The 57,671-nt window shown below is 38.3% G+C and carries 53 protein-coding genes, 1 tRNA gene and 3 pseudogenes (2 of these 57 cut by a window edge); 44 read left to right on the plus strand and 13 right to left on the minus strand.

Annotated features, from left to right (window positions below; genetic code table 11):
* Positions 1-807: the 5' portion of a rod-share determining protein MreBH gene (gene mreBH / locus J7E81_RS04250; RefSeq protein ID WP_215040875.1), read on the minus strand. 201 nt of this gene lie to the left of the window's left edge; 807 of the gene's 1,008 nt are visible here — the first part of the coding sequence; the start codon lies at positions 805-807; its stop codon lies off the left edge, out of view.
* Between the two features lie 305 nt (positions 808-1,112).
* Here mreBH and miaA point away from each other — a divergent pair, with 305 nt between their 5' ends.
* The 3 genes from miaA (at position 1,113) to spoVK (ending at position 3,467) form a co-directional block, all read left to right on the plus strand.
* Complete coding sequence (miaA, locus tag J7E81_RS04255) at positions 1,113-2,069, plus strand: tRNA (adenosine(37)-N6)-dimethylallyltransferase MiaA (RefSeq protein ID WP_215040876.1); 957 nt, start codon at positions 1,113-1,115, stop codon at positions 2,067-2,069.
* A 26-nt stretch (positions 2,070-2,095) separates the two neighbouring features.
* Positions 2,096-2,326: an RNA chaperone Hfq gene (hfq, locus tag J7E81_RS04260; RefSeq protein ID WP_215040877.1), complete on the plus strand. Its 231-nt coding sequence runs from the start codon at positions 2,096-2,098 to the stop codon at positions 2,324-2,326.
* A gap of 193 nt (positions 2,327-2,519) precedes the next feature.
* On the plus strand, positions 2,520-3,467 hold the full coding sequence (gene spoVK, locus J7E81_RS04265) for a stage V sporulation protein K (protein WP_215040878.1): 948 nt from the start codon (positions 2,520-2,522) through the stop codon (positions 3,465-3,467).
* Between the two features lie 28 nt (positions 3,468-3,495).
* Here the strand turns inward: spoVK and J7E81_RS04270 are convergent, their stop codons facing one another.
* On the minus strand, positions 3,496-4,134 hold the full coding sequence (locus J7E81_RS04270) for a trimeric intracellular cation channel family protein (protein WP_215040879.1): 639 nt from the start codon (positions 4,132-4,134) through the stop codon (positions 3,496-3,498).
* Between the two features lie 196 nt (positions 4,135-4,330).
* On the opposite strand from J7E81_RS04270, the gene hflX reads away from it, so the two are divergent.
* The 4 genes from hflX to glnA all read left to right on the plus strand — a co-directional run bounded on the left by hflX (position 4,331) and on the right by glnA (position 8,794).
* Complete coding sequence (gene hflX, locus J7E81_RS04275) at positions 4,331-5,596, plus strand: GTPase HflX (RefSeq protein ID WP_251028414.1); 1,266 nt, start codon at positions 4,331-4,333, stop codon at positions 5,594-5,596.
* Between the two features lie 14 nt (positions 5,597-5,610).
* Positions 5,611-6,879, plus strand: a complete 1,269-nt coding sequence (locus tag J7E81_RS04280) for a methionine gamma-lyase family protein (RefSeq protein WP_215040881.1) — start codon at positions 5,611-5,613, stop codon at positions 6,877-6,879.
* 143 nt (positions 6,880-7,022) lie between these two features.
* Complete coding sequence (locus tag J7E81_RS04285) at positions 7,023-7,424, plus strand: MerR family transcriptional regulator (protein ID WP_308162131.1); 402 nt, start codon at positions 7,023-7,025, stop codon at positions 7,422-7,424.
* 35 nt (positions 7,425-7,459) lie between these two features.
* Complete coding sequence (gene glnA / locus J7E81_RS04290) at positions 7,460-8,794, plus strand: type I glutamate--ammonia ligase (RefSeq protein ID WP_215040882.1); 1,335 nt, start codon at positions 7,460-7,462, stop codon at positions 8,792-8,794.
* A 105-nt stretch (positions 8,795-8,899) separates the two neighbouring features.
* Here glnA and lexA read toward each other — a convergent pair whose 3' ends face one another.
* Positions 8,900-9,523, minus strand: coding sequence for a transcriptional repressor LexA (gene lexA / locus J7E81_RS04295; protein ID WP_215040883.1), 624 nt, complete (start codon positions 9,521-9,523; stop codon positions 8,900-8,902).
* Between the two features lie 161 nt (positions 9,524-9,684).
* Here lexA and yneA point away from each other — a divergent pair, with 161 nt between their 5' ends.
* From yneA to J7E81_RS04340, 9 genes are all read left to right on the plus strand, one after another.
* A complete protein-coding gene (yneA, locus tag J7E81_RS04300) occupies positions 9,685-9,999 on the plus strand; it encodes a cell division suppressor protein YneA (protein WP_215040884.1) in 315 nt (104 codons plus the stop codon).
* A 12-nt stretch (positions 10,000-10,011) separates the two neighbouring features.
* Entirely contained in the window at positions 10,012-10,659 is a 648-nt protein-coding gene (locus J7E81_RS04305) for a YneB family resolvase-like protein (RefSeq protein ID WP_215040885.1), read from the plus strand.
* A 73-nt stretch (positions 10,660-10,732) separates the two neighbouring features.
* Positions 10,733-10,963 carry a DUF896 domain-containing protein gene (locus J7E81_RS04310; RefSeq protein ID WP_215040886.1) on the plus strand — a complete coding sequence of 77 codons (231 nt, stop codon included), beginning with the start codon at positions 10,733-10,735 and terminating at the stop codon, positions 10,961-10,963.
* 214 nt (positions 10,964-11,177) lie between these two features.
* A complete protein-coding gene (tkt, locus tag J7E81_RS04315) occupies positions 11,178-13,184 on the plus strand; it encodes a transketolase (RefSeq protein ID WP_215040887.1) in 2,007 nt (668 codons plus the stop codon).
* A 401-nt stretch (positions 13,185-13,585) separates the two neighbouring features.
* Entirely contained in the window at positions 13,586-14,026 is a 441-nt protein-coding gene (sirA, locus tag J7E81_RS04320) for a sporulation inhibitor of replication protein SirA (RefSeq protein ID WP_215040888.1), read from the plus strand.
* 73 nt (positions 14,027-14,099) lie between these two features.
* Entirely contained in the window at positions 14,100-14,312 is a 213-nt protein-coding gene (locus J7E81_RS04325) for a YneF family protein (protein ID WP_215040889.1), read from the plus strand.
* 371 nt (positions 14,313-14,683) lie between these two features.
* Positions 14,684-14,884 (plus strand): cold-shock protein, encoded by a 201-nt coding sequence (locus tag J7E81_RS04330; protein ID WP_098532719.1) that lies wholly within the window; start codon positions 14,684-14,686, stop codon positions 14,882-14,884.
* A 386-nt stretch (positions 14,885-15,270) separates the two neighbouring features.
* Entirely contained in the window at positions 15,271-17,022 is a 1,752-nt protein-coding gene (locus J7E81_RS04335) for an ABC transporter transmembrane domain-containing protein (protein ID WP_215040890.1), read from the plus strand.
* Position 17,023: 1 nt separating this feature from the next.
* Positions 17,024-18,817, plus strand: coding sequence for an ABC transporter ATP-binding protein (locus tag J7E81_RS04340; protein ID WP_215040891.1), 1,794 nt, complete (start codon positions 17,024-17,026; stop codon positions 18,815-18,817).
* 35 nt (positions 18,818-18,852) lie between these two features.
* Here J7E81_RS04340 and J7E81_RS04345 read toward each other — a convergent pair whose 3' ends face one another.
* Complete coding sequence (locus J7E81_RS04345; RefSeq protein WP_251028481.1) at positions 18,853-19,005, minus strand: Spo0E family sporulation regulatory protein-aspartic acid phosphatase; 153 nt, start codon at positions 19,003-19,005, stop codon at positions 18,853-18,855.
* 302 nt (positions 19,006-19,307) lie between these two features.
* Between J7E81_RS04345 and J7E81_RS04350 the strand changes: the two genes are divergently transcribed.
* A complete protein-coding gene (locus J7E81_RS04350; protein WP_215040893.1) occupies positions 19,308-20,015 on the plus strand; it encodes a cytochrome c biogenesis CcdA family protein in 708 nt (235 codons plus the stop codon).
* Between the two features lie 170 nt (positions 20,016-20,185).
* Entirely contained in the window at positions 20,186-20,659 is a 474-nt protein-coding gene (locus J7E81_RS04355) for a CcdC family protein (protein ID WP_215040894.1), read from the plus strand.
* Between the two features lie 72 nt (positions 20,660-20,731).
* On the opposite strand, the gene J7E81_RS04360 is transcribed toward J7E81_RS04355, so the two are convergent.
* Complete coding sequence (locus tag J7E81_RS04360) at positions 20,732-21,157, minus strand: DUF2621 domain-containing protein (RefSeq protein ID WP_215040895.1); 426 nt, start codon at positions 21,155-21,157, stop codon at positions 20,732-20,734.
* A 250-nt stretch (positions 21,158-21,407) separates the two neighbouring features.
* Between J7E81_RS04360 and J7E81_RS04365 the strand changes: the two genes are divergently transcribed.
* Positions 21,408-21,504, plus strand: a tRNA-Sec gene (locus tag J7E81_RS04365).
* Positions 21,505-21,582: 78 nt separating this feature from the next.
* Here J7E81_RS04365 and J7E81_RS31250 read toward each other — a convergent pair.
* Positions 21,583-21,864, minus strand: coding sequence for a tyrosine-type recombinase/integrase (locus tag J7E81_RS31250; protein ID WP_374103978.1), 282 nt, complete (start codon positions 21,862-21,864; stop codon positions 21,583-21,585).
* 122 nt (positions 21,865-21,986) lie between these two features.
* A pseudogene (locus tag J7E81_RS31255) lies at positions 21,987-22,181 on the minus strand (site-specific integrase); the annotation flags it as partial.
* 371 nt (positions 22,182-22,552) lie between these two features.
* Between J7E81_RS31255 and J7E81_RS04380 the strand changes: the two are divergent.
* The 3 genes and pseudogenes from J7E81_RS04380 to J7E81_RS04390 all read left to right on the plus strand — a co-directional run bounded on the left by J7E81_RS04380 (position 22,553) and on the right by J7E81_RS04390 (position 25,102).
* Entirely contained in the window at positions 22,553-24,031 is a 1,479-nt protein-coding gene (locus J7E81_RS04380) for an aldehyde dehydrogenase (RefSeq protein WP_215041208.1), read from the plus strand.
* 232 nt (positions 24,032-24,263) lie between these two features.
* Positions 24,264-24,422: a hypothetical protein gene (locus J7E81_RS04385; protein ID WP_215040897.1), complete on the plus strand. Its 159-nt coding sequence runs from the start codon at positions 24,264-24,266 to the stop codon at positions 24,420-24,422.
* 149 nt (positions 24,423-24,571) lie between these two features.
* Positions 24,572-25,102: pseudogene (locus J7E81_RS04390) on the plus strand (NAD(P)H-dependent oxidoreductase).
* Positions 25,103-25,317: 215 nt separating this feature from the next.
* Here the strand turns inward: J7E81_RS04390 and J7E81_RS04395 are convergent.
* Both J7E81_RS04395 and J7E81_RS31055 read right to left on the minus strand, forming a co-directional pair.
* A pseudogene (locus tag J7E81_RS04395) lies at positions 25,318-25,950 on the minus strand (substrate-binding domain-containing protein).
* Entirely contained in the window at positions 25,860-26,183 is a 324-nt protein-coding gene (locus J7E81_RS31055; RefSeq protein WP_308162133.1) for a LysR family transcriptional regulator, read from the minus strand. Before J7E81_RS31055 ends, J7E81_RS04395 begins: the two are co-directional and overlap by 91 nt.
* A 489-nt stretch (positions 26,184-26,672) precedes the next feature.
* Between J7E81_RS31055 and J7E81_RS04400 the strand changes: the two genes are divergently transcribed.
* From J7E81_RS04400 to J7E81_RS04420, 5 genes are all read left to right on the plus strand, one after another.
* On the plus strand, positions 26,673-27,476 hold the full coding sequence (locus J7E81_RS04400) for a fumarylacetoacetate hydrolase family protein (RefSeq protein WP_251028416.1): 804 nt from the start codon (positions 26,673-26,675) through the stop codon (positions 27,474-27,476).
* A gap of 309 nt (positions 27,477-27,785) precedes the next feature.
* Positions 27,786-29,375: an ATP-binding protein gene (locus J7E81_RS04405; protein ID WP_215040898.1), complete on the plus strand. Its 1,590-nt coding sequence runs from the start codon at positions 27,786-27,788 to the stop codon at positions 29,373-29,375.
* Positions 29,376-29,387: 12 nt separating this feature from the next.
* Complete coding sequence (locus J7E81_RS04410) at positions 29,388-30,095, plus strand: response regulator (RefSeq protein ID WP_215040899.1); 708 nt, start codon at positions 29,388-29,390, stop codon at positions 30,093-30,095.
* Between the two features lie 256 nt (positions 30,096-30,351).
* A complete protein-coding gene (locus J7E81_RS04415; protein WP_215040900.1) occupies positions 30,352-31,782 on the plus strand; it encodes a GntP family permease in 1,431 nt (476 codons plus the stop codon).
* Between the two features lie 109 nt (positions 31,783-31,891).
* A complete protein-coding gene (locus tag J7E81_RS04420; RefSeq protein WP_215040901.1) occupies positions 31,892-32,044 on the plus strand; it encodes a hypothetical protein in 153 nt (50 codons plus the stop codon).
* A 143-nt stretch (positions 32,045-32,187) separates the two neighbouring features.
* On the opposite strand, the gene J7E81_RS04425 is transcribed toward J7E81_RS04420, so the two are convergent.
* The 3 genes from J7E81_RS04425 to cyoE form a co-directional block, all read right to left on the minus strand.
* Positions 32,188-34,605 carry a molybdopterin-dependent oxidoreductase gene (locus tag J7E81_RS04425; protein WP_215040902.1) on the minus strand — a complete coding sequence of 806 codons (2,418 nt, stop codon included), beginning with the start codon at positions 34,603-34,605 and terminating at the stop codon, positions 32,188-32,190.
* Positions 34,605-35,042, minus strand: a complete 438-nt coding sequence (locus tag J7E81_RS04430) for a hypothetical protein (protein ID WP_215040903.1) — start codon at positions 35,040-35,042, stop codon at positions 34,605-34,607. The genes J7E81_RS04425 and J7E81_RS04430 overlap by 1 nt, the downstream gene beginning before the upstream one ends.
* Positions 35,043-35,270: 228 nt before the next feature.
* On the minus strand, positions 35,271-36,158 hold the full coding sequence (cyoE, locus tag J7E81_RS04435; protein WP_215040904.1) for a heme o synthase: 888 nt from the start codon (positions 36,156-36,158) through the stop codon (positions 35,271-35,273).
* Between the two features lie 190 nt (positions 36,159-36,348).
* Here cyoE and J7E81_RS04440 point away from each other — a divergent pair, with 190 nt between their 5' ends.
* The 7 genes from J7E81_RS04440 to J7E81_RS04470 all read left to right on the plus strand — a co-directional run bounded on the left by J7E81_RS04440 (position 36,349) and on the right by J7E81_RS04470 (position 45,467).
* Positions 36,349-37,347, plus strand: coding sequence for a DUF3231 family protein (locus J7E81_RS04440; protein ID WP_215040905.1), 999 nt, complete (start codon positions 36,349-36,351; stop codon positions 37,345-37,347).
* 126 nt (positions 37,348-37,473) lie between these two features.
* The gene (locus tag J7E81_RS04445) at positions 37,474-38,511 is read left to right on the plus strand and encodes a DUF3231 family protein (RefSeq protein ID WP_215040906.1); all 1,038 of its coding nucleotides are present in this window, start codon (positions 37,474-37,476) and stop codon (positions 38,509-38,511) included.
* 341 nt (positions 38,512-38,852) lie between these two features.
* On the plus strand, positions 38,853-40,340 hold the full coding sequence (locus J7E81_RS04450) for an ABC transporter substrate-binding protein (protein ID WP_215040907.1): 1,488 nt from the start codon (positions 38,853-38,855) through the stop codon (positions 40,338-40,340).
* Between the two features lie 108 nt (positions 40,341-40,448).
* On the plus strand, positions 40,449-42,995 hold the full coding sequence (locus J7E81_RS04455) for a glycoside hydrolase family 3 protein (RefSeq protein ID WP_215040908.1): 2,547 nt from the start codon (positions 40,449-40,451) through the stop codon (positions 42,993-42,995).
* 343 nt (positions 42,996-43,338) lie between these two features.
* Positions 43,339-43,953 carry a YdhK family protein gene (locus J7E81_RS04460; RefSeq protein ID WP_215040909.1) on the plus strand — a complete coding sequence of 205 codons (615 nt, stop codon included), beginning with the start codon at positions 43,339-43,341 and terminating at the stop codon, positions 43,951-43,953.
* A 203-nt stretch (positions 43,954-44,156) separates the two neighbouring features.
* Complete coding sequence (locus J7E81_RS04465; RefSeq protein ID WP_215040910.1) at positions 44,157-44,891, plus strand: urease accessory protein UreH domain-containing protein; 735 nt, start codon at positions 44,157-44,159, stop codon at positions 44,889-44,891.
* A gap of 432 nt (positions 44,892-45,323) precedes the next feature.
* A complete protein-coding gene (locus J7E81_RS04470) occupies positions 45,324-45,467 on the plus strand; it encodes a FeoB-associated Cys-rich membrane protein (RefSeq protein WP_215040911.1) in 144 nt (47 codons plus the stop codon).
* 212 nt (positions 45,468-45,679) lie between these two features.
* On the opposite strand, the gene J7E81_RS04475 is transcribed toward J7E81_RS04470, so the two are convergent.
* On the minus strand, positions 45,680-46,432 hold the full coding sequence (locus J7E81_RS04475; RefSeq protein WP_215040912.1) for a CPBP family intramembrane glutamic endopeptidase: 753 nt from the start codon (positions 46,430-46,432) through the stop codon (positions 45,680-45,682).
* A 733-nt stretch (positions 46,433-47,165) separates the two neighbouring features.
* On the opposite strand from J7E81_RS04475, the gene J7E81_RS04480 reads away from it, so the two are divergent.
* The 10 genes from J7E81_RS04480 to J7E81_RS04520 all read left to right on the plus strand — a co-directional run.
* Positions 47,166-47,588, plus strand: coding sequence for a hypothetical protein (locus J7E81_RS04480; RefSeq protein ID WP_215040913.1), 423 nt, complete (start codon positions 47,166-47,168; stop codon positions 47,586-47,588).
* The gene (locus tag J7E81_RS04485; protein ID WP_215040914.1) at positions 47,560-48,945 is read left to right on the plus strand and encodes a 4Fe-4S binding protein; all 1,386 of its coding nucleotides are present in this window, start codon (positions 47,560-47,562) and stop codon (positions 48,943-48,945) included. The genes J7E81_RS04480 and J7E81_RS04485 overlap by 29 nt, the downstream gene beginning before the upstream one ends.
* Positions 48,946-49,399: 454 nt before the next feature.
* On the plus strand, positions 49,400-49,753 hold the full coding sequence (locus tag J7E81_RS04490; protein WP_251028417.1) for a metal-sensitive transcriptional regulator: 354 nt from the start codon (positions 49,400-49,402) through the stop codon (positions 49,751-49,753).
* Positions 49,754-49,778: 25 nt separating this feature from the next.
* Entirely contained in the window at positions 49,779-49,985 is a 207-nt protein-coding gene (gene copZ, locus J7E81_RS04495; protein WP_215040915.1) for a copper chaperone CopZ, read from the plus strand.
* An 84-nt stretch (positions 49,986-50,069) separates the two neighbouring features.
* A complete protein-coding gene (locus tag J7E81_RS04500; RefSeq protein ID WP_215040916.1) occupies positions 50,070-52,484 on the plus strand; it encodes a heavy metal translocating P-type ATPase in 2,415 nt (804 codons plus the stop codon).
* 421 nt (positions 52,485-52,905) lie between these two features.
* On the plus strand, positions 52,906-53,403 hold the full coding sequence (locus J7E81_RS04505; protein ID WP_215040917.1) for a DUF6803 family protein: 498 nt from the start codon (positions 52,906-52,908) through the stop codon (positions 53,401-53,403).
* Positions 53,404-53,625: 222 nt separating this feature from the next.
* Positions 53,626-55,014: an aminotransferase-like domain-containing protein gene (locus J7E81_RS04510; RefSeq protein WP_215040918.1), complete on the plus strand. Its 1,389-nt coding sequence runs from the start codon at positions 53,626-53,628 to the stop codon at positions 55,012-55,014.
* A 215-nt stretch (positions 55,015-55,229) separates the two neighbouring features.
* On the plus strand, positions 55,230-55,487 hold the full coding sequence (locus tag J7E81_RS30825; RefSeq protein WP_285291993.1) for a hypothetical protein: 258 nt from the start codon (positions 55,230-55,232) through the stop codon (positions 55,485-55,487).
* Positions 55,488-55,495: 8 nt separating this feature from the next.
* Positions 55,496-56,470: a MalY/PatB family protein gene (locus J7E81_RS04515; RefSeq protein WP_308162147.1), complete on the plus strand. Its 975-nt coding sequence runs from the start codon at positions 55,496-55,498 to the stop codon at positions 56,468-56,470.
* 238 nt (positions 56,471-56,708) lie between these two features.
* On the plus strand, positions 56,709-57,671 hold the 5' portion of the coding sequence (locus tag J7E81_RS04520) for an amino acid permease (RefSeq protein ID WP_215040919.1). It continues 480 nt past the right edge of the window; only the first 963 of its 1,443 coding nucleotides appear in the window; the start codon lies at positions 56,709-56,711; the stop codon falls past the right edge of the window.

Raw genomic sequence — 57,671 nt, forward strand, 5'->3', positions numbered from 1 at the left:
GCAATCCTCGAGCGTGGCGCGGATCGCCTCCATAATATGCAACAAGGATTCTCTAATCGCATTCCGAATCTCATAGGATGATAGTTGAACCGTTTTTGGTAAACCAGTTACGAGGTCCCGGCCGCGCACATCCATAAACTTTTCCTCATGGTCGACCAGGGCATAACCAATTTCCATTTTAATATTCTCAGCGGTTCTCTCCCCGATTAATACATTGTACACCTTGCGGACATGTTGAATAATATCGTCATCCAAACGATCGCCGCCTATTTTAATAGAATGGCAGGCTACTACACCGCCAAAGGAAATAATCGCTACTTCCGTATTCCCCCCGCCGATATCAACGACCACATTGGCAACTGGCTCATCAACAGGCATACCTGCCCCAATTGCCGCTGCAACAGGTTCTTCAATGAGTGAGATCTTTTTTGCACCAGCATTTCGGACCGCATCCTGGATTGCTCTGCGCTCAACACTAGTAGAACCCGACGGAATGCAAACCACCACATTAGGCTTGCGAAGGGCCAAACCTAATTTCTTAGAAGCTTTCCGCATTACGTTTTTAAGCATTTCAGTAGTAACATCAAAATCAGCGATAACCCCATCTTTTAATGGGCGAATGGCGACAATTTTTTCCGGTGTCTTACCGATCATCTCTTTCGCTTCGATTCCAACTGCAACTACATTTTTTGTCTCTGTATCTATTACCACAACCGATGGCTCGTTTAGTACGATTCCTTTACTCTTGCTATATACCAATATATTAGCGGTTCCTAAATCAATCCCAATATCAAAATTAGAAAGCATTTTTATTCACCTATTCCTCAATTTTTAAATACATTAAAAGCTACGTTTAAGACTAACATGAATGTGGGGGTAAATAGCTTTTTGTAAATGAACCGTTATCGATTTGTAACCTTTTAAATTTATTTGTCATATTTTGAAGGAATATGTTATAAAAATTCATTTACCTCATAACGCATAAGAAACAAAATTTTTGTATATACTTGTTTGATGTTCTACTGCTTTACAAAATTGTGTTAACATGTAGTGATGGCAGCAGTCAAAATCGCCTTCAACACTGAAAAAAAGCATAAGGCAGTGAGAAAATAGTGGATTCCAACCAAAAATTAATCGTGATCATTGGTCCTACCGCAGTGGGAAAAACAAATTTGAGCATCGAAATGGCCAAACGCTACGATGGAGAGATTATCTCGGGTGACTCCATGCAGATCTATCGTGGTATGGATATCGGGACAGCAAAAATAACGGAAGAAGAAATGCAGGGTATCCCGCACCATTTAATTGATATCAAGGAGCCGGAAGAAAATTTTTCCGTTGCAGAATTTCAACTCTTGGTTCGTGCTAAAATAAATGAGATTGCCAAAAGGGGAAAGCTTCCGATCATCGTTGGCGGAACAGGGTTATACATCCAGTCCGTTATTTATGACTATCAATTTTCAGATGTACCTGGTGATGAAGCTTTTCGGCTTAAGCTAGAGGAACGAGCAAAGCAAATCGGTAATGAAGCATTGTACAAAGAATTACAAGCGATTGACCCAGATAGTGCTGCACAAATTCATCCGAATAATGTGAGAAGGGTGATTCGGGCACTGGAGATATTCCATCTGACAGGTAAAACGATGAAGGATTTTCAGAAGAAACAGCAGCCGGATCTGATGTATGAGACAGCGCTTGTCGGATTATCGATGGAACGGGAAAAGCTTTACGAGCGTATTAACCGAAGAGTAGATATAATGGTTGAGCAAGGACTGCTAGATGAGGTAAAATCCTTATACAACCAAGGCTTACGTAATTGCCAGTCGATTCAGGCAATCGGATATAAAGAAATTTATGACTATTTAGATGGCAGCGTAACCTGGGAGGAAGCCGTTGAGCAGCTAAAACAAAACTCGAGGAGATATGCAAAAAGGCAGTTGACTTGGTTTCGTAACAAAATGGATGTACAATGGTTTGATATGACATATGTGAACAATTTCGCAAAAAAAATAGCGGAAATTTCACAATATGTTGAAGGAAAGCTTCAAGTAAAATCGAATACATATTAGTAGAGATAAAAGAGGAGGATATACGAATGAAAACAACCATCAATATTCAAGATCAATTTTTGAACCAGTGCCGTAAAGACAACACCAATGTAACGGTGTTCCTTCTAAATGGGTTTCAATTAAGAGGCCAAATTAAGGGCTTTGATAATTTTACCGTATTATTTGAATCAGAGGGTAAACAGCAATTGGTATTTAAGCACGCAATTTCCACGTTTGCACCGCAGCGCAATGTCCAGCTTGAATTGGATAATCAATAAACTAGTATCAAAATGGAGCCCTCAACCCTTGGGCTCTTTTTTTATTTCTAAAAATAAAGGAAATCTTCTTTAATGAATTGCAAGGGTTGTGAATACACATAGAGGGAAGGATTATGCCTAACCTAAAACACTTCTGAGTAGCTTAAATCATGCTACCTTACGTATACTGTCTGCAGAATGAGAGGTGATAGCTTTGGATCAACCAATTCAAACGAAAAGTAACGGCCAAATAAGGGTGGTTCTCAACTCACATGAAAGAACTTCGATAAGAAAAGAGGTACCCGATTTTCAAGTTGTTCCAAAGGTCATTCCCCCAGAGCATACCGCACTAAAAGAAATTGAAGAGGAGCTCGGGGCATTGGTTGGCATGGAAGAAATGAAACGCATGATTAAAGAAATTTATGCTTGGATTTATGTGAACAAGAAGCGTGAGGAAATGGGGCTGAAGGCAAGAAAGCAAGCCCTCCATATGATGTTTAAAGGGAATCCTGGAACAGGGAAAACAACGGTTGCTAGGTTAATTGGCAAACTTTTCCAAAAGATGAATGTACTCTCCAAAGGCCACTTAATTGAGGCGGAGCGGGCCGACCTCGTCGGTGAGTATATTGGTCATACTGCTCAAAAAACGAGGGATTTAGTGAAGAAAGCCCAAGGCGGAATCTTGTTCATTGATGAGGCCTACTCGCTAGGGCGCGGCGGGGAAAAGGATTTTGGCAAGGAAGCGATCGATACATTGGTCAAACATATGGAGGATAAGCAGCATGAGTTTATTTTAATTCTTGCCGGGTATTCGCGGGAAATGGAACATTTTTTAACATTAAATCCTGGTCTTCATTCGCGGTTTCCCTTGGTGATTGATTTTCCCGATTATAATATCGAGCAGCTGATGGATATTGCCAGCAGGATGTTAAAAGAAAGAGAGTATACGCTAAGCCATGAGGCGGAGAAAAAATTCAAGGACCATTTGATTTGGGTAAAGGCGGTTTTAAATCCTACTAGTTTTTCAAACGGCCGGTATGTCCGCAACGTCATCGAAAAATCAGTTCGAGCACAGGCAATGAGACTATTGATGCTAAATAGCTATGACAGACACGAATTAATGACCCTGCGAAGTAATGATTTAATATTCGAGGAAGATTAATAACAAATAGAAAAAAACGGCGGAATCATCATCCGCCGATTTGTTTTTGATTATGAACTTTTTGGGAAACTCCAAGATGTCGGGAAGGAAGCTTCCAATCAAAGGTATAAGACAGTACTCGTAAGCCGGTTACGATCACAAATAGAGTATATAATTGCCAAGAATCAACAGCAATCTCAAGACCAATCATTAGACCGGCCAGGATAGCCCAAACCGCATAAATTTCTGCTCTCAACACGATTGGTTTCCTGCCGGCAAGCAGATCACGAATAATCCCCCCGCCAATCCCAGTTAAAACAGCGGCCACAATTACCGCACTTAGCGGATGGTTCATTTTCTCGGCATAAATCGCACCCTGAATCGCAAAGGCGGACAGGCCAATGGCATCAAAAAGGTTGCCCCATTTTTGCCAATGCCGCAGCAGGTTAGTGGGAAATAAAAACACCGCTGTAATCGACAACAGGGCAATTTGAAAAAATAACCCCTGTCCCCATAACGCTGATACTGGTACGCCAATTAACAGATTCCGTATCGCGCCGCCGCCAAACGCTGTAACAATTCCTAAAATATAAACTCCTAATATATCATAATCCTCTTCCATTGCCACAATGGCACCGCTGACAGCAAAGGCAATGGTTCCGATCATACTTAAAACTTCCCATGTCATAGTTGATTTCCCCTCTGTTGTAAGGTCACAAACACACAATGCTAATAGTAAAAACCGATCTCAAATGAACAATAAAATTTTATCATGATGACGGAAAAATACAACATTTATTTTATTATCTAAAAGCTTGGGGAAAATTAGTGATTACAAAGTTTTTTTGTTATGATGAGAGATAAGAACAGTTAAGGAAGGAAGGATGCCTGTGGAACAAAAGGAAACGAAAGAAAAGGTCATTCTCGTTGGCTGTCAAACAAACGGGGAAGAGGATTCACGTTTTGACTATTCGATGGAAGAGTTAGGAGCACTAACTGAAACCGCTCAAGGAGAGGTCATTGCTTCCGTAATCCAAAAACGAGACCGTGTCCACCCCGCGACCTATATTGGCAAAGGGAAAGTAGAAGAACTGAGAGCACTCGTGGAAGAGGTCGAGGCAGACATCGTCATCTTTAATGATGAACTTTCACCAAGCCAAAAAAGAAATCTCGGCTCAGAAATAGAAGCACGGATTATTGACCGGACCCAGCTCATTTTAGATATATTTGCGCAAAGAGCGCGTTCAAAAGAAGGAAAGCTGCAGGTTGAGCTCGCACAGCTGCAATACATACTTCCCCGCTTGGCTGGACAAGGTACAGCGCTATCAAGACTTGGTGCCGGAATCGGGACTAGAGGGCCAGGGGAAACAAAACTTGAATCTGACCGAAGACATATTCGCCGCAGAATCGATGATATTAAGAGCCAGCTTTCCGTTATTGTTCAGCACCGGGACAGATACCGGGAGCGCAGGAAGAAAAATAAGACCTTTCAAGTCGCGATTGTCGGTTATACAAATGCGGGCAAATCGACACTCTTTAATCGATTATCAGAAGCGGAGTCATATGAGGAAAATCAATTGTTTGCGACACTCGATCCGATGACACGCAAATTGATTTTACCAAGTGGCTTTTTAGCCTTAATAACGGATACAGTAGGATTTATTCAAGACCTGCCAACCACGTTGATTGCCGCATTCCGCTCAACACTTGAGGAAGTAAAGGAAGCAGATTTGCTTCTACATGTGGTCGATATGTCCAATCCAGACTATTATCAGCATGAAAAGACGGTGAAAAAGTTACTGGATGACTTAGATGTAAAAGATATCCCGCAAATAACCGTGTATAATAAAAGAGATATTCAACATCCTGATTTTGTTCCCACAGCGGGTACGACAACCGTCTTCATTAGTGCCTTTGATGAAACGGATCGTCATTCTTTAAAGGACCAAATCGAGAAAGTTGTCATGGACATGATGGAGTCCTACGAAGTGCGCATTCCTTCAACGGAAGGGAAACTGCTTTCACAATTGAAAAATGAGACCATCCTCCGAGAACTTGTTTTTGATGAGGAAGGACAATTTTACCGTTGTAAAGGGTATACGCTTGCGGATCATCAAATTTCCGGACAATTACAGAAATTCACGATATAGATTGGAGTAACAACATGTTTCAACAGTTGCAAAATGGGGAAAAGCTTTACTCCCTTGTTAAAAAAGTGGAACAGCAAATTGCTGAAGTACATAAGGAAATAGATGAGAAAGTGGAAAATAACCAATTTCGAGTCTTGCAAAGCTATCAAAAGCACCGGGTCAGTGATTCGCACTTTATGCCGTCTACTGGTTACGGCTACGATGATATTGGCAGAGATACCTTGGAATTAATCTATGCAGATGTGTTTGGCGGAGAAGCTGGGCTTGTCCGCCCGCAGATTATTTCTGGTACACATGCGATTTCTATTGCCTTATTCGGGGTCCTAAGACCAGGGGATGAACTCCTCTATATCACCGGTAAACCCTATGATACCCTAGAAGAAATCGTCGGGATTCGCGGTAATGGGGTAGGCTCGTTAAAAGAATTTGGGATTTCCTACGACAGTGTCGCCCTAACAGATGATGGGGCGATTAATTGGGATGAGGTTGCCGGAAAAATAAATCCAAACACGAAAATGATTGGCATTCAGCGCTCAAAAGGGTACGCCACAAGACCATCGTTCACGGTAGAGGAAATTGGTCAAATGATATCCTTTGTCAAAGAAATAAAACCGGATCTTGTGGTTTTCGTTGATAATTGCTACGGTGAATTTGTAGAGGAACAAGAACCATGTCATGTTGGGGCAGAATTAATGGCTGGCTCGTTAATCAAAAATCCAGGCGGCGGACTTGCGAAAACAGGCGGGTACATCGTTGGTAAAAAACAATGGGTTGAGGCCTGTTCTTACCGAATGACATCGCCTGGGATTGGAGCGGAGGCTGGCGCTTCCCTTTATAGCCTTCAAGAAATGTACCAAGGATTCTTTCTGGCGCCGCATGTGGTGGGCCAGGCATTAAAGGGGGCAGTCCTAACTGCCGCATTGCTTGAACAATTGGGGATGAATTCATCACCAAAATGGGATGCCAAAAGAACGGATCTTATTCAGTCCGTGCAATTTGATGATCGCGATAAAATGATTTCGTTCTGTCAGGCCATTCAATTCGCGTCACCTATTAACTCCTATGTCACACCACATCCAAGTTATATGCCTGGCTATGAAGATGATGTAATCATGGCAGCAGGAACATTTATTCAAGGAGCCAGTATTGAATTAACGGCGGATGGCCCGCTTAGACCACCGTACGTGGCCTATGTTCAGGGTGGTTTAACTTATGCTCACGTGAAAATGGCCATTTGTTTAGCTATTGATCACTTAATCGAAAAAGGACTATTGGACCTTTAATCCGGCATAATAATGTTCAGCAAAAAAAGTTGTTCAAAATATTCTTTAAAAAATCATGTAAGAAAATCTTACATAACATTGACATCTTTTCTTACACCAAATATAATAGCATTATGATTTACCAGTAAGGGAGGAGAAATTTGGTGAGTGGAAAAGAAATTCGTCGTTCCATGCCATTGTTTCCTATCGGAACCGTCATGCAGTTAACAGAGTTAACCGCAAGGCAAATCCGCTATTATGAAGAACACCAATTGATTTCTCCAGCAAGAACCGAGGGAAACAGACGTCTATTCAGTCTAAATGATATTGATAGACTGTTAGAAATAAAAGACTTGATTGACCAAGGTGTGAACATGGCTGGAATCAAGCACTTGTTCATGGTCAAGGAGCAGCAAGCAAATATAGTAGAGAAACAAACCGAAAAAGCAAAACAAGACTTAACAGATGAACAGCTTAGAAAGCTTCTCCGCAATGAATTAATGCATACAGGCAGAAACAATCGATTTTCATTACGCCAAGGCGATATGTCTCGATTTTTCCATTAAAGTTAATCATTCTTTAGAAAATAGGGGGAATTAAAATGGCAAGGTATTCAAGAGAAGACATCCAACGAATGGCGAAAGAGGAGAACGTAAAATTTATTCGTCTTCAATTTACAGACATTCTTGGAACCATTAAAAATGTTGAGATTCCAATTAGCCAATTGGAAAAAGCACTTGATAACAAAATGATGTTTGACGGTTCTTCCATTGAAGGATTTGTTCGGATCGAAGAATCTGATATGCTTCTATATCCAGACTTAAACACATGGGTAGTTTTCCCTTGGACAGCAGAAAAAGGAAAAGTGGCTCGTTTAATCTGTGATATTTATACTCCTGAAGGTAAACCTTTCGAAGGGGACCCGCGTAACAACCTTAGAAGAGTATTAAAAGAAATGGAAGAGTTAGGATTCACTAACTTCAACCTTGGACCTGAGCCAGAATTCTTCTTATTTAAGTTAGATCAAAAAGGTGAGCCAACTCTAGAACTTAATGACCAAGGCGGATACTTTGACTTAGCTCCAACAGACCTAGGTGAAAACTGCCGTCGTGATATCGTTCTTGAGCTAGAAGAAATGGGCTTTGAAATTGAAGCTTCTCACCACGAAGTAGCTCCAGGACAACACGAAATCGACTTTAAATATGCAGATGCATTAACAGCTTGTGACCAAATCCAAACGTTCAAGCTTGTTGTAAAAACAATTGCTCGTAAGCATGGCTTACACGCAACATTTATGCCAAAACCATTATTCGGTGTAAACGGATCTGGTATGCACATGAACCTTTCATTATTCAAAAATAGTGAAAATGCGTTCTACGAGCCAGGCGGCGACTTAGATATGAGTGATACAGCTCGTCAATTTATTGCTGGTATCCTTAAACACGCTCCTGCCTTTACAGCGGTAACGAACCCAACTGTAAACTCTTATAAGCGTCTAGTTCCAGGTTATGAAGCACCTTGTTATGTGGCATGGTCTGCTATGAACCGTTCACCACTTATCCGTATTCCTGCATCACGTGGATTAAGTACACGTGTTGAGGTACGTAGTGTTGACCCAGCAGCGAACCCATACCTAGCAATGGCTGTTCTATTAAAAGCTGGTTTAGACGGTATTAAAAATAAACTAACTCCTCCAGCTCCAGTAGATCGTAACATCTATGTAATGAGCAAAGAAGAGAGAATCGAAGAAGGCATCATCGACCTTCCAGCAACACTTGCAGCAGCATTAGATCAATTAAAGGCTGATGAAGTAATTGTTTCTGGTTTAGGAGAGCACATCTTCGAACACTTCGTTGAAGCAAAAGAAATCGAGTGGGATATGTTCCGTACCGTTGTTCACCAATGGGAACGCGATCAATACATGAGCACATACTAAAAAACATTAAAAGCCTTGGCGCTCGTCGCCAAGGCTTTTTTATGTTAGGTGGTAAAGCATTCAAGTCCAAAATAAATAGAGAGCTGATAATCAGCTCTCTTGGTTTTAATGAATATGACGATAAACCCCAATCACTTTTCCTAAAATCGATACATTTCGTAAAATAATAGGGTCCATCGAAGAGTTTTCCGGCTGCAGGCGGATGTAATCTTTCTCTTTAAAGAATCTTTTACAGGTTGCTTCATCATCCTCAGTCATCGCGACAACAATTTCTCCGTTATTGGCAGTCTGCTGCTGCTTGACGATTACGTAGTCACCATCAAGGATGCCTGCCTCTATCATACTTTCACCCATGATTTCTAGCATAAACACCTGCTCATCTGCAGGAGCCAGGGTTTCAGGAAGTGGAAAATACTCTTCGACATTCTCGATCGCTGTAATCGGCAAACCTGCCGTTACCTTACCGACCACAGGAACATTGACAACTTTATTTCTAGGAATCTGTGACGCTTCATCCGCATCTAGTATTTCAATCGCTCTTGGTTTAGTAGGGTCTCTTCTAATGAGGCCTTTACTCTCTAAGCGCGCAAGGTGGCCGTGAACAGTAGAACTGGATGCAAGCCCTACGGCTTCCCCAATTTCCCTAACGGAAGGTGGATATCCCTTACTTTTAACCTCGTCCTTTATAAACTCCAGGATATCTTGCTGTCGCTTTGATATCTTTACCATGATAAAATGCACCTCGCCTGGTTAATGTTGTCTTTATTATAGCATGTTGCACCCTACTATACAAACATAAGTTCGAGAAAATAGTTGACAGCAAACAAATGTTCGGACTATAATGAAATCAAATCAATAGAGAACATATATTCTTATAAGAGGTGCGAAACATGAAAAAATTATGGAACCAATACTCGTATGCTATTACTCTTATTCTTTTAAGCTGCACATTAGCTTTCTTCTTATCAGTAAACCATCATTCTGATGACCAATATGTAAAAGTAACCATTTCTGAAGGGGATACATTATGGAAGATTTCTGATCAATTTGAAGGTCAGCATTCTCTATCACACAAGGAATTCGTAAGCTGGGTCAAAAAACATAATGTAAATATCAAGGATCAAATTTATCCTGGTGAAGAAATTGTGATTCCGGTAAGTAAACAGGAATCTTCCCAACAGCTTGCAAGCGCACCAAAGGAATAGAAGGGAAATAGAATGAAAGCAATTATATACTGCCGAGTCAGTACCAATAAAGAAACACAGGAAACCTCTTTAAAACGTCAGGAAGAAGAATTAATCCAACTTGCACACCAATGTGGATTCGAAATCGATACCATCATCAAAGAACAAGCCAGCGGTTATGATTTTGAAAGAGATGGAATACTAGAGGTATTAGAACAGATAAAAGAACCACAAGTTCAGGCCTTGTTAATTCAGGATGAAACACGGCTGGGAAGAGGGAATGCCAAGATTGCCCTCCTGCATTGTATTATAAAAGAAGGAATTCAACTTTATAGCATTTCTCATAATGGTGAATTACAATTGTCTGAATCTGATTCAATGGTATTAAAAATAGTCAGCATGGTAGAAGAATATCAACGGAAACTACATAATGTGAAAATTAAACGAGGCATGAAACGAGCCGTAGACCAGGGCTATAAACCGGAAAAAAACTTAAAGAATCTTGGACAATCCTCCGGCAGGGATAAAATCGAAGTACCAATCGACCAAATAATACGACTGCGGGACAATGACCTGACGTTTGCGGAAATCGCCGCCACCCTTAGAGGATTTGGGTATAATGTTTCAAAAGCAACCGTTCATCGAAGATACCAAGAATATATAGAATCACAGAATCAGTAGCCCTTTACTTGTCATAAAGGGTTTTTTTTAGTAAAATCAAGTGTCTTTATTGGATAGAAAGGATGGGTGGGAAATGCTTTCAAAAGAAAAAATGGCTCGCATTAATGAACTGGCCAGAAAAGCAAAATCGTCAGGATTAACAGAGCTAGAAGCAAAAGAACAATCCAAATTAAGAAGTGAATACTTGGCAACTTTCCGGGCAAATATGCTCGATACCTTAACGAATACAAAATTTATTGACCCAGAAGGTACGGATGTAACACCTGAAAAATTGAAGGCTAGAAAGAACCGGCCTCTTCATTAACAATATAGGAAGGGTACTACCCTTTTGCATGATCAAGCCCCGCCTAATAAAGGCGGGGTATTTCCATTCCATACATACATTCACTTTGGTAGAGTCAAAATATAAATAACAGGAAATTTTCGGTCTAATTTTTGTTTATTTGTTGAATTAATAGACAATGAAAGATAATATAAAGGATGTATTTAGTTACCGTGAACAAGAAAGGATGTATTTCATGTTTAATACTATTGATGATTTATCAGTAACATCGATTCGTACGCTTTCCATTGATGCAATTGAGAAAGCAAACTCTGGGCATCCAGGTATGCCAATGGGTGCTGCTCCAATGACTTATACATTATGGACAAGATTTATGAACCATAATCCAAAGAATCCTCATTGGTTCAACCGTGATCGTTTCGTCTTATCTGCAGGCCATGGTTCTGCATTGTTATACAGCATGCTTCACTTATCCGGCTATAATTTAAGTATGGAAGACATCAAACAATTCCGTCAGTGGGGCAGTAAGACACCAGGACACCCTGAGTACCGCCACACAGAAGGCGTAGAAGCAACTACTGGTCCACTTGGACAAGGAATTGCAATGGCTGTCGGAATGGCTATGGCAGAACGCCACGTGGCTAGTGTTTATAATAAAGACAACTATGAAATTGTGAACCATTATACATACGGTGTTTGTGGTGATGGTGACCTCATGGAGGGTGTTTCTGCAGAAGCTGCTTCACTTGCAGGACATTTAAAATTAGGCCGTTTAGTGGTTTTATATGATTCAAATGATATTTCTCTTGATGGAGATCTAAACAAGTCTTTCTCTGAAAGTGTAAAAGGACGTTTTGAAGCTTATGGCTGGCAATACCTTCGTGTTGAAGACGGCAATAACCTTGAAGAAATCGCAAAAGCACTTGAAGAAGCAAGAAATGACCTTGACCGTCCTACAATGATTGAAGTTAGAACTGTAATCGGGTATGGCTCACCAAACCGTGCTGGTACTTCTGGTGTTCACGGTGCTCCACTAGGTGCGGACGAGTTAAAACTTACAAAAGAAGCATATAAATGGACTTTTGAAGAAGATTTCCATGTACCGCAAGAAGTGTACGACAACTTCCAAAAACTTATTGTTGAAAACGGTGAGAAAAAGGAAAAAGAATGGAACGACACTTTTGCACAATATAAAAAGGAATATCCAGAACTAGCTGTTCAGCTTGAACAAGCGTTAAACAATGAACTTCCTGAAGGCTGGGACAAAGATATCCCTGTCTACCAAGAAGGGAAGAGTCTAGCAAGCCGTGCTTCTTCTGGTGAAGCCCTAAATGGTATCGCTAAAAACCTTCCAATTTTCATTGGCGGTTCAGCAGACCTTGCTGGTTCAAATAAAACCATGATTAAAGGTTCAGGCGATTACATGCCAGGCAGCTATGAAGGCCGTAACTTCTGGTTTGGTGTTCGTGAATTTGCTATGGGTGCGGCAATGAATGGTATTGCCCTTCACGGCGGTGTAAAAGTTTTCGGTGGTACGTTCTTCGTATTCTCTGATTACCTTCGTCCAGCGATCCGTTTAGCGTCAATCATGGGACTTCCTGTTACGTATGTATTTACGCATGATAGTATTGCTGTTGGAGAAGATGGTCCGACACACGAACCTGTTGAGCAGCTTGCAGCATTGCGCGCAATGCCAGGTCTATCAATTATCCGTCCAGCAGATGGTAATGAAACAGCAGCAGCTTGGAAGCTAGCGGTTGAATCAACTGATAAACCAACTGCACTTATCTTGACTCGTCAAGATTTACCTACATTAAAAGGTACTGATACGAACGCCTATGAAGGAGTTTCAAAAGGAGCTTATGTGGTTTCTCCAGCAGAAAAAGAGACAGCAGATGCGTTAATTTTGGCAACTGGTTCTGAAGTAAGTTTAGCTGTTGAAGCACAAAAAGTCCTTGCTGGTGAAGGTGTTCATGTATCGGTTGTCAGCATGCCTTCATGGGATCGTTTTGAACAACAATCTCAAGAATATAAAGAATCTGTTCTTCCAAGAAGCGTGAAAAAACGTCTTGGAATTGAAATGGGTGCTTCACTTGGCTGGCACAAATATACTGGTGACGAAGGCGATGTATTGGCAATTGACCAATTCGGAGCATCAGCCCCTGGTGAAAAAATTATGGAAGAATACGGCTTTAGCGTTGATCATGTTGTTGCCCGTGTTAAGGCTCTTTTACAAAAATAATCTGATAAGATCAAGAAGGAGAACGGAAATTCCGTTCTCCTTTTTTGATGCGGTTATGTAAAATTATGGTAAATATGCCGAACCATGATAAAAATCAGCCATAAATACAAATAAATGAGCCAATCCATCGTTGAAATAAGCCATTAGTTACGATTTTTGAGCCAATTACTCACAGAAATGAGCCAATGCTCTCATTCACCGGTATATATATTAGATATAGTTATTACAATATTTTGAACAATGGCGTTTTTTAGAGGAAAATTCATTAATTCTACCGAAATAGTAGTTGTGTAATAGGTTAATCGACAAAAGTAGTGAAAGTTTTTGCCGCCGTAAGACAAACGTTTTGTTCCTGCTTTTTTATAATAGAAAAAAGGGTTTCAACGGAGGAGAGAACAGTGGTGAGAAAATATCAGCTATACTTAATAGAAGATGAATTTGCCGCCCATTACTTCGGACGAGAGCGTATATTTTTTCAGCTTTTTCAAGAACATCAAACTTCTAACGGCGAACTTAAATTTATAACGCAAAAACAAATTTCATATATTACAAAACGGGTCGAGGTCCTAAAAATCCACAATCTGCTTCAAAAACAGCTCGGAAAAATGAAGGGCTTTAAAGCAGATCATGGTGCATATACGATTTTCCTAAGCGGAAAACTAAGCACGGCAAGATTAGAAGTTTTTCAAGAATTAATTACTGTGGAAGCAGAAGGTACCTATGAAGCGGAAACTGCTTTCTTTGAAGTACTCAGAAAATGTGAATCCTCCTTCTTAGCTATTGATCTTGAACATGAGCGGGTCGGCTGGTTAAAACCTATTAAAGAAAGAAAATTTGTCTAATTAAAATGAGATATTGTTTTCTTCCGATTAATTTAGTACACTGTATGATAGACAACATGAAGGAGGAAGTTTAATGTTATATTTTCTAGTTGGTATACTAGCATTAGCAGCTGGTGTAGCACTAGGATTTTTCATTGCTCGCAGATATATGATGAGCTATTTAAAGAAAAATCCGCCAATCAATGAACAAATGTTAAAAATGATGATGATGCAAATGGGTATGAAACCTTCACAAAAGAAGATCAACCAAATGATGGCAGCAATGAACAAGCAGCAATCTAAATAAACCGGACAAGCATCTATGTAAAATCCTTTTCAAAAGGATTCATTATTTGTTTGTAAGTAATTAGAAGATAGGGGAGTTTAACGGTCATTCTTTGTCAATTAATTACTTACCCTTCATAATTTAAATCCAAAAACCACTTTTTCTGATGAACCGGGAAGGTGGTTTTTTTATGGATTTAAAATCGAGGTAAAAAAATTATTGTCGTTAAATTTTGGAAACCTTGCATACTTTTATAAACTATGTTATTATAAAGAAGAATTATTTTTGTTCGGTGTAAAGGATAGTATAAGATTAAACTTTTCGTCTTGATGATCACTGAGTGCAAGGATAGTAACACATTGTGTGCAAAGCACACAGCAGGAGGAAACAAAATGGAAAACGGTAAAGTAAAATGGTTTAATGCAGAAAAAGGATTCGGATTCATCGAGCGTGAAGGCGGAGAAGACGTATTCGTACATTTCTCAGCAATCCAAGGCGAAGGTTTCAAATCTTTAGACGAAGGTCAAGCAGTAACTTTTGACGTTGAGCAAGGCCAACGTGGAGCTCAAGCAGCTAACGTTCGTAAAGCTTAATTAAAAGCAAAAGAAGACAGGCTCTTTATAGAGTCTGTTTTTTTATTTATTCATTTTTTAAAAACAAGGAGCCCTGCTCACGAATGAGCAGGGCACATGTAAAAAAGTAAATCAAATGGTAGACTCATTGTAGCATATAATCCAGCAATAACCAAATTTATTTATATATACGGTAAGCAGCTAGGATGAACCCTATGCTAGCTGCCATGACTGGGAACATTCGAACTAAACCGACAAGCACTCATATTAATGTGGTGCTTTTTTTATGGCAACCGATTATTTCAAAGTATTTATTATTTTGTAAAAATTTGATAAAATAGGTACCTCGGTATTCGAAGAAAACAGTAAGAAACAAAGGGCTCGTCATGTTTGTTGGGGGTGTTTAGTTGAAAGTATTTTTAGAATTAGGCTGGTTTTTTAAACAAGAGAAAAAAGCGTACTTATCAGGGGTGTTCATTTTATTATTTGTGGCGGTACTGCAGTTAATTCCTCCTAAAGTAATTGGAATCATCGCCGACCATATTCATGAAGGAACAATCACATCCGTCATACTGGTAAAATTGGTCGTGGTTTTAGTTGTTGTGGGACTATCGATGTATGTTCTTCGCTATTATTGGCGGATTATGATCTTCGGCTCATCCGTTAAGCTTAGCAGGATCCTCCGCGACCAATTATATAGCCACTTTACCAAGATGTCCCCATCATTCTACCAAAAAAGCCGGATTGGAGACCTGATGGCCCATGCAACCAATGACCTATCGGCGATCCAGCAAACGGCCGGCGCAGGTGTGTTAACCCTCGTAGATTCACTTTCTACCGGCGGATTTGTGATTCTGGCAATGGCCTTTACCATCAGCTGGAAACTGACGTTAATTTGTTTAATCCCGATGCCGTTTATGGCGATGCTGACCAGTTGGTTTGGCACGATGCTACATAAAAGTTTTCACAAAGCACAGGAGGCCTTTTCCTCTTTAAATGATAAAACACAAGAAAGCATCACCGGGATAAAGGTGATTAAGACATTCGGCCAAGAGCAAGAGGATATTGAAGATTTTCGCAAACAATCAGAAGATGTCGTGCAAAAAAATATTGTCGTAGCTAAAATTGACTCTCTCTATGACCCTACCATCTCCATCATAGTTGGTATTTCCTTTTTTCTATCAATCGCTTTTGGGGCGAAATATGTTCTTAATGGAGAATTAACGATCGGTGAATTAATCTCATTTACTACCTATTTAGGTCTTCTAATATGGCCGATGCTAGCATTCGGCTGGCTGTTTAATATCGTCGAACGGGGTCGCGCTTCCTATGACCGTGTCGCTGCGCTCTTAAGAGAAAAGGTAGAAATCACCGATGATGATGACGCATTAAACATCATGCCGATCGGTGATATTGATTTTAAGATAAATGAATTTACCTATCCGGGCGCCACAGATCCGATTTTAAAGGACATCTTCTTTTCAATAAAGAAAGGTGAGACACTTGGAATTGTGGGGAAAACAGGTGCTGGAAAAACAACACTGATCAAACTTCTTATCCGTGAATTTGAAGGCTATCAGGGTGAAATTCTGTTTGGCGGGAAAGCGGTTCGAGCTTATCGACTCGAAAAACTTCGGGAAGCAATTGGCTATGTTCCCCAAGATCATTTTCTGTTTTCCGCGACCGTGGCCGAGAATATTGCGTTTACAAACCCGGATATTGCATTGGACGAGATCGAAAAGGCGGCAAAACTTGCGAATATACATGATGACATTCTTCAATTTACCGAAGGCTATCAAACGGTTGTAGGAGAACGGGGTGTCTCTTTATCAGGCGGACAAAAACAACGGATTTCCATTGCCCGCGCCCTCTTAATGAATCCAGAACTATTAGTGCTGGATGATTCGTTATCTGCGGTCGATGCGAAAACAGAAGAGGCCATCCTTTCTTCTTTACGACAAAATCGAGAAGGGAAGACCACGATGATTACCTCCCATCGCTTAAGTGCAATTCAGCATGCCAATCTCATTCTGGTCCTGGATGACGGGAAAATTGTCGAGAGAGGGACGCATGAAGACTTAATGCAACAAGACGGATGGTATAAGGAAATGTATTTGCACCAGCAGTTAGAAGAGCTGGTCGAACATGGAGGACGTTAATATGGACGAGAAAATAGAACTGTCAGAACGTGAACAAACTAAGGTCTTATACCGTCTTCTTTCCTATACAAAGCCGCACAAAAAAATGATCACTTTTGCCTTTGTCCTGCTTTTGCTTACCACGATTGGCGATATTGTGCTTCCGTTAATCGTGAAAGTCTTTATTGATGATTATTTAACACCTGGAAAGCTTGAGTTTCATCCTTTACTGATTCTGGGATCCGTTTATATGGGAATCCAAGTCGTTAAAGCGATTCTCATGTTCTTTCAATTAGTTAAATTTCAGGAAATTGCCCTCTATATAATTCAGCAGCTTCGAATTGATGTCTTTTCCAAGGTACAGTCACTTGGATTAAGATATTTTGATAAAACACCGGCAGGGAGTATCGTCTCAAGGGTCACCAATGATACAGAAGCCATCAAGGATATGTTCGTAACAGTCATCGCTACGTTTATTCAAAGTGGATTCTTACTAATAGGAATCTTTATTGCCATGTTTTTCTTAAATGTGAAGCTTGCCCTGTTATGCGTGATTATTTTGCCAATCTTAATGTTTGTCATGAACTTATACAGAAAATTGAGCTCTCGTTTTTACCTCGATATGCGGGAGCGATTAAGTCAATTAAATGCAAAGCTGGCCGAATCGCTTTCCGGGATGGCGATCATCCAAGTTTTCCGCCAAGAAAAACGCCTTCGCCAAGAATTTGGTAACATCAATGAGCAGCACTATAATGCGGGAATGAAAAATATTAAGATTGATGGCTTACTGTTAAGACCGGCGATTGACCTCATCTATATCTTTGCCTTGATTCTTGTTCTCAGCTACTTTGGGATCACTTCCTTTGAGAACCGTGTAGAAATCGGTGTTATCTACGCCTTTATCAATTATTTAGACCGTTTCTTTGAACCAATCAATCAAATGATGATGAGGCTTTCGTTATACCAGCAGGCCATTGTGGCCGGTTCACGTGTTTTTAAATTATTAGATGAAGAGGAACTAGCCCCTGCCCAACAGCTGAAAAAAAGCACATCGATTGAAGAAGGGAAAATTGAGTTTAAGAATGTCAGTTTTTCCTATGATGGTGAAAGGGATGTGTTAAAAAATATCAGCTTTACAGCGCATTCAGGGGAAACTGTTGCATTAGTAGGACATACGGGGAGCGGGAAGAGCTCGATTATTAACTTGATGATGCGTTTTTATGAGTTTGAACGTGGCGAGATCTTAATTGACGGAGAATCGATTCGTGATTACACAAAGGCCGAGTTACGGGAAAAAATGGGCCTTGTACTCCAAGATCCATTCCTGTTTTTTGGGACGTTAAAAGATAATATCCGCCTTTATAATCATGGTCTTTCAGATGAACAAATAGAAGAGGCAGCGAAGTTTGTGCAAGCCCATTCGTTTATTGAAAGATTAGAAGATGGCTATCAACATAAGGTAGTTGAAAGGGGATCTACTTTTTCAAGTGGACAGCGGCAATTGATTGCCTTTGCTAGGACGATTGCAGCTAATCCAAAAATATTGGTCCTCGATGAAGCGACAGCCAATATTGATACGGAAACAGAAGAAATGATCCAATCCGCATTAGCAAAAATGCGAAAAGGCCGAACCACGATCGCCATTGCCCATCGGTTGTCAACGATCCAGGATGCTGAATTAATTCTAGTCCTGCACCAAGGGGAGATTGTTGAGCGAGGGACGCATCAAGAACTGCTTGCCCTGGGAGGTCTCTATCATAAGATGTTCCTGCTGCAAAATGGAGCACTAGAGCAGTTGGAGGATGCAGTAAATTAATAGAAAAAGGCCTGGCATGATGCCAGGCTTTCTTTTTATACTGCGGTATGTGGAACTTTTTTAATATATATTTTATTATATTCGTTTAATAGCTTATCAAGTTCCTGGCTGTAACGAATTGCAACGGAGGATGTCAAGCCGTTTGTCGTGGCGACTTGAATTAATTCAGCTCGCTTTGTTTCTATCATAGTAATGAGATCTTGTTTCAGCACGGCCGAAGTCCTTTCCGGAGTAACTCCTAAAATTTTTTAGTAAAAAAAAAGAGTCTATTGCCATTTAAAAGGGCATTGTTTTACTAGTATAACCTATAATGTAAATTACTTCAAAGATATTTGTAAGAAAAAATCCAATTTATTTGTTACTATTAGAAAAAGTTACTATTTTTTGACGTGTGAACATCGAGACACAAAATATTCACGTTAACCATTATCATTTCGGGAGCATATTTGTTAGAATGAGAAGGTATCGACTATAGTGGGAGTGTTAATATATGTCTGATGTAAATCTATTTATCGCATTAGGGGCCGGCTTTTTAAGCTTTATTTCTCCTTGTTGCTTGCCGCTTTATCCAGCTTTTCTTTCATACATAACGGGCATGTCGGTGGGAGAACTAAAAGAAGAAAATGCCATGCTGCAAAAACGAAGCTTGCTGCATACCTTATTTTTCTTGTTAGGTTTTTCGATTATCTTTATCGCGATTGGGTTTGGAACCTCATTTCTTGGCAGCTTCTTCTTATCTTATAAAGATCTGATTCGGCAGTTAGGCGGAATCTTTATTGTTTTATTTGGCTTAATGATTGTCGGTGTGTTTAAACCGGAATTTATGATGAGGGATCGCCGCTTTGAATTCAAAAACAGGCCATCAGGTTATATCGGATCCGTATTAATTGGGATGGCCTTTGCTGCTGGGTGGACGCCTTGTACAGGACCGATCCTTTCCTCCGTCATTCTCTTGGCTGCATCCAATCCTGGTTCAGGCGTATTATATATGATTGCCTACTCCCTAGGCTTTGCGATTCCATTTTTAATCCTATCGTTCTTTGTCGGCAGGTTTAAGTGGATCAAGAAGCACAGCGGGAAGATTATGAAAATCGGCGGCTATATCATGATCGTCATGGGAATTGTGCTCTTCTTTGACTGGATGACGAAAATTATTATCCTTTTTCAAGGGATGTTTGGCGGCTTTACTGGTTTTTAAGAATTTCCTAGTTTGGAAGTTATTTGGAACTTTCCATCTATTGCATGGATTTCCTTGAACATTTTAACATTTTAAAGGTAAAAACAGTGATTATTTTTTCTCAAAATTCATCATTTGATATATAATGGTTGAGTAAATAATTAGATAAAGATAAGGGATGAATGAATCCAATGAATTACGTAGTTGTTTCTTCAATCGGAGCTGTTATTATGGGCTCTCTTGCTCTGTTTGTTCGGATGAAAGCAGCAAAGAAACCGACCAATGCTAAAAAAATTATCCTGCCACCTTTCTTTATGGCTACTGGGTCATTGATGTATGTGGTACCGGAGTTTCGCTTAACACCAATGGAAATTGGTGAGGCAATTATAGTTGGGATGTTGTTTTCCATTTTATTGATTAAGACATCAAATTTTGAAATTCGAGATAATAATATTTATTTAAAACGGTCGAAGGCCTTTATCTACATCCTTGTAGGGTTGTTAATTCTTCGTCTGGTTCTAAAAGCAATTTTGAGCACCACGATTGATATCGGACAGTTAAGCGGGATGTTCTTCCTGCTGGCTTTCAGCATGATTGTCCCTTGGCGTGTGGCAATGTACCATTCTTATATGAAACTCTACCGGGAACTTCATATTAGAAAGTAAAATGACACTGATTCCTCCGGGAGTCAGTGTTTTTATATGTAAAAAAAGAAAAAAACCGCCTTTGTAGGGCGGTTAAAATAGATGTTCATACGGAGTAACATCTATTTGATTTTGAAAGAGCTTTTTACGCAAAAACTTATGGTCCCGTTTGGGTGTGGCTTGAATATAGCCGCGAATAACGAGTTCTTCTGTTATTTTGGAGGCATTTTCTTTTACGGCCAGCTCACCAATTTTTCCTGCGATTTTATGTTTTGCTACATCACGGAACAGTTCCGGCACGGGACTGACAAGATCATTGAGCAGGGCCTTTTCTTCAGGACCCCAGAGGTGAAGGGATTCATTTACATAATGTTCTTCCCAATCCATGACCGATTTGCCATCTTCCTTTGGCATCTTTTTCAGAAACTTTCGGAACATAAAGAAGCCGCCAATTGAAAAGGAACCTATTAAAAAGACTACCCAAAATAGGATAAACCAGAGAAACCAACCTTGAAGCATGCTATTCACCTACAATAACGATATTATTATCTATTATAGTCTTTTTCTTGGGCGGATGACAAGAATTCGTCACAAGTTTGGCTTTTATCAAATGGGAAAAATACGATATGGGATTGGAATTGCTTGTCGAAAAAATGACAATCGGGCCAAATTTATTGATTAATACCATTTTCCATTGTAATATGATATCAAGATAGTAATGGTTATTTAAAGGAATAAGATTATTTTTATGATGATTTATCATCTATATGGGGCTGAATGGGGTACTGGTGTCCTCCACAGTCTTCAAAACTGCTTGAGACCTGCGTGCCAGGTCTGGTGGGTTCGATTCCCACGCAGTCCCGCCAACCTTGATTTATTTGGATTTTTGAAGGTTTTTGAGAAGTTAAATTGAGGTTAAGGTTGTTGGCCAACAACGGAAAATATTATCTATGGTCACATTTTGGTAACATGGATATTTTTAAAAATTTACATAGGTTATTTGATGAGCTGCTCAAATTGATGGGCAGCTTCTTTTTGCATATTTGGTAACACATGAGTGTTGTGTCCATCGTGATCATAATTGTCGAGTGTACTAATCGTTCTGAAACCACTTTTGGATGTACGCCTTGTTGAAGCATCAACGTTGCATGGGTATGTCTTAAATCGTGAAATCTTATAGAAGGTAAGCCACTATTTTCAACTACCTTACGATAGTTTCTTGCCATTTCAGTTGGCTGAATTGATTTTCCATTCTCTTGAGCAAAAACTAAATCTAAAATCGTGATATTCTTGTCCGAATAAAAGCTTATTTTCTAATTGGTGTTTGTATACTTTTTTAAACTCTTTTTCAAAGGTAGGGGGTAATCGTAATTGAACGACTTTTGCTCGATTTTGGTTCTTTAAATGTCAATCCTCTCTTTTTTACTTCTTGTAAGGATTGTCGGACATAAATCACATGATTATCAAAAATCACATCCTGCCAGCGTACCGCCAAAACCTCTCCACGTCGCATTCCTGTAGAAATAGCTGTTAGTAAAATAGAATAATAGACAGAGGATTTAGCTACCTCTAAATCATAGAAATTTCACTTCTCAGACTGTCGATAAATTCGAAAAATCGGATTTGCCGCCAGTCTTTTTTTATAAATATAAACAACATCGTGGAGTAGGACGATGGTTTTATAAAAAGCGAGTCTCTTATATTAGGTTTACTTCTAATAAGACAACAACCGAAAACATTCTTACAGGAGTTGAAATTATACCATTTCAACTTTTTCCTGAAAAAAATTATTTTGTTTCACATACAGCAACAGTGTGGTTGTATATGAAACATAGATGAAATAACATATAATCGTTAGCACAATATTTAGAAAATATTAAATCATGACCAGGGAGGATTTTAAAAATGGTGCAAATCGAAACTAAAACAGTAGTTGAACCTATCATAAAAGCATTTGATTGTTTGCATTATATCGACGGTAAATTTGTTGAATCTGCAGATGGAAAAACGTTTAATAACGTGAACCCTGTAACTGAAGAAGTTTATGGTAAAGTTGCTGAAGGAAGTACGGCAGATATTGATTTAGCAGTTAAAGCTGCAAAACACGCTTTTGAAGAAGGACTATGGGGAAAAATGAGTGTCCAAGAACGTTCAAAAATTCTCCGCAAAGTTGGTGATATTCTTGAAGCAAGACAAGAAGAAATCGCACAATTAGAATCATTGGATACCGGAAAGCATCTTAAATTCTCACGTCACGTTGATGCACCTCGTGCAGCAGCAAACTTCCATTTCTTTGCTGACTACATGCTTTCTATAGGAACAGAAGCATACCAGGATGAAGTTCATAATGCGCTTAACTACGGATATCGCCGCCCAATCGGAGTAGTCGGATTAATCCAGCCATGGAACCTTCCATTATTCTTATTAACTTGGAAATTAGCTCCAGCTTTAGCTGCTGGATGTACAGTTGTAATTAAGCCATCAGAATTAACTCCAATGACAGCAACAAAATTAATGGAAATTCTTAAAGAAGCTGGTGTTCCAGATGGAGTTGTAAACTTGGTTCACGGTTTTGGACCTGGTGCTGGAAGTGCTATCAACAAACATCCTGACATTTCAGGTATCGGCTTTATCGGTCAAGTATCAACAGGTACTAAGATCATGGAAGAAGCTGCTCCTACATTGAAAAAGCTTTCTTTCGAGTTAGGCGGTAAAAACCCTAACATTATCTTTGCGGATGTTGATATTGATGAAGTAGTCGCAACAACTATTAGATCAAGTTTTACAAACCAAGGGGAAGTTTGTGTATGCGGTTCAAGAATTTACGTTGAGCGTCCAATTTATGAAGAATTCCTAGAAAAATTTGCAGCAAAAACAAGAGAATTAAAAGTTGGCGACCCATTTGATATGGCCAACGATCAAGGCGCATTAGTTGCTAAAGTACACTATGATAAAGTAATGAGCTACCTTAAAATTGCTGAAGAAGAAGGCGGAACTTTCGTTACAGGAGGTAAACGTCCTGAAGGATTGGATAAAGGTTATTTCATAGAACCTACTATTATTACTGGTTTAGATGACAGCTCTCGTTGTGTACGTGAAGAAATCTTTGGGCCAGTTGTTACAGTTATTCCATTCGACACAGAAGAAGAAGTAATTGCGGCAGCAAACGATACTCGCGTGGGCTTAAGTAACACAATCTGGACTAACGATATCCGTCGTGCACATCGTGTAGCTCAAAAAATTGTATCAGGTTTATCTTACATCAACTGCTGGTTCGTACGTGATTTAAGAACTCCATTTGGGGGTACGAAAGATAGTGGACTAGGTCGTGTTGGCGGTAGTCACAGTTGGGAATTCTACACTGAAATTACTAATATTTGTGTTAAACTATAATTTTAACAAAAAAGAAGTGGAGAAATTCCACTTCTTTTTTGTTACATTTTTGAATTTGCGCTGTTCAATTTATCAATAAATTGGCTTATATGGATCAAAAAAAATGTCTATTCATCGATTTAGAAATTTTTCTAATCATCTTAGAAATCATGAATTAACGATGAATCAATTTTCGATATTAGCTAATATCGTGCGTAAGGGAGCTTGCTCCTCTATACAGTTGGCTAACCTTTTGACCAAAGTACCAACTTCCGGGAATGAAGAAGTAACAAATAGTGTTGTAGAACCAACGGTCGCAGTGGTGGAAGAAAATTCAACATCATCTGTGCAAGCAACATTACTTACCCTTTTAAAGAATCCAGAAAAGTCCAATGATGAATGGTATCGTTAAGTCCTAGGTAAATTCATGGAAGGCGGCAGCAAAAATTCTTCCACTGAAATGACTGATGATCTATTTCGCAAGGTGTTACTTTCAATGAATAATCAAGATGAATTACCGGCTCCTAAAAGTGTTAACTCATAAGAGAGGTGGACTTATAAATGAACATTTTGATTGTCTATGACAGCGAAGGCGGACATACAAAGGCTCTGGCAAAAGCCATCGCAGTTGGTATTGAGCAAACGAAAGAAGCAAAAGTATTTACCCCAGCATGTTAAAGAAGCAGATGCGGCAAATTTCCGATATGGACGCGATTATCTGGGGATGCCCCGGTCATTTCGGAACCATCAGCTCTGGCTTAAAAGAGTGGATTGATAAACTTGGCTATCTATGGGCTGAAGGTAAGCTGATTGATAAAATCGGTGCTGTTTTTTGTACAACAGCCACTACCCATGGTGGACTAGAAGCCACATTATTAAACCTTATTACACCAATGTTCCATCACGGCATGATTGTTGTCGGGCTCCGGTAATATTCCAGAGAATGCGATGTATGGCTCATACTATGGTTTAGGTATATCGTGTCCGGTAGAAAGTAAACAACAATTAAGTGAAAATGATATCGCATTAGGAAAAGCATTGGGGCAACGAGTTGTTAGTGTAACCGAAATATTTACTCAAAGTCGTAGATAATGATTATATAAAAATAGCCTTTGTTCAGATGAACATGGCTATTTTTATATGAATATCACATTTACTTAGACTGACCCCGATGTTCACGACGAAAAAGCAGCTAAGGCAGGTAATTCATTTATCGTTGTATTACTAGTTGTTGCTGTAACCAGGAATGATCTACTGCTTGAGAGGCTTCGTGTCATTCTAGTTCAGCCAGAAAACATTCAAGTATTTTATATGTCTTTCCAATCTAAATCTTTTATAAATTGTACGAATGCATTTACCACATTCAATTCCAGAAATCTCTCATGATAGTAAACCCATGTTCGTCGCAAGATAGGATTTCCTTTATTATCAATTAAATCAATTTTATTTAAATCCTCTATCCCGTTAAGTGTCCTGCTCGAAAGAATACCATAGCCTAATCCATTTTTAACCATTTCCTTGCAAGTATCCACCTGGTCGACCTCTATACTCACAAAAGCCTATTGTGTGAAGTTTTCGGCCCACCAATTATCGATTACTGATTTTAATAAATAGTCCCCTCTGTAATCGATTCTAGGAAGATGAGGAAGATCAGCGATGACAATTTCTTCTTTAGAGGTGACGCATATTGTTTCTTCAAATAATTGATGTTTCACTAAACCTCGACAACTGTAATCTCCCCGAACAAAGCCAATATGAACATCATTGTTATGCACAAGTTGAGAAACATCTTTACTCCACCCTGTGATCACTTTGAATTCCACATGAGGATACTGTTGTTTGAATAATTTCAAAATATGAGCAAGTTTATAATTCGCAAAAAAATTGGAGACTCCCAATTTAAGTATACCTGCCACCTCATTATCTTTTGTACTGCCCATATTTTTTGATTATGAGCAAGGGCTTCCTCTGCACAATGGGCAAGGTACTCTCCTTGCGGGGTAAAATGAATCCCTCGACTTTCACGCGTTACAATTGTCGTCCCTAATTCCTCTTGCATATGCTTCAAACGATTGGTTAATGCAGGTTGTGTAATAAACAAATGCTTAGCAGCCTTTGTTAAATTTTTTTCTCGATGAAGAACTTTCAGTATTTCCCAATCACGGTATTCCATTGTTCACACCCTATTTATTCGATATAAAAATTTCTTATAGGTTCATATAATTTTTTGGTATTTTATTTATTTCTATTATTGCATTATCCTTAATCGTAGGCAATCTATTAGTCTAAATCAAAGTGACAAGAAAAAGGATTAACCTCAAGTACGGAGGTATTGGGAAATTTGAGTTAACCATGTTATATACGTATGAACATCCTATGTGTTCGTTCATTAATAGAAATAATACTTATAAACATAAAATAGCTGAAAAAGTGAGGGATTTTTGAATGTGGAATATCACTGTGTTTAATAATGGAAAAAGTTTAAGAATGTATGAGTTTAACACTGAAAAAGAAGCAAAAAATTTTTTCGATAGTATTAAAGGAAATAAGATTCTTACACAAATTGTTTATTTTAATGATCCATGTTTCGATTTAGTAGCTAATTAAATCCCCCCTAGTACCGGATAAATGACATGTAAATTTGTTGATGGAGTTGGTTGGTATGGTAATGCAGTTATTACAAAAAACACAGACACTAGTTCGTTATCAGAACCATAGCGGTAAAATATATTATGGTATTGTTGAGAATGATGAAATTTTACAATTGTCCAGTAATTTTACTGAAATTGTAAACAATGAATTAAATTATGACGGAATAAAAGTTAAATTTAGTGATGTAAAGATTTTGGAGCCTGTAGCACCCTCGAAAGTGATTAATTTCGGCTGGACATATGCGGCACACGCGAAGGAGACTGGGGGAAAGGCAAATCTGAAAGAGCCATTTTTGTTTTTAAAGCCGACAACTTCATTAATTCCAAATGGTGGGGATATTATTCTTCCGTCAAGTGATTTAACAAAGCAGGTGGAGATGGAAGGGGAAGTTGCACTCATTATCGGCAAGCGAGGCAAAAATATAAAAGAAGAAGATGCATTGGAGTATGTTTTTGGCTGTACCATATTTAATGACGTAACGGCAAGAGATCTTACAAAAAGAGATCCCCAGTTTACACGCGGAAAAGGTTTTGACACTTTTGGTCCATTGGGTCCGTGGATGGTGACAGGTCTAGATCCAACTAATTTACGAATAGTTACGACATTAAACGGAAAAGTCGTACAAGATGGTAATACGAATCAGATGTCACTGTCAATTCCTTTCCTTATCAGTTGGATTTCACAGATTATGACACTGGAGCCGGGTGATGTTTTGGCTACTGGTTCACCTTCTGGTAGTTGTCCAATGAAGGCTGGCGATGTCGTAACTGTGGAAGTGGAAAAGATTGGTAAACTACGTAATTATGTAGTATAGAAAATACAAAAAATTGCTGTTGCCCCATTCAATTTTAAGGTTAACCAGTTTCTCTGGTTAACTTTTTCTATTATACTGCGAGTTAATGCTCTTGAAGGCCAACCTCAAAATGTCCCCTAATTAGACCAATGGATAAAATATCGTAAAAGATTACACGTGGAATTTTTAACTTTTAATCCATTAATTTAATGTAATCTTTTTTATCTAAAAAGATCCTGCCAAAATATAGTAAGAAATAAATCGTTTTTCGTTAAATGCAATCTGATATACTATGGATATAGTAAACTTTTATGTTGGAGTTATAACCTGATGAAATTGCAAAACTTCAAATTGAAATTATTCACCCAAATGGTATTGCTTATATCTTTGGTTATTTGTGCTACTTCCATCCTAGCAGCCATATTCTTCACCAGAATTATGGACGATCTTTCAACACAGTATCTCGGCCATGAAGCGATGTCTGTTGCAAAATTAGTTGCACAAGATGACAGGATTATCCGTGCTTTTAAAAACGACGACCCTTCAAAGGAAATTCAACCGATTGCTGAAAAGATGAGAAAATTAACAGGTGCGAGTTATATTGTTATCGGCAATAAACAGGGGATCCGTTATTCCCACCCCAATCCGAAATATATCGGTAAATCAATGGGAACGAGCAATGAGCCTGTTTTTAAGCAGCATATATCCGTTGTCTATGTTGGCGAAGGGATCTCGGGTCCTGCGATTAAAGCCAAAACCCCAATTATAGATGAAAAAGGGAACATTATTGGCGTTTCATCAGTGGGATTTTTAATGGTGGATGTAAAAAAAAGAATCTTAACCTATAAGGAAGAAATTATTGGACTTGCTTTATTGCTGTTGCTAATTGGAGTAGCAGCTTCATTTTTCATTGCAAGGAAAATAAAACGGAAAATGTTTGGTCTAGAACCCGAAGAGATTTCCTATGTTTTTAAAGAAAAAGAAGCGATACTAGAATCGATTCGGGATGGAATTATTGCGGTAGATAAGGATTTTCGAGTCCTTTCTATGAATAAAAGAGCACGCGAGCTGCTAACGCTAAATTTGCAGCTGAATGATTCTAAAATCCAAAATATTCGTTTAAGAGAGATGGTTCAAGAGGTTATAGATTCCAAGAACGGGAGAGCCAATCAAAAGATTTTAATAGGTAATCAATTGTATGTCATTGATTTTTCATTGGTTACTCAAAAGGACCATATCGCAGGTGTGGTCTTAACGATTCGCACAGAATTTGAAATAGAGCAATTGTTTGATGAGGTTTCAGAAATTAAGACTTACTCTGAAAACATGCGGGCACTCAATCACGAATTTTTAAACAAATTAAACACGATATATGGTTTGTTAAGCATTGAGGAATACGATAAAGCAAGGGAAGTTATTTCAGGGGAAGTGGAAGAACGTCAAAGCACGATTGTATTTCTTATGACTGCGGTAAAAGATCCTTTCCTTGTAGCCTGTTTGCTAGGTAAAATTAATCGTTCGAAAGAGTTAAAGGTAGAGTTGAAAATTGATCAAGAAAGCAATTTAACAGATATACATGATTCAATGGATACCAAATTGCTTGTATCCATTCTCGGCAATATAATTGATAACGCGATGGAAGCAGCAAAAGAAAAAAACGGAGCGGAGGCCTTCGTCACCGTGTCCTTCACGGACATTGGCAGGGACCTTGTTTTTGATATACAGGACAATGGACCAGGCGTTCCAGATGATAAACAAAACTCCATTTTTTCAGAAGGGTTTACCACCAAAACTGGAAAAAACCGAGGTCTTGGTCTAAGTATCGTCAAAAATTCCCTTGCACAATTACATGGACAAGTATTTATTACGAACAGCTTTCTGGGTGGTTCAAAATTCACCCTTGTGATTCCAAAAAAATAAAAGGAGAAGTTTATGGCAGGAAACCCCATTCAAGTCATGATTGTTGAAGATGATCCAATTGGGTCGAAAATTATTAAGCAATTCACCGAAAAAATAGACGGCTTTGAAATTTCCGCCATTGCAAATTCTGGGAATGAAGCATTTGCATATCTTCAAACATTTAAGCCACAATTAATTTTGTTGGATATTTATCTGCAGGATATGAACGGCATCGACTTATTACGGGCCATAAGGATCAAATATCGTGGGATTGATATTATTCCAATCACTGCTGCAAATGATGCGGAGACAGTTACAGAGGCGATTCGCGGAGGAGTTTTTAGTTATTTAATCAAACCGATTGATGTGAAGAAATTCACCGATGAGCTGACAAGATATAAACTGACCATGGAGCAGCTTCAGATTAAAAAAACAATGGATCAAAAGGAGATAGATACATTATTCTCCTTAGCGAACCCTCCCAATACGAAAAATAACAGGGAAAAACAACTGCCAAAAGGCATAGATAAATTTACATTAATGAGGGTCCGGGACAAACTTCGTTTTGAAAAGGGGAGCGTTAGTGCTGAGGAATTAGCAATCCTCCTTGGAATAACAGATTCAACTGCTCGAAAGTACTTGGAATATCTAACATCTATTGATGAAATGTATGTCGATATCAAATTTGGATCAGTTGGCCGGCCAGAACGCAAGTACAAATGGAAGAGATTTGATAATTAAGAGATTGGCAAAAGGCCAATCTCTTTTTTGTTGTAAAACGCTTACAATAAATGTAAATAACCATTTAATTAATTTAATTCAACTAATTTAGTTAATATTCAAATTTCTCTTTCTAACCTGTACATTTAAATTAATAACTTATTCAAACAACAGTTTGAAAACGTTATCTGATTTTTAGGGAGAATGAGAGCGCTCTCTTATTCAAAAATTATGTATTTATAAAAATTTTTGACGATGGAAAAAGGGGTGTATGTTTATGACAGGTCATGATCTTTCACTGCTCATTGTTGCAGTATGCGGCATTTTGCTGCTGGTTTTCCTAATAGTCTCAAAATTACGTTTCCATCCAATGTTAGCGCTTTTAGTGGTGTCCATAGCTGTTGGATTTGCAGCGGGTCTTGACGCGAAAACCGTTGTAGATTCAATTGAAGAAGGGGCAGGGGGGACACTGGGGGGAGTAGGACTTCAAGTGGCACTTGGTGCAATGATAGGAAAAATATTGGCCGATTCAGGTGCAACAGACAAAATTGCTGCAACCATCTTAAGAGGCTCTACTAACCGCACGTTGCCATGGTTAATGGGGGCTGTGGCCTTTATTATCGGAATTCCCATGTTCTTTGAGGTTGGCTTAATCATGCTTTTACCAATTGTTTTCGCTGTTGCCTCCAAAGTAGAAAAGCAAGGAAAAATAAAAGGTTCGGCATTTGTTTTAATCGGTGTACCTGTTATCGCAGCCCTTGCAACTATGCATGGCATGGTGCCGCCGCATCCTGGTCCACTCACTGCAATTGCAGGATTTAAATCCAATCTGGGAATAACCATGCTTTATGGTCTTATCTGCGCCATACCTGCAGCGGTATTAGCGGGACCTGTATATGGTAAATTCATTGCATCACGGTTAAGTGTTTCTCCTGACCAATTACTGTTGGAGCAGTATACCACCTCTTCCAAAAGAGGGTCAGAGGAGAAAACAAACGAGGCTTCGAAATATACAGCTGCAGCAGTAGAGAAGCCTACAGTCTCAACGCTCACTTCATTTGTAGTTATTTTGCTGCCAATGGTCATCATGTTAAGCCGTACGCTAGCAGAAACTTTGTTTAAGAATTCAATTATATTAAATAATATAACAGGATTTATAGGAGAACCCATTATTGCTTTGCTAATCGGTTTAGTAGCAGGAATCATTCTATTAGGATATGGACGGGGAGTAGATACAAAAAAACTTCGGGATTCATTAGGTACGAGTCTAAAGCCAATTGCAGGCATCTTATTAATTATTGCCGGAGGTGGTGCATTTGCAAAGGTACTAGTGAATTCCCACGTTGGAGATGCGATCATCCATCTTTCTTCCGGTTTGAAACTTTCCGCCATTGTAATCGGGTGGCTGATTGCTGCTTTATTATCTGTCACCACAGGTTCAGCTACTGTTGGCATTGTAGGGGCTACAGGCTTGTTGGCACCACTTGTTGGATCAGATCCGAGCATTAATAAGGAATTGCTTGTAGTAGCCATTGGTGCAGGCTCATTATTCTTTAACTATGCTAACCATGCTGGCTTCTGGTTAGTTAAAGAATCATTTAGTATGTCAATGGGTGAAACCTTTAAAACCATTACCATTATACAATCAATTATAGGGCTAGTTGGTTTGGTCATGGCACTTTTATTAAATTTACTGCCTCATTTTTAATAACCAATGAGATAATTCATTGTCATCATCTAAAATGGGAAACACTTACTACAAAAAGTGACTTGACAACTATGCAGAGGATAATTTGCCGTTAACGGAGGGGATTCCGATGTGGAATATCACTGTATTCTCAAAGGGAAAAATCATAATGATGTATGAGTTTAACACGGAGCAAGAAGCGAGAGAAGCATTTAAGAATATTTATGGGAATAAAATTCTTTCGGAGATTATTTACTTTAATGATCATTGTTTACATTTATAATATTCCTCCCTTTGTGTAAAACCCATCTTTTATTTTCTGGTCAATGAACAAACTTTAGGATGTTGAGTGAAGAAATAAAAAGAACCCTTGAGCCAAGGGTTCTTTTTAAATTGACAAGACTAAATGTTTCATGTATTTTATTTTTATTTATATGGCAGATATTCTGGCAGCGGTACATTGATTACCGAAAGAGGTATTTCCAGCTTGATTCCCATTTGAAGGTCGTAAGGAGATTCAAGCCCATTCACTTTTTGAAGGGCTTCAATACTTGTACCAAATTGTTCAGCAATTGTACTAAGAGTATCCTTCTCTCCTACGATATGGGTTTTTCTCAATTTCTCGATTCTGCATGCGGACTGCTTAAAGGTTGGCTGCTTTGATAAAGGATCTGTAAAATCTGCAGTCAAATCATTTGCAGCCTCCTTTTTATGCCAGCTTCCAAAATGAAATGGCACAAAAATTAATCCTTTTTGTACGGATTCACCAATTCTAACTGGGACTTCAATTTCCCCTCTTGCGGAAATAATTCTCACCTTCTCGCCCTCGATCAGCTCTAGTTCCAATGCATCTGCGGTATTAATTTCCGCATACCCATTAGGAGCAGCCGCCTGAAGGTATGGCGAACGTGCGGTTTTGGTCCTTGTGTGCCAATGCCAAACCAGTCTTCCAGTAGTAACCCATAAAGGATATTCCTTGTTTGGCTGCTCCACAGGAGGAAGATATCTAGTTGGATGGAGCATCGCTCTCCCATTTAAATTTAATTCTTCAAACTCTTCCTTAGATAGCGGTCTTCCAGTAAACTGGTCCTTCATGAATGATTGAGTATAATTGGTTTCTGTTGCAAAACGGCCATCCGAATAAAGCCGGGTAGTTCCTTCCGGTGCTTTCTCATTGACTGGCCATCTTAACCCATTATATTTTTCAAGTTTTTCATAAGTAATGCCGGTCATGTCAGAAGGTCTTCCTTTTGATACTTTTTTCCATTCCTCAAAACATTCTTCTGGAGTTGAATATTGGATCAATGGATTTCCATCCTTGTCACGAAAATCCATCCTCTTTGCAAAATCGAGCAGTATCTCAAAGTCAGATTTAACTCCCTCAGGAGGGTCTACTGCTTTTCTTAATAAATTAATGGTTCTATCAGCATTTTCCATCGTTCCTTCTTTTTCTCCCCATAAAGCTGCTGGAAGGATAACATCTGCAACAACTGCTGTTTCTGTTAAAAATGGGTCCTGCACTACTACAAAAACCTCTTCCAGAGCCTTTCGAGCTCTTGCCCGATTAGGAAGAGATACCATAGGATTTGTACCAATGTTCCAAAAAAAGCTGATTTCTCCATTTTCGATCATATCAATCTGTTCTTCTATCCCTTTTTCTGGACCTACTGGCAGGTTCTTTTCTTCCACGTTCCATAGCTCTGCCATTTCACGAATATGGTCAGGATTATTTGGATTTCTATTTGCCGGATAACTTCCTACTCCACCTGCTGTACGGTTAGCTGAGGAACTTGGCTGCCCAGCCATATGGAGCGGCCCACAGCCTGGCTTGCCAATCAGCCCTCTAATTAAGTGAATATTATTAATTGCAACGCATGCTGTTGTTGCATCCGCACTTTGATACGTACCCTGGAGAGTAGTGGTCACAAGCGTCTCAGTATTACCAAGAATTTCTGCAGCATCCTTAATCAATGCTGCTGGTATTCCGGTAGCTTCGCTGGTGTGTTCTAAATCCCACTCTCCAAGCGCCTCTGCCATTTTTTCAAAACCGACAGTATTGTTTTTTATAAATCGCTCATCCAGTTTCCCTTCCTCTACGATAAGGCGCTGCAGTCCATTTAATAAAGCAACATTGGTTCCGGGATATAATTGAAGATGCATATCGGCCATACGGGCCGTAGCTGTTTTCCGTGGGTCTACAACGATAATATACGGCTTTCCGGTTCTCTTTTTTCTTTCCATAATTCTTTCAAATAAAACAGTTCCCGTTTCGGCAGGATTATGACCAAACAATAAAAGTGTATCTGCTTCATCAACATCGTCAAATGATGCCGGAACACCATCCGCACCGAAGGACTGAAGCAGGCAAAATTCAGTAGTAGCTGTACAAAGCCTTGTATTGGCATCTAACAAATGAGTTCCAATTCCTGCTCTGCCTATTTTAGCTATCGTATAATAGTCTTCTAGAAATCCCTGTCCTGTTGAATAGATAGCGATTCCATTTCCGCCCTTATCTTTTATGGTTTCCCGTGCCTTTTTAACAATTAGTTCCATCGCTTCGTCCCAGGAGGCTGGAACAAGCTGTCCAAACGCATCCCGGACCATTGGGGTCAAAAGCCTGTCAGGACTGTTGTTTGCATGCCATTGGTTTTCACCTTTTGGTCCTAATCTTCCTCTGTTTATAGGATGCTTCGAATTACCCTTTATCCCCACAACTTTATGATCTTTAACGGCTATATGGCATCCACAGCCGACAGAACAGATATTACAAGTACTGTATACCCATTTATCGACCTCTCCCTGACTATATACATTTATATCCGTACGCTCTGTTTCCCAAGCCATTATTTTCCACCTTCTCTTTGTGTCTTTGGCAAATACAACTCTGGTACAACATATTTAATTTTCTCAGGACCAAATTGAACTTCCAATTCTTTGGCACCTTCTTTAAGGCTTTTTTTAATCCTCTGGAATAGTAAATTCAAGTCATTAACATGTTGGGTATTGTTTTCATCCTGCCATGTTATCGCTCTTCCCCAAGCCCGAAAGGTTGAATCGGCAACCGAATCGTCATGGTATAAAATAGAGAGATTCTTTTTATATGTTTTAAAATCTTGTTCCTTCCTTTGTAAAATTTCAATTAGGTTCTCACAAGTATCCTTTTGCTCTTCCAATACCATCCTAAAAAGAATTGCCAATGGATTTTCTGCATACTGACTTTCCTTAATAATCTTGTCAGAGTCTTCCATAATACTGTTAAATATATTATGTAACTTGTCCATTACCTCCCGCCTTCCTTTTAATTTACTTCTATCTATCTAGTAACCCTATCCATAAAGGTTAAACCTTCGAAGCCGATTTTTAATAGAATTCTCATAATGCTCTTCCACAAAAAAACGCCAAAAGCAGCTATTGCAGGGGAGGATGGATAGAACCAGAGGATACATATGCTATGAATGCCGGGGAAACTCCTAAAGAAAATAAAAAGAACCCTTGAGTCAGGGTTCTTTTTAAATAGACAACACGATAATAGATATAAGAAATAACATCATATGAATAACGGAGTATCTAAACATCCGTTTCGCCCAATGATCTTCGTTTTGTGTAGAAAATCCGCTTATAGATAAAATGATCCATCCGATATTTAATAGTGTCATAAATCCGATGAAAAACATACTAAGAGATGTCATGAAGAATGGTATTGGAATCAAACAGATAATATAAAATAAAAGGTGGATTTTTGTTTTCTTGATGCCTGATACGACAGGTAACATGGCGAACCCTGCCCGTTTGTAATCATCAAATCTTCGGATGGCGATAGAATAAGTATGGGGCATTTGCCAAATGAATATGATGAGTGCCATCATCATAGGAATTAGTTGAAAGCTGCTAGATACCACAGACCAACCAATTAAAGGTGTTACACATCCTGATACGGCACCAATAATCGTATTCCATGAGTATTTTTGTTTGCTCCAAAATGTGTACAAGACCACATAAAAAAACCAACCAATAAATGAAAATAGTAACACTTCGGCATTTGTAAAAAGCAATATTAAAAAGCCTATTATGCTTGTTGTAACTCCTAAAGTTAAAACAAACTTCTTGCTGAACTCGCCAGTAGCACTCGGTCTATTTTTAGTTCGTTCCATTAGTTTATCTAAATCGGTTTCGTACCAATTATTTAACATTAATGCACCAGCAATGACAAAGGCACTTCCTATTAATGTAACAAAGAAAGAGGCAATATGTTCAGCAAGTGGAAGATGATTGATATGAGAAGATAAAAAATACCCTGCCAACACAGGAAGTACATTGATAACAAAGACTTTCCCTTTTATGAGGCTGATAAGGTTTATAAAGAATTTTTTAGGTGTTTTAGTTTGCATTTGATTCATAGCTGTTCCTCTCTCTTTCTATCCACCAGACTATTCATTTTAACATAAAGATTCTACGAATGCTTATGGTTTATTTTTGAATTTCGTTCTGTTGTCAGATACTTAATGCTGCTTTTTCATAATAATTTCTTATGCTTAAGGAATAACCAATTTTTGAGAAGGGGAAGTTAAAGAAAAGGAGGGGATGTTTTTGAGTGAAAAAGTTGAAATAATCAAGTTAACTAGTGCAGAAATCTCTACACTATGGTCAACCTATTTGAATGTAAATGTAGTAAATTGCTTTATGACTCATTTTCTGGAAACTTGCAATGACCCTGATATTCTGGAAATTCTCAAAGAAACAAATCATTTCGCAGAAAAACATATGAATGAAGTAGAGCAATTATTTATAAAAGAAAAAATCGCCATACCAAATGGTTTTAAAGCCAATGAACATGTTGTATCTAATGCCCCTAAATTATTTTCGGATGTTTTTTATATAACGTCTGTTTTGCAAATGTGTAAATTTGGAATTACTTCACATACAGCGAGCTTTACACTTGCTGCAAGAGAGGATATTCGGGTCCTATTTAAGGAGCTCATTGATGATGTCTCCCATTTATACAATAGAGTTGTCAATTGTATGCAGGAAAAAGGAATTTATATACGATTGCCTGCTATGAATTATCCATCAAAAGTAGATTATATTAACAATGAAAATATTCTAACAGGGTGGTTCGGAAAAAAGCGTCCCTTGTTAGGGATTGAAGTCACACATTTATCAAGCAATGGGTATCAAAATGATATGGGAAAGGTGTTATGTACCGGTTTTTCACAAGTAGCCCAGGATAGAGAAGTGAAGGATTATTTTCTAAGAGGGAAGAAATTATGCAAGAGTATCTCAGCTTCCATTTACGAGGTTCTAGAAGAAAGTGAGGTCTCAACTGGAATGCCATGGGATCAGAGTATCACCAATTCAGAGGTTGCTCCTTTTTCTGATCAATTTATGTTATACATAATAGGGATTCTGTCTGCTTTAGGGATCACTGGGTATGGAGCAGGAATCTCAACCTCCTTGCGAAGGGATGTAGGAGCCATGTATGCCAATTATATAGCAAAGACAGTTGCATTTGTGGAAGATGGTATCAATTTATTGATTGATAGAGAATGGATGGAACAACCTCCTAAGATAATGGATCAAGAGAAGTAACTTTTCAAAAGGCTAACTGTTTGGGATGACGTTTTTTTAAGCAAGTTTGATTCATTACGTCGATCGTATACTAGGGATAATTTCATCATATTAACTATTGAAGTGGTGTAGAGGAGAGGGATTGATATGACAAATCTTAATGATAAAGAGGTAATAGCTGAAAGCAATATTCCACTTACTGCTTCGGAATTAGGGTTTCTTTGGGCACAATATATGAATGATACGTTAGATATTTGTGTAATGGATTATTTCAAAAATATTTGTAAGGATAAAGACATTCTTCCTCTTATCGAAAATTCCTCCAATATAGCAAAAAATGACATCCGAATTATTTCTGAGATCTTTATAAAAGAAAACCACCCGATACCAGCGGGATTTACGGATGAAGATGTTAATAAAGATGCACCTAGGCTGTACTCAGATTCGTTTATCCTTATGTATATTCAAAAAGTAGAAGTACTAGCAATGGCAAGTATTAGTATGGCAATCGGTCTCTCCGCTCGTTCAGATGTAAGCATCTTTTTTAGAGAATTACTTAATTCTGTGTCTGAATTACACGATAATGCTAGAAAAGTTATGTTAGCAAAAGGTGTATACGTCCGACCACCGCAAATACCTAGTCCAAATCAGATTGACTTTGTAAAAAATCAAGGCTTCTTGTTTGACTTTTTGGGTAAGCATAAACGTCCTCTAACAGCAATTGAAATTACACATCTTTTTAACAACTTTCAAACAAATGCTATGGGTAAAGCGATAATGATGGCTTTTGCTCAGGTTAGTCAAAACGAAGATGTAAAACAATTCCTTATAAAAGGAAAAGAAATTGCAAATAAACATATGAAGAAATTTGGTTCAATCTTAATTGATGAAGACATTTCAACACCCATGAGTTTGGACGCACATGTTACAGATAGTACCATCGCACCTTTTTCAGATAAATTAATGATGTTTCAAACGACTTATATGATTGCAGCAGGGATTGGGAATTACGGTATGGCTGCTGGCACTTGTCAAAGAATAGATGTAAGTGCTACATTTGCACGCCTTGCAACTGAAATTGCTTTATATGCGGAAGATGGCGCAAATATACTAATAAAACATGGCTGGTTGGAAGAACCGCCGAAATCAGTTGATCGAGAAAAACTTGCCAATCAAAGTAATTGAAGGCAACTTCACTTGAAAGAATGAGACCTTATGATACTAAATAATAGATACGGTATAGAACTTCAAAACTTCTTGAAGGCTGAAGCTGTACCGATTGCCCGAGAAAAAATGCAGGCGTGAATTCTTTGTGGATTCACGCCTGTATTTTTTACATCAATAAATCCTCCTTGGATTCTAAGAAAAGTAAAACAAAAAGTCGTAAAAGTGAAAATAGAAAGTCGTAATAGTAGTATTTCAATTTAATCTAACTCTTTTATACTAGAGATACGGATGTTTGAAAATTCAAAAAACGAAAAATCAGACATTTGTACATACTTGTTAATAAAAAAGGGGGAAAACGAATGAAAAAGAAAGCGTTATCATTCTTTCTGATGTTGGTAATGGCAGTTTCAGTAGTTTTATCAGGCTGTTCCTCGAAGGAAAGCAGCGGGGCGGCAAGTGGAGGAGATTCAAAGGACAAGCCATATGAAATCACAATGGCCTACTTGTATTTTACCAAAATTGATGACCTTCCTGCAGTACAAGCCGAAATTAACAAAATTACCAAGAAGAAGATTAACGCAACTGTAAAACTTATGCCGATTGAAGCTGCGGCTTGGCAGCAGCAATCAACCCTATTATTAACAGGTAATGAAAAGGTCGATCTTATGTTGGCAACAGGAACTGCAGGTTACTCTTTGCCAGCAACAAAAGGACAGTTTCTTCCTTTAGATGATTTATTAAAGAAATATGGAAAGGGCATTATCGATGCTGTTCCTAAGCATGTACTTGAAGGAGCTAAGGTCGATGGCAAAATTTACGGAGTTCCAAGTATAAGAGACTTCGCAGCTAATTATGGATTTGTTATGCGAAAGGATATTGTAGACAAATACCATATCGATCTATCCCAAGTAAAATCTTTTGAAGATTTAAACAATGTCTTCAAAACTGTAAAAGAAAACGAACCCGGCATGGCACCAATTGCTAACACCACAACATTTAACCAACCTGCAATGGTTATCGACGGTGGGAATTTTGATATTCTTGGAGACTCTTTAGGTGTAGTATCCTTTAAAGAAAAAAAGGTTGTAAATTTATTTGAACAGCCAGAGTATGTTAAAGCTGTGGATCTTGCAAGACAATGGTATAAAGCAGGATATACCTTGAAAAATGCAGCAAACATTACCGATGCCAACGTATCTATGGTTAAATCAGGTAAAGGCTTTGGTTACTTCTCGCATCAGAAGCCAGGATTTGCTCTACAGGAATCAGCAATGACAGGGCATGAAATGGTAGCTGTTACCTTTACAAAGCCATATTCTTACACAGATGCTGCAATCGGGCTTAACTTGGCAATCACTAGAAACAGCCAAAATCCGGAAAAAACAATGCAATTCTTGAACCTACTTTATACCGACAAAGATATTATGAATCTGTTAGCGAATGGTATTGAGGGTAAGCACTACCAGGTTAATTCCGATGGAACGATTAAATTACCAGATGGAGTAAAAGAATCAAACTATGTATTCAATCAGTGGGAACTTGGAGACAATGCTTTGACTCGTGTTTGGCAAGGCAATGATGTGAACTATTGGGATGAAATGCTTAAATTTAATGATTCAGCGGTCATTTCTCCAGCATTTGGTTTCCAGTTTAATCCTGATCCGGTTAAAACAGAAATTGCAGCAAGTACAAACGTTATCAATCAATACAAAGCTGCACTTGAAGCAGGAGCATTAGATCCTAATAAGACTTTCCCAGAATTTAATAAAAAACTTAAAGCGGCAGGCATTGATAAAATCATCGCTGAAAAGCAAAAGCAATTTGATGAGTGGAAAAAGAATAAATAACGAATAAGAGAGAGCTAGTGAGAATTTAACTAGTTCTCTTCTCTTATGGCTGCAAATTTTTCTCAAAAGTCGAAAAACGGTTTTAATCAATTTTAAGAGGTGAAAGAAATGGCCAACCGTACATACGAAGACCACGCAAGCCGAACCGAGCTTGCCAAAACAATAGCCAGAGAAGGGATTGTCCTTCTAAGAAATGAGAATCAAATCCTGCCCTTACATCCAACCAGTCCTGTTGCTGTTTTTGGAAGAGGGCAGGTTGAAACCCAAATTGGAGGAAGCGGTTCGGGAGCATCTGACTCGAAAAATGCCAGCACCATCATGGAGGGTCTGCTAAGTCTCGGCTTTAACCTGGATCAAGAGCTGGCAGCGGAATATCAAAAACAACTTTCATTAGAACCGAAGCAAGAAATGACCGATTTCATGGAAATCATCACCAGTGGCTATATTTATGAGATTTGGGGCGTCTATAACCCGCCTGCCAAAGAGCTGGCCCTAGAAGATAAAGTGGTGGTTGCTTCTGCTGGAAAAGCTGAAACTGCCATCATTGTCATATCCAGAAATTCCGGCGGAGAAGAAAGTGACCGAAAAGTGGAAGATGATTATTATTTGCAGCCATCAGAAAAAGCGTTGATAGAGCAAGTTACGTCCCATTTCAAACATGTAGTCGTGGTTCTTAATACAAATGGTTATGTGGACACTGCCTGGACAAATGACTATAAAAATATTGAGGGCTTGGTGTATCTGGGACTGCCAGGCGAGGCAGGTGGCACAGCTTTAGCAGAAGTGCTAATCGGAACATACTCTCCTTCAGGAAAACTGACGGCAACAATGGCGCTGAGCTATGACGATTACCCATCGGCAGGGCATTTTAGCTATAACAAGGACCTTCCGGAAAGTATTTTAACTTATGACAGCTATGGTTTGGATGCAGTTGCAAATGGAAGCACTGGTTTTAACATGAGTCCGGTTACCGTCTATCAAGAAGGCATTTATTTGGGGTACCGTTACTTTGATACATTTGGAAAAAAGGTGATGTTCCCGTTTGGTCATGGCCTCTCTTATACCAACTTTGAGATCACGAATGTGACTACCTCCATTGATAAGGAACAGGAAATAATTCGGGTAACCGCTGATGTGCGCAACACCGGCGAAACCTATTCCGGCCAAGAAGTGGTTCAGGTATATATCAGTGAGCCTGATGGGAAGCTTGAAAAGCCTTATCAGAAGCTGACCACTTTTTCAAAAACAAAAGACCTTGCGCCGGGAGAAAAACAAACGCTTGCTATGAACTTTCCGTTTTCCGAGCTGGCTACCTATGATCAAGAGACTGCTTCCTATCTCATCGAAGCAGGAGACTATCTCCTAAGAGTGGGGAACTCTTCACGGAATACGCATGTTATAGGTAAAATCAGTGTGCCAGTTCCCATTGTGACCGAGCAGCTTTCCAATCAATTAGCCTTACATCCTGCCAATCAAGGGAAGATAGAATTTTTAAGCAAGGAAGGTGTGTCATCCATCACATACGAGGGCGAGTCAGAGGAAATTTCCTCATCAGCTTTCGTAGGGGTTCTTACGAAGAATGATGGGACCTTTAAGGAAATGGAACCTGCAAACCAATTTGAGGAACTTCCCTTTGCACTTACCGAATTTGCTTTAGAAGATGTCAAACAAGGAAAAATCACTATGGAACAGTTTGTGGCGCAGCTAACCAAAGAGGAACTGGCCGTTTTGGTGAATGGGCACGGAAAAGGGGTGCCTTTCGGAGGAATTGGTTTGGATGTGCCTGATTCTATTTGCTATAAGGACGGAAATGACATCGGTAGCAATACGCATCCTACGGGACAAAACAATTATGTATCACCGGGAATTGAACGTTTAGGGGTTGCCTCTATTTTTTATAAAGATGGACCTGCAGGGGTCAGAATGACGGCGTGGCCGATTCAAACCGTTATGGCTAATACTTGGAATCGTGAACTTCTCTATGAATTCGGTGATGCCGCCGGGCAAGAAGCCGAGAGTCAGCAAGTGGATTCCTGGCTTGCTCCCGCCGTCAATCTTCATCGAAACCCGATTGGGGGAAGGAACTTTGAATATTATTCAGAGGATCCGTTATTAAGTGGAGAGTGTGCGGTGGCGGTGGCGAATGGAGTGCAGGAAAACCATCCTGTCACGGTCTGTGCCAAGCATTTTGCCCTCAACGAGCAGGAAACCTATCGCCGCGGACACAGCAAACGGAATATTGATGCAGTTGATAGTATTGTCGAAGAGCGTGTGGCCCGGGAATTATACCTGAAGCCATTTGAAATGCTGGTCAAGCAAACAAAGATGATGAATATCATGACTTCTTTTAATAAAATTAATGGAGTGTTTGCCGCAGGAAGCCATGATCTGAATACATCCATCCTTAGGGAGGAATGGAACTTCAACGGCTTTGTAATCACGGACTGGGGCGATATGGATACGGTCGTTGACGGGGCAGATGCGATTGCCGCGGGCAATGATATTTTCATGCCAGGAGGGCCTCCAGTCATCAAACAAGTGCTTGCCGGTCTTGAAGAAGGCAGATGCACCATTGCGGATTTGCAAAGAAATGTCATCAACCTATTAAATTTTGTGGTAAATTCCCAGGCTTTAAAGTTCAAACTAGTAAAGTAAAATAGCTGAAAACAGAAACTTTCTAGTTAGGAAGCTAGATTAAAAAAACAGCAAAAATTAATCAGTAAACTTAATTGCGTCTACCCAATTGGTAGGCGTTTTTTATTTGAAAGTTTTACATGGCTATTCCACTAAAACATACAACTGAGACGTGCTGCATTTATGATATCAGCAAATGGATTTTCATCGATTTTTATAATGTCATTTGCTTTCTCGATAATCGGGGGAAATTAAATGGCTAGTTGCCATTATAATAAAAATTTCACTTTTTTCTCAAACTGCATATTTTCTGCAAACTTTTCTTGTAGGATAGGTATTGTAACAAAATGTAAGGAGGATATAAATGAAACCAAAAAGACTGTTTATAGGGATTTTCACGTTTGCTTTAATGTTCATGTTAGCTGCTTGTTCAGAAAATAGTATGGATAAGAGCTCTGACAAAGGTTCAAATATGGATCATCAAAACATGAAGATGGATAATAAGAATTCGAGTTCGGATGATAAAAGTATGGACATGGGTGATATGGATCATTCAGGTTCTGGTAAGATTCCTGCAGGATTAAAGGCAGCAGAGAATCCAAAATATAAGGTAGGAGACCAAGCTATTCTAAATTCAGATCATATGGAAGGGATGAACGGTGCCGAAGCAACTGTTGTTGGTGCCTATGATACGATAGCTTATGCTGTAACCTATACACCAACTTCTGGAGGAAATCCAGTAAAAAATCATAAATGGGTTATTCAAGATGAAATCAAAGATGCTGGAGATAAAGCGTTAGAACCTGGAACAAAAGTTACCTTACAGGCAGACCACATGGAAGGTATGGATGGTGCAACGGCAACAATTGATTCAGCGGAAAAAACAACTGTATATATGGTTGATTACACACCAACTACTGGTGGGGAAAAAGTAACAAATCATAAATGGGTAACAGAAAGTGAACTATCTGCTAAATAATGTGCATAATTTTTGATAAGAGAGTTAAAGAGGAAAAAGGGTTGCGATGCAATCCTTTTTTTATTAATCAAAAAAAACAGCGAGGAAGAAGCATCATCCCTTAATTTTGTAGAGTTTTAAATAATTCTGTCAGAAAACCTCCACAATTTTTGCAATTTTTTATGATAACCTTAAGATATTAAAATAGTCTGTTAGGTGATTATATGTACAGTTTATTAAGTCAAATTAGTTCCATATTAAGTAAACCATTTTTTAGTATGGCCAATAGTTTGGAATCTTGGCACATTGTCTTTGCTCTAATTTTGGGACTAGTAGGAGCACTTGCACCTTGTCAGCTTACAGGGAATATTAGTGCCGTTACACTTTATGGCAATCGTTCCATTCAAAAGAAAATAGCTTGGAAGGATGTTACTTATTTCATACTGGGTAAAATAGCAGCCTTTTCGTTATTAGGTGTATTGGTTTGGTTACTAGGTAAAGGTTTTGAACAAAATTTGCCTTTATTTTTTCCATGGCTCAGGAGGATGATGGGCCCTTTATTAATTTTCGTTGGTTTGTTTATGCTGGGATTCACTAAAATAAGGGGAACCTTTAATTTATTAAAACTATCTAAAGATTATAAGAATGAAAATCCATTTGCTTCTTTTATGCTGGGATTTAGTTTTTCACTCGCATTCTGTCCTACAATGTTTATCCTATTTTTCGTTACATTGATGCCAGTTGTACTATCTAGCACTTATGGGTTTATTCTTCCCCCAATTTTTGCAGTTGGAACAGGTATTCCCTTATTAATCGTTATTTTAATTATTTGGTATCTTGGTGGAAGTGGTGTCGTATTGAAAAAAGGAAGAAAGTTTGGAATGGTTATTCAAAAGATTGCTGGAGCTCTAATGTTAATATTAGGTATCTTTGATACAATCACATATTGGTCTCTATAAAAAGAGGCAAACCAAAAACAACGGTATTTAATCGTTGTTTTTGTTTGTAAGTGTATAAACAGTCAAACATATAAGGAAGATCTTCTATCGGAATGCCTACCCTCTAATCCATTACAAAAAGGCAATACAATTCAGATAATTGCAGTTTCACTTGTCTAGTAAGAACATAGAGGTAATCCTTTTCAAGATAATGTAATTCCTGGGTCTCAGCTTTGGTTCCATATACTAATCTACAGTTCTGTAAATTGTAATAAATTCTTGTCACTTTCTGCAAACTTATTTACTAAACTCAAAGCAGATAAAGGTACTGTATGATGGAAAGAAAGGCAGCAATAAAAAGAGAGAATCAGACACAAAGCTTTTTTAGGAAGTTATGCAATACACTGAGTGTTAGTAAGGAATCTAAAGATTTAGTGAAAGGTGGAGCGAAAAATGATTAATTGGATTATAGGAATTGTTATTTTTGTAATTGCAGGAAGGATGTTATATAAATTTATTCAAAAATCCAAACAAGGGAAATGCCCTTCATGCTCTTCTGATTGTTCTTGTAGCGGTGATAATTGTCAATGTCATTAGGATTTAGGAAATCGTAAAAAATCGTTTCCTTTGGGAAACGTTTTTTTATTGTATCTTCTAATTCTACTAAAGCCCGGTTACTTTACGTAGAATCCTTCACAATCTTTTCTAAACCTTGTAAACTCCAATAACATAGATGTGTTGTCTATATTGATTACTCCTACAAGAAAAAGTGAGGGGGGGTTGTTTATTACAAACGATACTAAAACCTTTTAAATAGAAATGGTATTACTACTAAAAAATATTTTTATATTTTTCCCACGTAGAATCAAATACACAAGATAGAATGTAGTGATAATTATGGTAAGAATAATTATTTGTATGTGTGTGTATCCAACCATTGATATGTTTGCAACGAAATTATACAAAATATGAGTAATGATACAGATAGAAAGATTTCCGCTTGCTAAAATTACTATCATAAACATAAAGCCTACAACAAATGCATTAGCTATTTGAAGGATTGTATCCCCACCAGATTGGGCAACTGCCACCATACTGATGATGTGCCCTATTGCAAAGGTAAAGCTAATGAAAGCAACTACTAAATAATGGTTCCACTTCTTTTCCAGTGCTTTGAACATGAGACCGCGAAAGATGATTTCCTCCATAAACCCCACACCAGTGTACATAAGGGCCATAAAAGTAATATCTGATACAGATAACGATGTGTTAATCCCGTAAATTAAATTTAAAAAGGGTAAAATGAGCAAAGGTACATAATATAACATGATAGATGACTTTTCCGTAGGTTTTGATAAAATCCCTATATCCTCAGAAATATGGGTAATTTTTAAATAAATAAAGCAAACAACTGCTAATATCAAATTAGGAATGGCAGTTACCAAATTAAATTCAATATTTATTGAACTGGCTATATTGTCTGTAATGGTGTTAAGGACAAGATAAATTCCTAACCAAACAAGTGAATGTAAAACTGCATTTCTTTCATAAAGTTTTTTCAAGATATTTTCCTCCTTTAAACGTCCTTTGTTACAAATTCTTATGCCAAGTTTTTCAAATGGCTGAATTAATAAGGCGATCTAAGGTGGATTTAAATCTGTAAACTACTATGTTACCTTAATTTTACATCTAAACAACTATGATATTAATTAGAAAAATTACAAATTCGTGAAGGAATCCATTTTTAATCAATTACTGGATTTTAAAATGAATTATCTGCAGCCCCCATTTTAAGCCCCTTAATCATATCATCCAAAAGTTGTCTTATTTTTTTGCAGCTTGTCCAACCATCCATTTCGGCATCATAAACATTCAGGGTGACCAAGTCAATCTCTTTCTTTTCAAAATAAGTTAGAGTCAATTTTCCAAAGTTGGCCTTAACGCATTTATAACCATGAGGGCTATATATAGTCCTAAAAGATCAGGCATTAGTTTCATCATCGACAAATTAAATTGCCTTCAAATCCTCCCCGCCTTAACAAATTTTTTACCGTTATATATAGAGGGAATTTTAAAGAAACTTTGCAGATTTCATAGTTTTTCTATATTCCTAAAAAATTCACCTGTAAAAATTAGGATAATAAAACTTTATTTTAATTTTGTGTCAAATTGGGTTTTTTTTTCAGATGACATATTTATACAAAAAAACTCAAAGTTTCTGCACACTTATCTATTAAAGTGTAAGTTGTTAAGCAATTATCGTATATACACATACTTTGGAATGAGGTGAAGACATTGAAGGGAAAATGGTTGTTAATGTTTATCCTTGTGGTTGTATTTACAGGGGGAAGAATAGCTTTGGCAGATGGAGATCATGGAAAGGCTCCATCCATATCTAACCTAAATGGCCAATCGGAACATAATATGGAAGGTATGGACATGAGCGGGGGAAGCAACACTGAAAGTACCAGTAGTGACCATAAAGCGAGTGATGGTCATGATATGGAAGGAATGACTGAAGGGGAAGATATGGAAGGTATGAATATGGAGGGCAGTGGAGGTCACAGTCATGAACCTGTCAAAGAAGAACCAGCAAACCTTAAGGTATTAGGAACTTTTGGTGCGGTTAATCTTTCCTTTATCGTAATCGGCGTTTTGAATAAATGGTTTAGAAGAAAGGATGGGTCCAATGGCAATTCCAACAGACAAGGTATCTAAAGAGATAAAACAAATGGAAGAAAAGAAGCCTTATAATCTATTAACAATACCTATGGTTAAGAAATTCATACAGAGTAAATGGTATCCTGGGAGTTTTCAATGGATTGTCCTCGCTGTTTTCTCTGTAATTGTTTATGAATTGGTGGCAGGAACAGTGGATCCAACCCGAAATGTGGGAACATCATTAACATGGGTGTTATGGTGGCCTTTAATCCCAATTTTTTTCTTAGTTATCGGTAGATTTTGGTGTACGATTTGCCCATTTGGTAAAGTAAGTGATATTGTTCGGAAAACGATCGGGAGTAATCGTCCAATGCCAAAGTTCTTAAGAAAGTACGGATTATGGATGATTGATTTATTCTTTATCGCCATTACCTATAGTGATCATATTTGGGGTATTGTTGAATCACCGAGAGGATCTGGTTATTTACTTCTTTTACTAGTAACAATGGTTGTCGGAACCTCTATTTTTTACGAAAGAAGAACATTCTGTAAAACCCTATGTTTTCTAGGAGGACTTTCTGGTAACTATTCTCGTTCTGGATCGTTAGAACTTCGCGGGACAGCTGAAATTTGTAAGACTTGTAAAACGCAATCTTGCTTTAAAGGAAGTGAAAAAGCGGAAGGTTGCCCAATGTTTCAATTTGTTAGAACAATGGATACGGCAGCTGACTGTAACTTATGTGGAAACTGTGTGAAAAGTTGCCCAAATAACTCGATTTGTATATCACCACGGGTACCTACATCTGAACTATGGGGAATTAAAAAACCAATGTTGGAGCATACATTCCTCGCGGCAGTTATTATGGGGATTGTGTTTGTTCAAAATATCACAATGGTAAACATCTGGCAGGATATTTTAAATGCGATTGGGTCTGTAACCGGAACAGATAATTATAATATAAACTTTACTGTAGCTTTCATTATTGCTATGGCGATTCCAGTGGGGCTCTTATACGGAACGGCAAAAATGGCAACTTTAACTGGCGGATCGGAAGAAAAAGTAAAGAAAAACTTTATCAGATTTGGTTATGCCATTATTCCATTGGATTTAGCGGGGCATCTAGCTCACAACTTATTCCATATTATTACTGAAGGTAAAGCGATTTGGTACAACTCAGCTGCGTTATTTGGTATGAATGTAACCAGGGGTGACCTTGCATTTGCACCAGCATCATCCGTTCAACTATTACAATATATTATTATCGTAATAGGAATGATTGGCTCCATTTATACTGCCTACCGTATTGGTAATAAGGGTTCATTTAAAACATTAGCTCCATACTATGTACTAATGGTATTACTTGCAGTAGCAAACATTTATTTGTTCTCGCTTCCAATGATGCATAGGGTTTAAACGAACATAAAGTATCTGTATTTAGAAATTAAAAAATGCTATAAATTGCAGTATCTTTTATGAATATAAAAGAGCCAAAATACGCAAGTATTGTCTAAAAACTTGCATATTTTTAGGCTCTTTATTTTTATAGCTTATTGTGGGTAGCTGCCCATTAGTATAAGTGAAATCCTTCACGTCTTTTTTCCTTGTTATTTTTATTGATAGAATATTATTGATATTGGAAACAGCACCCATACTTTAAGCACTCATTATTAGATGTTACTTTATATTTTATAACTAGGCTCCTTGTTCATTACTTAGCTGAAAGTTCACTTTCTATAACCCACTTATGATTTTTTACGGGATAGATGGACAAATTGTGAAGGCGGAGATAAAAAGAAAAAATTTTTAAGAATGCCTATTTACATAGGGTAGGGGGGTATGGTAAGTTTAAATTAAAGGAGGGAGGGTAATGAATAATTACGATCCTAATAACCTGAATCAAATTAATGAGCACGGTGTTTCCTGTGATTCCATAACATCAGAGAGAAAAAGTCATCATTCAGATAAAACGAAACAAAATCTTGTATCAAGATTAAATCGTATCGAAGGACAGATTCGGGGTATTAAAGGTCTAATCGAAAAAGATACTTATTGTGATGATGTCATTACGCAACTTGCAGCAACTCAAGCAGCATTAAATAGTGTTGCGAAAGTTCTTTTGGAAGGCCATATGAAAAGTTGTGTGGTGGAGAGAATTCAAGAGGGCGACTTTGAGGTTGTAGATGAATTGTTAACGACCATTCAAAGACTTATAAAAAAATAATGGAGATAAGAGAGGGAGTATTAAAATGGAAAAAGTAACGTTAAATGTTCAAGGAATGTCTTGTGGTCATTGTGTAAAAGCGGTAGAGGGAAGTGTTGGTGCTCTAAAGGGGATCAGTTCCGTTAAAGTTGATTTAAAAGATGCTAAAGTGGATGTTGAGTTTAATAATCAAGAGGTTTCACTTGATCAAATTAAAGAAACAATTGAAGATCAAGGCTATGATGTGAAATAAAGTGATTGAAAAGACGTGCTAGTGATAGCACGTTCTTTTCGAAGAAAAATATACCTATATGGGGTATAAGGAGTTGACTTTAAAATGAGTCAAAAGGTGAAAGAAACAAATTTACAAATATCAGGTATGACCTGTGCCGCATGTGCGGTGAGAATCGAAAAAGGTCTTAAAAGATTAGAAGGCGTGGAAGAAGCAAATGTAAATCTTGCTTTAGAGCGTTCCAATGTGAAATATAATCCTGACAAGATAAATATTGAAGACATTGAAAAAAAAATTAAAGATCTTGGTTATGATGTTGTTAATGAAAAAACGGAGTTTGACATAACTGGTATGACTTGTGCAGCATGTGCTACACGGATAGAAAAGGGTTTAACCAAATTAAATGGTGTCTTAAAAGCAAATGTCAATTTGGCACTCGAAAAAGCGACTGTAGAGTACAACAGTGCGGTCCTAAACCAAAGTGAAATTATTAAAAAGGTAGAAACCCTTGGGTATGGCGCTCAAATAAAGGAAGATGCAAAAGAAACTAGTGATCATCGACAAAAGGAAATTGAAAGACAAACAAGGAAGTTTATCTTTTCTGCCATCCTTTCCTTCCCACTTTTATGGGCAATGGTGGGTCACTTTTCATTCACTTCGTTTATTTGGGTTCCAAAAATGTTTATGAATCCATGGGTCCAATTAGCTTTAGCTACCCCAGTACAATTTTTTATTGGTAAACAATTTTATGTTGGAGCTTATAAAGCATTAAAAAATAAAAGCGCCAATATGGATGTTCTAGTGGCTTTAGGTACTTCGGCAGCTTATTTTTATAGTTTATATTTATCATTGATGTCGATCGGAGGTATGAACCATTCCGTAGACCTTTATTATGAGACTAGTTCGATTCTTATTACGCTGATTATTCTTGGAAAGCTTTTTGAAGCAAGAGCTAAAGGAAGATCATCAGAAGCGATTAAAAAACTGATGGGCCTACAGGCAAAGACAGCCATTGTTGAGAGAGAGGGAGTAGAACAAGAAATCCCCATTGAAGAAGTAATCGCTGGTGACATTGTTCGTATTAAACCCGGTGATAAAATACCGGTAGACGGCAAAGTTTTGGAAGGTCATTCTGCGATTGATGAATCAATGCTTACAGGAGAGAGTGTTCCGGTTGATAAGACCATTGGTGACGAGGTAATCGGAGCTACAATCAACAAAAATGGATTTTTATTAATTGAGGCAACAAAAGTTGGCAGAGATACGGCTTTAGCCCAGATTATAAAAGTAGTAGAGGAAGCGCAGGGCTCCAAGGCACCAATCCAACGTCTTGCTGATAAGATTTCTGGTGTGTTTGTTCCTATTGTGGTTGCACTAGCAATATTAGCTTTTATCGTTTGGTATGTATGGGTGGCTCCTGGCGATTTTGCAGAAGCACTAGAAAAATTGATTGCCGTTTTAGTTATCGCTTGTCCTTGTGCATTGGGTTTAGCAACGCCAACATCCATAATGGCCGGTTCTGGTCGTGCAGCGGAATCTGGCATTCTGTTTAAGGGGGGGGAGCATTTGGAAATGACCCATAAAATTTCTACTGTTGTATTAGATAAAACGGGTACTGTTACAAACGGAACACCTGTTTTAACAGATGTAATAACCGTCCAAACTCTCAAAGAAGATGAATTCCTCTCATTAGTCGGTTCTGCCGAAAAACAATCGGAACATCCATTAGCACAAGCCATAGTTCAAGGAATCAAGGAAAAAGAGATTCCTTTGAAGGATGTAACGGAGTTCGAAGCAATCCCTGGATTTGGTATTAAGGCAACTGTCGATGGCAAAGAACTATTAGTTGGTACGAGGAAATTAATGAGTAAATACAATGTAACTGCAGAAGAGGCTTATGGTCAAATGGACGAGTTAGAAAAGGTTGGTAAAACAGCCATGCTGGTTGCAATTAATAATCAATATGCTGGTATGGTTGCCGTAGCGGATACCATTAAAGAAACGTCCAAATCAGCGATAAGCCGCCTTAAAAACGTGGGAATCGAAGTAATCATGATTACGGGGGATAATAAGCAGACTGCACGAGCTATAGCTGCACAAGTTGGTATTGATCATGTTATTGCTGAAGTTCTTCCTGAAGGAAAAGCCAATGAAATAAAGAATTTGCAGGCGGCAGGGAAGAAGGTTGCAATGGTTGGTGATGGAATCAACGATGCGCCCGCCCTTGCGATTGCCGATATCGGAATGGCTATTGGAACTGGTACTGATGTTGCAATGGAAGCGGCTGATATTACCCTTATCCGCGGGGATTTAAATAGTATTGCCGATGCCATCTTCATGAGTAAGAAAACGATTCGTAATATAAAGCAGAATTTATTCTGGGCTCTTGCCTATAATACGCTTGGTATTCCTGTCGCTGCTATCGGATTACTTGCACCATGGCTTGCAGGTGCAGCCATGGCGTTCAGCTCAGTATCGGTGGTTCTCAATGCGTTACGTTTACAAAAAGTAAAATTGTAAAGATGAGCTGTAGGAGATTATGATCTTTAGAAAAAATCATCCCTCCTACAGTTCATTTTCTACTGTATTTTGAACATCGTTTTTAAAGATTCTGGCTAATTATTTTGGTATCCTTTAGTGCGTTAATACTTTATTATCAAATTATAGGCGGATATTAACAAAAATTTGAGGATATTAACAAAATTCAATTTGATATTAACAAAATCTCATAAGATATTAACAAATTTCAGGATATATTAACAAATCCCCCAACTAGTCCATCTCAAATAGAAAGTACTTAAATCTAAAAAGCCGTAATCCCATGGGATTACGGCTTTTTGTCTTTTTCGACATTTTACACATTTTCTTCAAAGTTTCTGCTAAGTTTCTGCATACTTTTTTCTTATATTAAGAGTATCAGATAAATAAAGGAGAGTTAATCATGAACATGACGCATTACATGGGGTTACTCGCAGACAATCAGCCTTGGAATTTATTAATTTTTATGGCAGTTCCGGTTATTTGTGCTGAAATATTGGCGATTACAGAAATTGCTATCTTATTCACAAGAAAATTAGATGGTGCCTTGAGAAAACTAAATAAATTTACCGGTATTTTTGCAGGAGTTTATTTTACTGGTATATTTATTTACTTAATGAAGACAGCCTACATCCCTCTTACTGTTAACGGAGACTGGAAAGGCTGGATTGATGTAGTAGCTGTTACTTTCTATCTGCTTGGTATTATCCCATTCCTCGGTATGGCACTGCTTGATCTAGGTCTTATCTATAGAAATAAAACAGAAGAAGAGAGACTTAAAATTCATGCAATCTTTGTTAGTATTTTCTTGGTCGTAGCCCATATTGCCATGATTTTCGGAATGATTGATCCTGCTTTAGGATCCAGTTCAGCTGGTGGACATGATATGATGAATATGTAAGATTTATAGGAGGCTATTTAGTAGCCCACTTGTAGTATTTTAAGATGAATCATTCAGTGCAGTTTAGTAGTAAAGAAGGGCGAAAATCCTTAAAGGTAGATATAAAAAAGGATAAAGGCTGTGTCTCTATTTAGAGATGCAGTTTTTATTTTCCTAAGATACAAATTATAATTGTGTTATAAACCACACAATCATATAATTGTACGAGAAAGGATGAGTATCATGCCGATTAATTCTTTTGAAAACTATCCGATGAGCTGGAAGCCATCCATTGATAGAACCAAAAAGCCAATTTATAAAATACTCGCAGAACAATTAAAAGAGGACATATTAAACGGGGTTTTAATACCGGGGACAAAACTGCCCCCACAGCGAGAATTGGCCGATTATTTAGATTTAAATTTGAGTACCATTTCAAAAGCTTTTAAAGTCTGTGAGTTAAAGGGTTTGTTAAGTTCATCAGTTGGAAGTGGCACCTTTGTATCATATGATGCGTTATCGAATGCGTATTTACTTGAAGAAACAAAGCCAAAGCATTTAATAGAGATGGGAGCAACACTACCAGATAATGCTTCTTACGAACCACTCTTGAACCAACTGAAAGGTATGCTGCAAGAGCCAAATTATGAAAAATGGTTTGGTTATGGTCGAGCAGGCGAAAGTCTTTGGCAAAAGGATGCCGCTATAAAGCTTATCCGAAAAGGCGGGTTTGAAACAACAGTCGATCACATTTTATTTGCAAATGGGGGTCAAAATGCGATTGCTGCCACACTGGCAAGTCTTTGTCACCCTGGAGATTGCATTGGTGCTGATCCTCATACTTACGCGGGCTTAAAAACTGTTGCAGCGATGCTTAGTTTGAAAATAGTGCCGATAAAATCAGAGAACAATGAAATGAGTCCGGATGCCTTTGAATATGCGTGTAAAAATGAGAATATTAGAGGGATATACTTAATACCAGATTATCATAATCCGACAACTCGCTGTATGTCAGTAGAGAATAGAAAAGCCATTGCAACCATTGCCAAAAAGTATAATAAGTTCATTATTGAAGACGCGACATATCATCTCCACAAAGAAAAAACAATTCCAGCCATTGCATCATTTGCACCAGAACAGGTCATCCATATTGCAAGTTTATCTAAATCAATAGCACCGGGGTTAAGACTAGCCTATGTGGCGGTGCCGAACCAGTATAAGCAGTTAATTTCAAAGGCACTTTATAATTTGAATATCTCAGTTTCCCCTCTATTAGCAGAACTGGCTGCACGTACGATTGTATCGAATCAGTTTGAAGTCTTAATTGAGGAGCATCGGAAACAAACCATTCGTATAAACCAAGTCGTAAATCGATATTTGGCAGACTATGCGTGTTTAGGTGCTGAAACAGGCATATTTCGATGGTTGCAATTACCAGGTAGAATTACAGGTGCTGAATTTGAAACGTTAGCCGCACAGCAGGGGGTACAAGTGTATGCTGCTGAACGGTTTGTAGTTGGAAATAGTAGTCCAGAGCGGGCTGTAAGGATTGCTGTCTGTGCACCAGAAATGCTTGAAGAGCTTGAGCAAGGATTGCTGATCCTTAAACGTTTATTAAATAATCTCACCTAATAGTAGTCGCCATACAACACGATGATTGTTTGCCACACAAAATAATATTGTTCGCCATACAATCATTATGTTGTGTGGCTTTTTTGTGCCTGTTATGATGATTACAGATAGAGGAATCCCAATAAAACATATTTTTTCGAATATTCCAATAACTAGAAAGGAACATTTAACCGGTTAAGTAGACTTAACAAAAATTTAGAAGGCGTGATGAGCTTATGTATAATTTTGACGAAATTATTGACAGAAGAAATACAAATGCAATGAGTACAGATGGTTTCCGTGGATATATTTTCGGTGACAACGATGGTTCGATGACGTTTCCTTACAAAGATGAGGAGTTTATCAGAATGTGGGTGGCAGATATGGATTTTGCAACACCAGAGGTAATCATCGATGGAATAAAAGAAAGATTAGATATAAAATATTTGGTTATACCCGAATACTCTCTGATTCTTATTATAAAGCTTTTGTAGATTGGTGTATTAGAAGATATGGATGGAGCTTTGAAAGAAAACACTTAGTAATGTCTAATGGAATTATACCTGCTTTATTTGAACTGGTTGAGTATGTCTGCAAGCCAGATGAAAAGGTGATTTTTTTAACTCCCTCATATGCCTATTTTAAATATGCAGCAGATTATAATCACCGTGAGGCTATATGCTCCGATTTAGTTAATGATCAAGGTCGCTATCGTATTGACTTTGGGGATTTTGAACGAAAAGCAGCCGATGAAAAAACGACTCTCTTTATTTTATGTAATCCACATAATCCTACAGGGCGGGTTTGGACTGAAGAAGAGCTTAGAAGATTGGGCGATATATGTGTCAAAAACGATTTATGGGTTATTTCAGATGAGATTCATTGTGATCTTCTAAGGAGAGATAAAAAACACATTCCATTAGCAAAAGTATTTCCTGAGTATGAAAAATTGATCACCTGTATGGCTCCGAGTAAGACATTTAACACAGCGGGACTGATGCTTTCGAATGTTATTATTCCAGATGAAAGATTAAGAGAAATCTGGCTTTCAAGACATTACAATTTTGATAATCCTTTAAGTGTTGCCGGTGCGCAAGCTGCTTATGAAAAGGGAGAACCTTGGTTAGAAGAACTTAGAATTTATCTGGATGATAATTTTACTTTTACTAAAAATTATCTATCAGAAAATTTACCAAAAGCAGTTTTTGAAATTTCGGAAGCAACGTACCTTGCATGGGTAAATGTAAGTGCTTACTTCGATAAGAATGAGAACCTTCCTATGTTTTTTGCCTATAAGGCTGGTGTTCTATTAGAAGGGGGGAATATGTTTGTACAGAATTCAGACTGCTACATTAGGTTAAATCTGGCCTGCCCGAAATCTGTATTGGCTGAAGGCCTGAAACGAATCTGTGATGCAATCAATGCCAAGAATGAAGAAATTCCAGAATCCGAAACGAATGTGAAAATGGAGGTTTGAGAACTGTAACATGGTTGATCGGTCTTCCTCTATGGTGGTGAACAGCAGGTTTAGCGATTGGAAGGCTAGCGGGTTAGTAGGAGAACGAAAACGATTTTTAAGTGGTACCGTTTGATTTCGCTATTTGAAGAAAGAGATTATTAAATAACCGGGAAACGTCTTTATTATTACATTTAGGGTAAACACTACTGTTTTTATATATCTTTTCTGCGATCACCACTATAGAGGGAGGAAAAAAATGAGTGACAAAGTACACGTAGAGTCTTACGAAAAAGAAGACTTGAAGAGAGATCTATCAAATCGTCACATCCAGATGATCGCCATAGGAGGTGCAATTGGAACCGGTCTATTCTATGGTTCTTCCTGGGCTATTAGTCAAGGAGGACCTGCAATTCTGCTGATGTATTTAATAGTTGGGATAGCCATTTACTTCATTATGAGAGCTTTGGGTGAAATGGCTGTTGAAGAACCTGTGTCGGGAACGTATGTATCCTATGCGAATCGTTATATTCATCGCTTTGCTGGCTTTCTATCTGGCTGGAACGCATTTATCTTCTTAATTGCTACAAGTGCAGCCGATCTTAATGCACTTGGAAAGTATGTACAGTTTTGGTTTCCTAATATACCAGTATGGGTAAGCGCTTTAGCAGTGGTAGTGATCATGTTTACCATTAATATTATTGGCGTATCGATCTATGGAGAAACTGAATTCTGGTTATCCTTGATTAAGGTCACAGCAATTGTTTTTATGATCATATTTGGAGCTTTAATGATTATTTTCGGAGTTGGCAATCATGGTAATCCGGTCGGAGTCGGTAATCTTGTAAACCATGGGGGATTTTTCTCGACTGGAATGAATGGATTTATTTTATCGATTGTTATGGTAGCGTTTGCATTTGGCGGAGTTGAAAACCTCGGATTTGCAGCTGGAGAAGCAAAAAATGTAAAGACTACTATTCCTAAAGCTGTTAACGCTGTGTTCTGGAGAATTATGATTTTCTACGTAGGGGCCATCTTTATTTTGGTAACAATCTTCCCATGGAATACTGCTGGTTCGAAAGGAAGCCCTTTCGTTGAGATATTTACTAAAATGAATATTCCAGCTGCCGCTTCCATTATGAACCTTGTAGTTATTTCAGCAGTATTATCTGCAGTAAACTCTAGTATTTTTGCCAACACCCGTACATTCTACAACTTGGCT

Source organism: Bacillus sp. ISL-18 (assembly GCF_018613415.1).
In the GTDB taxonomy this organism is placed as follows: Bacteria; Bacillota; Bacilli; order Bacillales; family Cytobacillaceae; genus Neobacillus.

Coding starts and splice junctions, on each gene's coding strand:
- hfq (WP_215040877.1), top strand. CDS start 2,096: ATGAAAACAACCATCAATATTCAAGATCAATTTTTGAACCAGTGCCGT.
- J7E81_RS04270 (WP_215040879.1), bottom strand. CDS start 4,134: ATGACATGGGAAGTTTTAAGTATGATCGGAACCATTGCCTTTGCTGTC.
- hflX (WP_251028414.1), top strand. CDS start 4,331: ATGCCTGTGGAACAAAAGGAAACGAAAGAAAAGGTCATTCTCGTTGGC.
- J7E81_RS04280 (WP_215040881.1), top strand. CDS start 5,611: ATGTTTCAACAGTTGCAAAATGGGGAAAAGCTTTACTCCCTTGTTAAA.
- glnA (WP_215040882.1), top strand. CDS start 7,460: ATGGCAAGGTATTCAAGAGAAGACATCCAACGAATGGCGAAAGAGGAG.
- lexA (WP_215040883.1), bottom strand. CDS start 9,523: ATGGTAAAGATATCAAAGCGACAGCAAGATATCCTGGAGTTTATAAAG.
- yneA (WP_215040884.1), top strand. CDS start 9,685: ATGAAAAAATTATGGAACCAATACTCGTATGCTATTACTCTTATTCTT.
- J7E81_RS04305 (WP_215040885.1), top strand. CDS start 10,012: ATGAAAGCAATTATATACTGCCGAGTCAGTACCAATAAAGAAACACAG.
- J7E81_RS04310 (WP_215040886.1), top strand. CDS start 10,733: ATGCTTTCAAAAGAAAAAATGGCTCGCATTAATGAACTGGCCAGAAAA.
- tkt (WP_215040887.1), top strand. CDS start 11,178: ATGTTTAATACTATTGATGATTTATCAGTAACATCGATTCGTACGCTT.
- J7E81_RS04325 (WP_215040889.1), top strand. CDS start 14,100: ATGTTATATTTTCTAGTTGGTATACTAGCATTAGCAGCTGGTGTAGCA.
- J7E81_RS04330 (WP_098532719.1), top strand. CDS start 14,684: ATGGAAAACGGTAAAGTAAAATGGTTTAATGCAGAAAAAGGATTCGGA.
- J7E81_RS04340 (WP_215040891.1), top strand. CDS start 17,024: ATGGACGAGAAAATAGAACTGTCAGAACGTGAACAAACTAAGGTCTTA.
- J7E81_RS04345 (WP_251028481.1), bottom strand. CDS start 19,005: ATGATAGAAACAAAGCGAGCTGAATTAATTCAAGTCGCCACGACAAAC.
- J7E81_RS04350 (WP_215040893.1), top strand. CDS start 19,308: ATGTCTGATGTAAATCTATTTATCGCATTAGGGGCCGGCTTTTTAAGC.
- J7E81_RS04355 (WP_215040894.1), top strand. CDS start 20,186: ATGAATTACGTAGTTGTTTCTTCAATCGGAGCTGTTATTATGGGCTCT.
- J7E81_RS04360 (WP_215040895.1), bottom strand. CDS start 21,157: ATGCTTCAAGGTTGGTTTCTCTGGTTTATCCTATTTTGGGTAGTCTTT.
- J7E81_RS31250 (WP_374103978.1), bottom strand. CDS start 21,864: ATGGCAAGAAACTATCGTAAGGTAGTTGAAAATAGTGGCTTACCTTCT.
- J7E81_RS31055 (WP_308162133.1), bottom strand. CDS start 26,183: ATGGAATACCGTGATTGGGAAATACTGAAAGTTCTTCATCGAGAAAAA.
- J7E81_RS04400 (WP_251028416.1), top strand. CDS start 26,673: ATGGTAATGCAGTTATTACAAAAAACACAGACACTAGTTCGTTATCAG.
- J7E81_RS04405 (WP_215040898.1), top strand. CDS start 27,786: ATGAAATTGCAAAACTTCAAATTGAAATTATTCACCCAAATGGTATTG.
- J7E81_RS04410 (WP_215040899.1), top strand. CDS start 29,388: ATGGCAGGAAACCCCATTCAAGTCATGATTGTTGAAGATGATCCAATT.
- J7E81_RS04415 (WP_215040900.1), top strand. CDS start 30,352: ATGACAGGTCATGATCTTTCACTGCTCATTGTTGCAGTATGCGGCATT.
- J7E81_RS04420 (WP_215040901.1), top strand. CDS start 31,892: ATGTGGAATATCACTGTATTCTCAAAGGGAAAAATCATAATGATGTAT.
- J7E81_RS04425 (WP_215040902.1), bottom strand. CDS start 34,605: ATGGCTTGGGAAACAGAGCGTACGGATATAAATGTATATAGTCAGGGA.
- J7E81_RS04430 (WP_215040903.1), bottom strand. CDS start 35,042: ATGGACAAGTTACATAATATATTTAACAGTATTATGGAAGACTCTGAC.
- cyoE (WP_215040904.1), bottom strand. CDS start 36,158: ATGAATCAAATGCAAACTAAAACACCTAAAAAATTCTTTATAAACCTT.
- J7E81_RS04445 (WP_215040906.1), top strand. CDS start 37,474: ATGACAAATCTTAATGATAAAGAGGTAATAGCTGAAAGCAATATTCCA.
- J7E81_RS04450 (WP_215040907.1), top strand. CDS start 38,853: ATGAAAAAGAAAGCGTTATCATTCTTTCTGATGTTGGTAATGGCAGTT.
- J7E81_RS04455 (WP_215040908.1), top strand. CDS start 40,449: ATGGCCAACCGTACATACGAAGACCACGCAAGCCGAACCGAGCTTGCC.
- J7E81_RS04460 (WP_215040909.1), top strand. CDS start 43,339: ATGAAACCAAAAAGACTGTTTATAGGGATTTTCACGTTTGCTTTAATG.
- J7E81_RS04465 (WP_215040910.1), top strand. CDS start 44,157: ATGTACAGTTTATTAAGTCAAATTAGTTCCATATTAAGTAAACCATTT.
- J7E81_RS04470 (WP_215040911.1), top strand. CDS start 45,324: ATGATTAATTGGATTATAGGAATTGTTATTTTTGTAATTGCAGGAAGG.
- J7E81_RS04485 (WP_215040914.1), top strand. CDS start 47,560: ATGGCAATTCCAACAGACAAGGTATCTAAAGAGATAAAACAAATGGAA.
- J7E81_RS04490 (WP_251028417.1), top strand. CDS start 49,400: ATGAATAATTACGATCCTAATAACCTGAATCAAATTAATGAGCACGGT.
- copZ (WP_215040915.1), top strand. CDS start 49,779: ATGGAAAAAGTAACGTTAAATGTTCAAGGAATGTCTTGTGGTCATTGT.
- J7E81_RS04500 (WP_215040916.1), top strand. CDS start 50,070: ATGAGTCAAAAGGTGAAAGAAACAAATTTACAAATATCAGGTATGACC.
- J7E81_RS04505 (WP_215040917.1), top strand. CDS start 52,906: ATGAACATGACGCATTACATGGGGTTACTCGCAGACAATCAGCCTTGG.
- J7E81_RS04510 (WP_215040918.1), top strand. CDS start 53,626: ATGCCGATTAATTCTTTTGAAAACTATCCGATGAGCTGGAAGCCATCC.
- J7E81_RS30825 (WP_285291993.1), top strand. CDS start 55,230: ATGTATAATTTTGACGAAATTATTGACAGAAGAAATACAAATGCAATG.